The sequence below is a fragment of the Streptomyces sp. JN8 genome, assembly GCF_055808075.1.
The window spans coordinates 4,204,697-4,262,048 of record NZ_CM147852.1 but is presented as its reverse complement, the minus strand read 5'-3'; the positions used below and the strand labels follow the sequence as shown (position 1 = coordinate 4,262,048).

Below are 57,352 nucleotides of genomic sequence, written 5' to 3'. Positions count from 1 at the left end.
CGGCGGCGCGGTCGGCGAGGACGTTCGTCCACCACAGCGAGTAGACGACGAAGAGGCCGAGCACCAGGCCCGCCGTGATGAGGAGTTCGCCGAAGAGGCTGATGAATCCGGCGATCCGATTACGCACGCGTGCCACTAGGTCGTCCCGTCGTCCCGTCCGGAGGTGTGGGGACTCAGCCTACGAGCGCTTTCGGCTTTCCCTGACTGCGCGGGCGTTCTTCGACGAGCTTGCCCCACACGATCATGCGGTAGGTGCTGGTGAACTCGGGGGTGCAGGTGGTGAGGGTGAGATAGCGGCCGGGCTCGGTGAAGCCGGAGCCCTTGGGCACCGGGTCGATGACGGAGACGTTCGAGGGGGCGGTCTGCGGCAGGATGCTCGCCATCTCGTAGGTGTAGTAGGCGTTGCGGGTCTCGACGACGATGGGGTCGCCGGGCTGGAGACGGTTGATGTAGCGGAACGGTTCGCCGTGGGTGTTGCGGTGGCCGGCGACGGCGAAGTTGCCCTGCTTGTCGGAGGGCATGGCCGTCTTGAGCTTGCCCTCGGCGTAGTGGCCGACCATGCCCTTGTCGAGGACCTTCGCCTTGTTGATGCCCTCGGCGACGGGGACGACGACGTCCAGCTTGGGGATGTACATGATGGCGAAGCCCTCGCCCGGCTCGAACACGCCCGGCTTGCTGTCGTCCTTCTCCGCGCCGTCCTTCGCCCAGGTGTCCTCGATCCGCTCCTTGGCCCGGTCCGTCTCCTGACCGGCCAGGACGTTCGTCCACCACAACTGATAGGCGACGAACAGCAGCATGACCACACCGAAGGTGATGAAGAGTTCTCCGACGGCGCGGCTGGCGACGACGCCGACGCTGTCCTTGGCGGCGCGGGCGGCGCGGCGGGCCTCGACGCGGGAGAGCGGGGCGGCCGGGCCGACTCCGGCCGTCGGGGCGGCGGGGGCGGTGGCGGGGCCGCCCCGGCGTCCTTTGCCCCGGGTGCCGCCCTTGGCCGCCCGGCGGCGTTCCGCCCGGCCGGGCCCGGGAAGGGGCTCCACGGCCTCCAGGACGGTCGTGTCGCCCGGGGAGGGGTGCCGAGGGGCTTCGGGGGTCTCCGGGGCCTCGTAGGGGGCCGTGGCGGCGTCTTCGCGGGGAGTCGGGCGGGGTGCCTCGTAGGGGGTCGCGCGGGGGGCCTCGTGGGCGGGCTCCCGGGGCGCCTCGTAGGCGGGCTCCTGAGGAGCCGGGTAGGAGCCGGGCTGGGGCTGCCGGTACGTCTGCGACGCCTCCGGATACGGCTGCGCCTGATCCGCGTAGGGCTGCGGCCGCGTGGTCGACTGCGCCTGGTCCGGATGGGGCTGCGCGGGCTGCCGGTACTGCTGCGGGTGGTCCGGGTAGGCCTGCGGGTCCGGGTAGGCCTGCGGGTCCGGATAGGCCTGCGGGTCCGGATAGGCCTGCGGGGTTTCCCGGTAGGCCGGTTGGGGCTCCTGGTACGCCTGCTCCTGGTACGGGTACGGCGCCGGGGCAGGTTCCTGGTACGGCGAGGGAGCCGCGTACGGGTCCGCGGGTATCGGCTCGGGCTCCGGATCGTTCGACGGCCGGAACCAGGGGGAGCCCGTCGTCACGCGACGGCCTTGCCCACCACCGGCGCGAGGCCCGCCGACCGTCCGACCGCCCCCTTGTCGCCGCACTCCTCAAGCCAGTTGGCGAGCATCAGGTGCCCGTGCTCGGTGAGGACGGACTCGGGGTGGAACTGGACGCCCTCGACCGGCAGTTCGCGGTGGCGCAGGCCCATGATGATGCCGTCCTCGGTCCGCGCGGTGACCTCCAGCTCGGCCGGCAGGGCGGCGGGCTCGGCGGCCAGCGAGTGGTAGCGGGTCGCGGTGAAGGGCGAGGGCAGCCCGGCGAAGACGCCGCGGCCCTCGTGCGTGACGGGGGAGGTCTTGCCGTGCAGCAGCTCGGGCGCGCGGTCGACGACGCCGCCGTACGCCACCGCCATCGACTGCATGCCGAGGCAGACGCCGAAGACGGGCACGCCGGTGGCGGCGCAGTGCCGGACCATGTCGATGCAGACCCCGGCCTGCTCCGGTGCGCCGGGCCCGGGCGAGAGCAGGACCCCGTCGAACCCGTCCTGGGCGTGGCTCAGCTCGACCTCGTCGTTGCGGAGGACTTCGCACTCCGCGCCGAGCTGGTAGAGGTACTGAACGAGGTTGAAGACGAAGCTGTCGTAGTTGTCGACGACGAGAATGCGCGCGCTCACTGGCCGTCCACCGTCACATCGTTGAACGGAAGCAGCGGCTCCGCCCAGGGGAACACGTACTGGAAGAGGACGTAGACGACCGCGAGAACCAGCACGATCGAGAGCAGCGCCCGCACCCACGCGTTGCCCGGCAGATGCCGCCAGATCCAGCCGTACATGACGTCGACCGCCCCTTCTGTTCGTTACGGGGACCAGAGTACGGGGCGAGGGGGCCGTCGGGGGTCAGCTGTCCAAAGCCTGTGGACGACCGTCGGCGACCGGGAGGGTCGCGTCGAGGTGCGCCCAGACGACGAGCCGGTGGCTGCTGCCCCACTCGGGTTCGCAGGTGGTGAGGGTGAGGTAGCGGCCGGGCCCGTCGAATCCCGACTTCGCGGGGACGGGGTCGATGACGCCGACGTCGGTGGGGACGGTCCGGTGGGGGGCGCGGTCGACGCGGTACGTGAACCAGGTCGTCCCGTCGGTGAGGACGATCGCGTCGCCGGCGCGCAGCCGGGGGAAGTCCTTGAAGGGGTCTCCGTAGGTGCGGCGGTGGCCCGCGACGGCGAAGTTGCCGGTGGCGCCGAGGCGGGCGGTGCCGGCGTAGTGGCCGAGGCCCTTCTTCAGGGTGTCGACGCCGGTGCCCTGGAGGACGGGCCACTTCCAGTCCCTGCCGAGCCGGGGCACGTACATGACGGCGATGCCCCTGCCGGGGGCGTAGGGCGCGGCCTCGGGGGTGGGGGCGGCGGCGGTCGGGACGGGGGTGTCGGTCCACGCGCGCTGGAGGGTGTCGATCTGGCCGGCGCTGGCGCTCGCGGCCTGGACCCCGGTCCAGTACAGGACGTACACGACGAAGAGGACGATCAGGGCGCCGACGGTGACGCACAGCTCGCTGAAGGTCCTCACGACGAGACGCAAGCGCCCCTCCCGCAGTCGGCTCCCGGCGGCGGCCGGCCGGCCGCGCGTGGCGTCAGCCCACCGGCTTCGCCTGGTGGAGGTCCACTGTGCCCGAGTACCCGGGAAGAGTCACCGCCCGGTGGTCGTCGACTTTCCAGCCGAGTCCGTACGCCTTCACGTACAGCTGGTAGTTCTGGATCGCCGGGGAGGCCGCGAGGGCCCTGGTCAGCTTTCCGCGGTCGCCCACGGCGGTGATCTTGTAAGGGGGCGAGTAGACGCGGCCCTGGAGGATCAGGGTGTTGCCGACGCAGCGGACGGCGCTGGTGGAGATGAGCCGCTGGTCCATGACCCGGATGCCCTCGGCGCCGCCCTGCCACAGGGCGTTGACGACGGCCTGGAGGTCCTGCTGGTGGATGACCAGGTCGTTCGCCTGCGGCTCGGGGTAGCCGGGGGCGGCATGGGCGTTCGGCGGAGCGTCGTCGAGGGTGACGGTGAGACCGGATCCGGAGATCTCGGTGGTGCCGGCGGCCTTCTCCAGCGCGTGGAGTTTCGCGTCCTCCGCGCGCGTGGAGCCGTCGTCGCGGGCGGCGAGGGAGTCGACCTGGGAGCGCAGCGCCGAGGTCGACTCGTCGAGTCCCTCGTTCTTGTGACTGCGCTCCTCGATCAGGTCGGAGAGCCGCAGGAGCGAGGCGTCGGTGCGGATGTTCGTACCCTTGGCGGTGTTGAAGCTCGTGACGAAGATCAGTCCGGCGAGGGCGAAAACGGCAAGGGTGAGCACCCGGACGGGGCGCCACCTCGCGGTGCGGCCCGGTCCTTCGGGAGTGCCGGCGGAATTGCTCAACGTACCCTGATCCCCTTCGGTGCCGCGGAACCACTACGCTAACGGACGCCTGGGGGACGCAGTCGTCCTCCTTCGTCACATCCCGGCGCCAGCCACAGTTCCCTGCGCGGTCACGCAGCGCATCGACAGGAGAGTCCCTCGTGCCGAAGTCACGGATCCGCAAGAAGGCCGACTTCACGCCCCCGCCCGCGAAGCAGGCCACCTCGATCAAGCTGACCAGCCGCAGCTGGGTGGCGCCTGTGATGCTCGCGCTGTTCGCCATCGGGCTGGTGTGGATCGTGGTCTTCTACGTCACCGACGGTTCGATGCCGATCGAGTCGCTCCGGAACTGGAACATCGTGGTGGGCTTCGGCTTCATCGCGGCCGGCTTCGGCGTCTCCACGCAGTGGAAGTAGCGCCGTAGCCCAGGGCCCCCTTGGCTCCAGCGGCCCCGGACGGCGGCGAACGACGGGGGTACGGCGGCCGTCTAGCGGGCGTACCGGTTGCTAGTCAAGCTCTCCCCTGAACTTATCCACAGCGTTGTGCACAGCACTGGATAACTTACGAAGATCTGTGGATAACTCGCACGCGGTTGACGCCGGTATGACCGGAATCACCCTCGGCCGAGACGGCAAAGCCCCTCGCCTCCCTGGAGAAACACCAGGTCAGAGGCGAGGGGCGCAGTCTTTCCCCACAGAGTGGGGAGAGTCCGCCACGCACTGTGGATAACTCTGGGGAAAGCTCACAGAGAAGCTCGTCCACAGCCCTGCACGCTCAGGTGAGCGCCGCGGAACGGGCCAGCACGATCCCCACGTCGATCAGCAGCACCAGGGCCAGCGCCCCGTACTGCACCAGGTTCCGGCGGGCCCTCGGCGCGTGCACGAGCGCGTACGTGACCACCGCGCCCGCGACCAGACCACCGACGTGGGCCTCCCAGGAGATCCCCGGTCGGGTGAATGTCATCAGCAGGGACAGGGCCACGAAGAGGACCACCGGCCGCATGTCGTGGCGCCGGCGCCGGGCGAGCACCACCCAGGCCCCGATCAGGCCGTAGACGACGCCGGACGCGCCCAGCGAGGGCTGGTTCTGCGCGGCGACCAGATAGGCCAGCACGGAGCCGGAGAGCCCGGAGAGCAGGCACAGGGCCGCGTACCGGATCCGCCCCAGTTCGGGCTCGACGATCCCGCCGATCACCCACAGACCCAGCACGTTGAAGAGGATGTGCCAGATCTCCTGGTGCAGGACGGTCGCCGTGAGCAGCCGGTACCACTCGCCGTCCGCGACCCCGACGAGCTCCCCGAGCGCCGGACTGTAGGCGTAGCCGATGAGCACCAGCTCGTCGACGAGCCGGTCGCCGAACGCCAGTACGGCGAGGTACACCGCGAGGTTGATCCCGATGAGGATCTTCGTGACGAGGCGGTCGTCCGAGGCGACCCGGCCGCCCGCGAGGGTCCGCGGCTGGTTGGCGTCGGCGGCGTGGCCGGTCCCCGAACCGCTGCGCACGCAGTCGGGGCACTGGAAGCCGACGGAGGCGGAGACCATGCACGAGGGGCAGATCGGCTTCTCGCAGCGCGTGCAGCGGATGCCGGTCTCCACCTCGGGGTGGCGGTAGCAGCGCGGCACACCGGTGTGGTCGCGCGCGGAGGGTTTCGGTTCCACGAGAGGTGCCGTCCCTTCCGTCTCAGCGCTTCTCGATCACCACGGAGTCGATGACCACGTCCTGCAGCGGCCGCTCGGTGTGCGGGTCGGTCTCGGTGGCCGCGATCGCGTCCACGACCTTCCTGCTCTCCTTGTCCGCCACCTCGCCGAAGATGGTGTGCTTGCGGTTCAGCCAGGTCGCGGGGGCGACGGTGACGAAGAACTGCGAGCCGTTGGTGCCCGGACCGGCGTTGGCCATGGCCAGCAGGTAGGGGCGGTCGAAGAAGAGCTCCGGGTGGAACTCGTCGGCGAACTCGTAGCCGGGACCGCCCGTGCCGTTCCCCAGCGGGTCGCCGGCCTGGATCATGAACCCCTTGATGACCCGGTGGAAGACCGTGCCGTCGTACAGCGGGTCCGAGGAGACCGTGCCCGTCCCGGGGTGCGTCCACTCGCGCTCACCGCCGGCGAGCTCGACGAAGTTCCGGACGGTCTTCGGGGCGTGGAACGGCATGAGCCGCACCTCGATGTCACCCAGGCTGGTCTTGAGGATCGCGTACAGCTGCTCGGCCACGGTCGCCTTCCGTCCACGTCATGTCACGTCTGTCGCTGCCGTGTCCGATCCTCGCATGCCCCGGATGCCCACCCCACATGCCGGACTTGGCTCCTGGGGGCATGATTCCGAAGAGGATGGAAAGGCGAAAAGCCGACATCGTCGCCACCGAGGAGGAGGAATCCCGTGACCCGCATGGACAGCGTGCGCGCCGCGTCAGATTCGGCGAAGGAGAGCGTCCTGCACGCCGCGGAAGCGGTGGCGCCGTACGCCGGTACGGCCAAGGACCAGGCCGCGCACTACGCCCACGAAGCACGTGTGGTGATCGCGCCGAAGGTCTCCAAGGCCGCTCAGCAGGCTCGGGCGCAGGCTCGGGCGCAGTACGACTCGTACGTCGCACCGCATGTTCCGCCGCGGGTCGACGCGGCCGCACAGCGTGCGGCGGTCAAGACCCGCCGGGCCTGCCGTCAGGCGGCCGACTACACCGTTCCGCGTGTCGAGCACGCGGTCGCCGCGACCGGTCCCGTCCTGGAGGAGGCCGGGTCGCGTTCCACCGCCGCCTGGGCCGCGCTGCGCGGTCAGGTGACGCCGGGGGAGATCGAGAAGATCGTGAGGAAGCACGAGCGCCGGGCTCGGGCCGGACGCCTCGCCAAGGGCCTCCTGGTCCTGGGCGTCGTCGTCGGCGGCGCGTTCGCCGCCTGGAAGTGGTGGGACAAGCAGGCCAATCCCGACTGGCTGGTCGAGCCGCCCGTCGCCACCGAGGTGGAGGAGGGCGCGGTACTGGCTTCCTACGAGGAGGGCGGGGACGTCCTCGACCCCGAGGTGGAGGCCAAGCAGTCCGAGGCGGAGGCCGCTGCGGCGGCCGAGGAGGCCGGCGACCACGACGAGCGCCGCTGACTTACGGGGAGGACGCCGGGCCGTTCCGGCCGACTCCCACCGCATGTGACCAGGGCCCTGTCATCCACTGCCGGGGTCCTGGTTGCTGCCGGGGTGCTGCGGGGTCCTACGGGAATGCCGTGGGGTCCCGCGATGGTGCTGCGGCGTCCTACGGGGAAGCCGCGGGGCCTGCGGGGTCCACGGGGTCCGCGGGGTCCTGCTGACGAACGGGTGGTGCTCGGCGGTACGGAGATCCGGCCGGGAAGGGCCGGAGTGGTGCTCGATCGTCCTGCCATCCGGCCGCGAAGGGGCGGAGTCGTGCCGGGCTCCGTCGAGGTGGTGCCGCCGGGGCCCGCGTCGTACGGGGCGAGGCCGTACGGGGACGTGCGGATACGGGTACGGGTGCGGGGAGTGCGCATCGTCGTCTCCCCGAGCCCTACGCCGACGCGGCGAGCGCCAGCTCCGTCAGCGCGGCCGGCTCGTCGCCCTCGGAGACGGTGGTCACACCGGCCGCGGAGCGGTTCCGGGTGGCGGGAGAGGACCCGTGGGCCTCGGCGGCGATGCGCTGCTTGATCGTGGGCGGCAGGGAGCGGTCCCCGACCAGCGGCAGCCGATGCGCCCGCTGCGCCGGTACGGACGCCAGTGCGGCCCGCTTCTCCGCGGCGGCGGAGGAACCGGCGGCGGCCGGACCGACCGGCTCCTCCGGCTGCTGGACGGCGGGCTGCTGGGCGGCGGCGGCGGTGCTCGCCAGGCCGACGGAGGCGAGCAGGGCGAAGAGGACGGAGATGAAGGCGGTCCAGAACTGCTTGACCTTGGCGGTGGCCATGGCCCCTCGCTTTCGTGATGTTCTCGAATGGTTCATTTCGGTTTGCGCGCTTTACGTACTTTCCTCATGATGTGGATGCGCGCCCGATTTCCACGGAACGTCGCCGCCGTCGCGCAGTTCTTCCGATGAACACCACCCGTCCGGAGCAGTGGCCCGGTCCGGCCCCCGTTCGACGCCCGGAGGGACGGCCGGGGACACACGGCACGGAAGAGGGCGGCACGAGACCCGCCGGGACGGGGCGAGCGAGCCGGCCGAGGCCGCCGCAGCCCCCTCCCCCGCCACCCGCCCCAGACATGCGAAAACCCCCTGTGACCTGCGTTTCCGCAGTTCACAGGGGGTGCTTTCCGTGGAGCCTAGGGGAGTCGAACCCCTGACATCTGCCATGCAAAGACAGCGCTCTACCAACTGAGCTAAGGCCCCGGAACGAGAACAGCGTACCGGGTCACCCCCCATGCCCGGCAAAAGGATTGGGACTCCCGGTCGGCGACCACGCTCCGTAAGATGCTGACCGAGGTTCGCAGTGGCGAACCTAGGGATGGGGAGAAGAAATGGACGCAGCGCAGCAGGAAGCCACGGCGCGAGCCAGAGAGCTTCAGCGCAGTTGGTACGGAGAGCCGCTGGGGGCGCTCTTCCGTCGGCTGATCGACGATCTGGGACTCAACCAGGCCAGGCTCGCGGCGGTGCTGGGGCTCTCCGCGCCCATGCTGTCCCAGCTGATGAGCGGCCAGCGGGCCAAGATCGGCAACCCGGCCGTCGTCCAGCGCGTCCAGGCACTGCAGGAGCTCGCCGTGCAGGTCGCCGACGGCACCGTCAGCGCCGCCGAGGCCACCGACCGCATGGACGAGGTCAAGAAGTCGCAGGGCGGCTCCGTCCTCACCGGCACCGGCCAGCCGGCCACCGGGTCGGGCGCCCCGACCGTTCGCAGGGTGGTCCGCGAGATCCAGTCGCTGCTGCGCTCCGTAGCCGCGGCCGGCGACATCATCGACGCCGCCGACTCCCTCGCCCCGGCCCACCCCGAACTGGCAGAGTTCCTCCGGGTGTACGGCGCGGGACGCACCGCGGACGCGGTCGCGCACTACGAGTCGCACCAGAACTGACGCGGTCGGCAGTCGGCCGGCATCGCCTCGACAGGGACCAACGGGGAGCGGACGCAGCACGATGGGTGAGGTTTTCGCCGGGCGGTACGAGCTGGTCGACCCGATCGGGCGGGGCGGTGCGGGCGCGGTGTGGCGCGCCTGGGACCACCGGCGCCGCCGCTACGTGGCGGCCAAGGTGCTCCTGCAGAGCGACGCGCACACCCTGCTCCGCTTCGTCCGCGAGCAGGCGCTGCGGATCGACCATCCGCACGTCCTCGCCCCGGCCAGCTGGGCCGCCGACGACGACAAGGTCCTGTTCACCATGGACTTGGTCGCCGGCGGCTCCCTGGCCCATGTGATCGGCGACTACGGCCCGCTGCCGCCGCGGTTCGTCTGCGTCCTGCTCGACCAGTTGCTCTCGGGCCTGGCCACGGTGCACGCGGAGGGGGTCGTGCACCGCGACATCAAGCCCGCGAACATCCTCATGGACGTCACCGGGACCGGACGGCCGCACCTGCGGCTGTCCGACTTCGGCATCTCCATGCGCAAGGGCGAACCCCGCCTCACGGAGACCGACTACGTGGTGGGCACGCCCGGCTACTTCGCGCCCGAGCAACTCCTCGGCGCCGAACCCGACTTCACCGCCGACCTGTTCGCCGTCGGCTTGGTCGCCCTCTATCTGCTCCAGGGCCGCAAGCCGGACTCCCGGGCGCTGATCGAGCACTTCGCGGCACACGGCACCCCCGGCGCCCCCGACGGCGTCCCCGAGCCCCTGTGGCAGGTGCTCGCCGGTCTGCTGCAGCCCGACCCGCAGGCCCGCTTCAGGACGGCCACGGGCGCGCGCAAGGCCCTGGCCGCGGCCGTCGAGATGCTGCCCGAGCCGGGCCCCGACGAGGAGCGGGTCGAGATCTTCGACCAACTCGGTCCGCTGCCGCCCGGCTTCGGCCCGCAGGGCCCGACGGGACCCGCCGGCGGCGAGCCGGGAGGCCCCGCGGCGGGCGCCCGGGGCGCGGGCCCGGCCCCCGCGCCCGCTGCGGCGCCCGTCGGCGCACCGACGGCCCCCACCACGCCCGCGGTACCGCCCCGGCAGCCCCCACAGCCCCCGTACGGGCCCCCGCACCCGACCGTCCCCGCCACGGGCCCGCTCGCCGCCCCCGTCACGACGCCCGCGCCGCTGCCCGGGCCGTCCGAGACGGGCAGCTTCCACCTGCCCCCGCCGCTCGGCCGGCCGGCGCCCTCCTTCGACGGGACGCCGACCTCGCCGGCACCGTACGGACAGGCCCCCGCGCATCCGTACGCCGCTCACCCCGTCCAGGCGCCCGGGCCGTACGGCAGCCCCACGCCGCTCCCGGCGGCGCCGCCCGCCCCGGGACGCCGACCGGGACCGCCCCCGAAGGTGGCGATCCCGGTCCTGCTGCTCGCGCTGGTCTGCTTCGCGGTCGGCTTCTGGGCCCTCGCCCAGACCTGACCCGGACCGACACCCGCACGCCCCGCCTACGCCGCCGCGCGCCTCCGCGCCAGCAGCGTCCATCCGCCGAGCCCCAGGAGCAGAACCGTTCCGCTGCCGATCCCGGCGACCGCGACGACCCGCAGGGAGCCGTCCGCCTCCACCGCCTGGGCCCCGGAGACGCCCTGGTCCGCCGCCGCCCGGTCGTCGGCGGTCACGCTGAACCGCCCGGGGTCGGCGTCGTACCCCGGCCCCGGCTTCGCGGCGCCGCGGAGCGACACCCGCAGGGTCAGCGGCACCGTGCGGTCCCCGTACTCCTCGGCCATGGCCGGGTTGAGCGTGGCCGACAGGTAGTACCAGCCGGCGAACCGCATGCCGTTGGTGGCCTCGTCGGAGGAGCTGCGGTTCTCGTGGGCCACCGGCCGCAGCGCGTCGAGCGCGAGCGTCGCCGGCTTCCCGCTGTAGGAGACGGTCCCCTCGTCGACGTGGCCGAGCGCCGGGTTCTCCAGGGAGAGGACCAGGGCGTGGCCGATGTACTCGTCGCCGCTGGCGCTGCTGCCGAGTTCGGCGGTGGTGAAGAGCTGCTGTCCCCAGTCGACCGGCACCCGGTAGAACAGCGTCTGGCCGGGCCGGATGTCGGAGCGCCACTCGCCCTGCGTCAGCGAGATCGCGTCGTGGATCCCGGACCCGCCCTGGCGCTGCCGCGGGTCGCCCGGCGGCGGTCCGGGGGTGCCGGACGCCCAGACCTCGGGCAGTTCGGTCGGCCCGGCCTTCTTCAGGAGGGGCTCGGAGGCGTAGCGGATCTCCAGCTCCCAGTCCTCCGTGCTCGCCTTCGACTCGCGCTCGACGAGCACGTAGTAGGCGCCCGCGCCCTGGCAGGTGGAGCTGTCCGCCTCGATGATGCGGCGGGCGTAGGCGGCGAGCGGCCGGGCGAACTCGCTGGAGGAGAAGTTCGCCTGCTGGTAGCCGCACTCGAAGCCGGAGCCGTCCTGGATGCTGACCTTGAAGCCGTCGCCGTACTCGACCTCGCCGCCGGCCCGGGGCACCGCGACGACGGAGACGTACGCGTTCTGCCGGTCGAGGTCGACCCGGTAGTAGACCTTGCCGTCCTTCTTGAGCGTGTCGCGGTAGGTCTGCCCGGTCCGCAGCTGCACGGCGTCCGAGCTCGACGCGGCGCCCTGGACGCGCTGGGCCGAGCCGTCGAAGGCGTACGGCGGGATCGCACCCCCGGCGGCCGCCGTCCGCCCAGGAAGCGCCGCCGTCCGCCCAGGAAGCGCCGCCGCACGCGCGGGAAGCGCCGCCGTCCCCGTCCGGAGCCCCGCCGCACGCCCGGAGAGGGCCGCCGCGGGCCCCGGATGCCCCGCCTGGCCCGGGGAAGGCACCGACCGGCCCTGAAGGGCCGCTGCCGGCCCGGGGAGGGCCACGACCGCCCCCACCGCAGCGACCGCCGTGATCAGGGCCCCCGCTCTCCGGCCGAGGCCGCCCTGCGTCTTCACGCGCTGCTCCTCTTCACTCAAGCACGTCGGCATTTTGCTCAGGCAAAGCAAAGCCCCGGCCCGCTCTCGCGCGGCCGGGGCTTCACCCACAGAGGGTTCGGGTCTCAGACACCGGAACCTGCGGGCACGGAGTCGGTCGCCTCCGTCCACAGGTCCTGCTCGGCGCGATCCGCCTGGATCTGGCGGTACACGAGGAGCCCGCCGATGGCGGCCAGTGCGACCAGGAGAAGCTTCTTCACCGCGCGACCTCGTCTTTCGTTGACGTAGGAGACTTCTGACGCCCACTCTACACATCGACCGATACCGATCGGTGACCTGTACGAGGTTCAAACCTCTCAGGGCCCCCGGACAACGAAATCGACCCGGACGGAGGAACCGTCCGGGTCGATCTTCACTGTGGGGCTAACAGGATTTGAACCTGTGGCCTCATCCTTATCAGGGATGCGCTCTAACCAACTGAGCTATAGCCCCGCCGCGCTCTGCGGTGTGTGTCCCGCGCGCTGACTCCTGAACATTAGCGCACAGGAGGGCCAGTCCCAAAATCGGTAACCGACCGGCCCCCTCGCAGGTCACTCGCCCGTCACTCGTCCTCGGCGAGCGTGAGCTCCACACCGCCGACGAAGCCGGCCGACAGGTTGTAGATGAACGCGCCCAGCGTCGCCAGCGCGGTCATCAGGACCACGTCGATCACGGCGATCACCGAGGTGAACATCAGCACCCGCGGCAGCGACAGGAACGACTGGAGGTCGAAGCCGTTGGACTCGTTCGAGCCGGTGGCCTCGCTGATCGTGCCGCCGACGGTCGAGAAGACGCCCATGGCGTCCATGACCATCCACAGCACCGCCGCCGCGACGACCGTGCAGATGCCCAGCGCGATGGAGAGCAGGAAGCTCACCTTCATGACCGACCACGGGTCGGCCTTGGCCACCCGCAGTCGCGCCTTGCGCGTACGGGGCGTCGTGCGGGCCCCCGTGCGCGGCCTGCGCACCGCGCCCGTCTGACCGCCCGCCGTGCCGCCCGGCGCCGGAGCGCCGTACGCCTGCGGCGGGTGGTAGGGGCCCGCCGGCTGCTGCGCGCCCGCGCGCTCGCCGGGCAGCGGCCCGTTGTAGGTCTCGTACGAGGGCTGCTGCCCCCGAGTGTCCGTCACCGCAACCCCCTGGGAGTCCGTGGCGGAGCCACGGGCGCCGTTCGCTCCAGCACCAGCAGAAGCTCCGGCGGCCGCCGATCCGGCGCCCGTGGCTCCACTCACGCTCTTACTCCTCGTGCTCCCCGGCCGAGGGCTCCGTGCCCTCGACTGCCTCGGTCTCGACCACGACGGTCCCGACCGCTGCCTCGGCCGCCTCCACGGCGCCCTCGGCGTCGACTGCCTCGTCGATGTCGTCGTCCTCGCTGCCGGCCTCGGCGTTCCGTGCGATGCCGACGACGGCATCCCGCTTGCCCAGGTTGATCAGCTGGACGCCCATGGTGTCACGGCCGGTCTCCCTGACTTCGTTGACTCGCGTACGAATCACACCGCCGGACAGCGTGATGGCGAGGATCTCGTCGGTCTCCTCGACCACCAGCGCGCCCACGAGCGAGCCGCGGTCCTCCACGATCTTGGCGGCCTTGATGCCGAGGCCGCCACGGCCCTGGACGCGGTACTCGTCGACGGGGGTGCGCTTCGCGTACCCGCCGTCGGTCGCGGTGAAGACGAACGTACCGGGCCGGACGACATTCATCGAGAGCAGTTCGTCGTCTGCGCGGAAACTCATCCCCTTGACGCCCGATGTGGCACGTCCCATCGGACGCAGCGCGTCGTCCGTGGCGGTGAAGCGGATCGACTGCGCCTTCTTGCTGATGAGGAGCAGATCGTCCTCGGCGGAGACCAGCTCGGCCCCGATCAGCTCGTCGTCGCGGCCGTCCTCGGTCTCCCTGAGGTTGATCGCGATGACACCGCCGGATCGCGGCGAGTCGTAGTCCTTCAGCGCGGTCTTCTTGACCAGGCCGGCCTTGGTGGCGAGCACCAGGTACGGGGCGGCCTCGTAGTCGCGGATCGCCAGGATCTGGGCGATCTGCTCGTCCGGCTGGAAGGCCAGCAGGTTGGCCACGTGCTGGCCGCGGGCGTCCCGGCCGGCGTCGGGCAGCTCGTAGGCCTTGGCGCGGTAGACCCGGCCCTTGTTCGTGAAGAACAGCAGCCAGTGGTGGGTGGTGGAGACGAAGAAGTGGTCGACGATGTCGTCCTGCTTCAGCTTCGTGCCCCGCACGCCCTTGCCGCCGCGCTTCTGCGAGCGGTAGTCCTCGGTCTTGGTCCGCTTGACGTAGCCACCGCGCGAGATGGTGACGACGATGTCCTCCTCGGCGATCAGGTCCTCGATGGACATGTCACCGTCGAAGGGCACCAGCTTCGACCGGCGGTCGTCGCCGAACTTCTCGACGAGCGCGGCCAGTTCCTCGCTGACGATCGCACGCTGGCGCGCGGGCGAGGCCAGGATAGCGTTGTACTCGTCGATCTTGGCCTGGAGGTCGTCGTGCTCGGCGACGATCTTCTGGCGCTCCAGGGCGGCGAGCCGGCGGAGCTGCATCTCCAGGATCGCGTTGGCCTGGATCTCGTCGATCTCCAGCAGCCCCATCAGGCCCGTGCGGGCCACCTCGACGGTCTCGCTGCGGCGGATGAGCGCGATGACCTCGTCGATGGCGTCCAGGGCCTTGAGGAGGCCGCGCAGGATGTGGGCGCGCTCCTCGGCCTTGCGCAGCCGGAACTTCGTCCGGCGGACGATGACCTCGATCTGGTGCGTCACCCAGTGGCGGATGAACGCGTCCAGCGAGAGGGTGCGCGGCACGCCGTCGACGAGCGCCAGCATGTTCGCGCCGAAGTTCGTCTGCAGGTCGGTGTGCTTGTACAGGTTGTTGAGGACGACCTTGGCGACGGCGTCGCGCTTGAGCACGATGACGAGCCGCTGGCCGGTGCGGGACGAGGTCTCGTCGCGGACGTCGGCGATGCCGCCGATCTTGCCGTCCTTGACCAGGTCGGCGATCTTCTGCGCGAGGTTGTCCGGGTTCACCTGGTACGGGAGCTCCGTGACCACCAGGCACTGGCGGTTGTGGATCTCCTCGACCTCGACGACCGCGCGCATCGTGATGGAGCCGCGACCGGTGCGGTACGCCTCCTCGATGCCCTTGCGGCCGACGACGAGCGCGCCGGTGGGGAAGTCCGGGCCCTTGATCCGCTCGATCAGCGCGTCGAGGAGCTCCTCGTGGCCGGCGTCGGGGTGCTCCAGCGCCCACTGGGCGCCGGCCGCGACCTCGCGGAGGTTGTGCGGCGGGATGTTGGTCGCCATGCCGACCGCGATGCCGGCGCTGCCGTTGATCAGCAGGTTCGGGAAGCGGGACGGCAGGACCGTCGGCTCCTGGTTGCGGCCGTCGTAGTTGTCCTGGAAGTCGACGGTCTCCTCGTCGATGTCCCGGAGCATCTCCATCGACAGCGTCATCAGCTTGCACTCGGTGTACCGCATGGCGGCGGCCGGGTCGTTGCCCGGGGAACCGAAGTTGCCGTTGGAGTCGACGAGCGGCATGCGCATCGACCAGGGCTGGGCGAGGCGGACGAGCGCGTCGTAGATCGAGGAGTCGCCGTGCGGGTGGTAGGTGCCCATGACGTCGCCGACGACGCGGGCGCACTTGTAGAAGCCCTTCTCGGGCCGGTAGCCGCCGTCGTACATCGCGTACAGGACGCGCCGGTGGACGGGCTTGAGGCCGTCCCGTACGTCGGGCAGCGCGCGGGACACGATGACGGACATCGCGTAGTCGAGGTACGAGCGCTGCATCTCGGTCTCGAGCCCGACGGGCTCGATCCGCAGCACGGGCTCTTCTTCGGTGGTCCCGGTCGGGGTGGTTTCGTCGGCCATTGCTGGTCGTCAGTCCTTTCGTACGGTCAGCTGAGACCGACTCAGATGTCGAGGAAGCGAACGTCCTTGGCGTTGCGCTGGATGAACGAGCGGCGTGCCTCGACGTCCTCGCCCATCAGCACCGAGAACAGGTCGTCGGCCTGCGCGGCGTCGTCCAGGGTGACCTGGCCGAGCACGCGGTGCTCGACGTCCATGGTGGTGACGCGCAGCTCCTCGGCGTTCATCTCGCCGAGACCCTTGAAGCGCTGGATCGAGTCCTCCCTGATGCGCTTGCCGCTCTGCTTGCCCAGCTCGACGAGCGCGTCCCGCTCCCGGTCCGAGTAGGCGTACTCGAAGTCGTCCCGGCCCCACTTGATCTTGTAGAGCGGGGGGCGGGAGAGGTAGACGTGGCCCGCCTCGACCAGCGGCCGCATGAAGCGGAAGAGGAAGGTCAGCAGCAGGGTGTTGATGTGCTGGCCGTCGACGTCGGCGTCCGCCATCAGGATGATCTTGTGATAGCGGAGCTTCTCGATGTCGAAGTCCTCGTGCACACCGGTGCCGAAGGCCGAGATGAGCGCCTGGACCTCGGTGTTCTGCAGGATCTTGTCGATCCGGGCCTTCTCGACGTTCAGGATCTTGCCGCGGATCGGCAGGATGGCCTGGTACATCGGGTTGCGGCCGGACTTGGCCGAGCCGCCGGCGGAGTCGCCCTCGACGATGAAGATCTCGCACTTGGCCGGGTCGTTCGACTGGCAGTCGGACAGCTTGCCCGGCAGCGACGCCGACTCCAGGAGGCCCTTGCGGCGGGTCAGGTCGCGCGCCTTGCGCGCGGCCACGCGCGCGGTGGCGGCCTGGATCGACTTGCGGATGATGTCCGCGGCCTCGATCGGGTTGCGGTCGAGCCAGTCGTTGAGGTGCTCGTAGACCGCCCGCTGCACGAAGGTCTTGACCTCGGTGTTGCCCAGCTTGGTCTTGGTCTGGCCCTCGAACTGCGGCTCGCTCAGCTTGACCGAGATGATCGCGGTCAGACCCTCGCGGATGTCGTCGCCCGTGAGGTTGTCGTCCTTCTCGCGGAGCAGCTTCTTGTCGCGCGCGTACTTGTTGATCAGCGAGGTCAGCGCCGCACGGAAGCCCTCCTCGTGCGTGCCGCCCTCGTGGGTGTGGATGATGTTGGCGAAGGAGTACACGCCCTCGCTGTAGCCGCTGTTCCACTGCATCGCGACCTCGAGGGACAGGGACTTCTCCTTGTCCTCCGCCTCCAGGTCGATGACGGTGGGGTGCACCAGCTCGCCCTTGCGCGAGTTGAGGTACTTCACGAAGTCGACGATGCCGCCCTCGTAGTGGTACTTCACGGTGCGCGCGGCCGGCTCGGCGGCCGCCTCGGCGTCGGGGTCGTCGGCGCCGACCGTGGCCTTGGCGGACTCGCGCTCGTCGGTGAGCGTGATCGTCAGGCCCTTGTTGAGGAAGGCCATCTCCTGGAAGCGGCGCGAGAGCGTCTCGAAGGAGTACTCGGTCGTCTCGAAGATGTCCGGGTCGGCCCAGAACGTGACCGAGGTGCCGGTCTCGTCGGTCGCCTCGTGCTGGGCGAGGGGCGCGGTCGGGGCACCCATCTTGTAGTCCTGCGTCCAGCGGTGGCCGTCCGTCCTGATCTCGACGGAGACCTTGGTGGACAGCGCGTTCACGACGGAGACGCCGACGCCGTGCAGACCGCCGGAGACGGCGTAGCCGCCGCCGCCGAACTTGCCGCCCGCGTGGAGCACGGTGAGGACGACCTCGACGGCCGGCTTGCCCTCGGAGGCCACGATGCCGACCGGGATGCCTCGGCCGTTGTCGACGACGCGCACGGCGCCGTCGGCCAGGATCGTCACGTCGATGGTGTCGGCGTGGCCGGCCAGGGCCTCGTCGACCGAGTTGTCGACGACCTCCTGCACCATGTGGTGCAGACCGCGCTCGCCGGTCGAGCCGATGTACATGCCAGGGCGCTTGCGCACCGCATCCAGGCCTTCGAGGACCTGGATGTTGCTGGCGGTGTACTGGTTGTTCTCGTTGGGGTCGCCGGAATCGGCCACGAAGCGCCCTTTCTGGCACAGCACAGGCCGTTCTCCGGGCATACGGGAGCGGCTGCGTCGTTCGACTTGTTCCGCAGGGTGGCGGGATTGTCTCCCAGTCTACCGGTAGCGCCGACAGTCATGGGGGTTTGCCGGTGCCTGAGTCCGCATGTGCCGCCCTGAGCGGGAGCCAAACGACTCCCCATATCCGGACAGGGGCTCCAGAGCCCCCTGACGGCCACCCAGCGCTTCGGACCGATGCCTCGCTGTGGGCGGTCGCCGCTCGGGGTGGAAGAGAGGTGGGCGCGACGCGGCCGCGCGGCGTCCGTGCTCCGGACCCGCGCCGCGGGAACCGCCCGCGGTGACGGCTACCCGTGGGTATCCCCAGGGAGCGGCAAGCGCCCGCGGTGACGGCTACCCGTGGGTATCCCCAGGGAGCGGCAAGCGCCCGCGGTGACGGCTACCCGTAGGTATCCCCGGGGCCCACGGAGCCCGGCGCCCGCAGCGGGCCGTAGCCCCGGCGGGGCCCGCCCGGCCCGAGCACCTTGATCATCCGCACGGTGCCGTGCCCGAGGTCCTCGTTGAGCCGCGCGACCAGCGTCGGCGCCAGCAGCCGGAGCTGGGTGGCCCAGGCCGTGGAGTCGCACTGCACGGTGAGCACGCGGGCGTCCGGCTCGTCGTCGAAGCGGATCGGCACGCAGTGCTTGGCCAGGTCCTCGCCGACGATCTGGGGCCAGCGGCCCATGACCCCGCCGACGGCCGCCGGCGTCTCCCAGCCCCGCTCGGTGATCAGCCGGTTGATCGCGGCGCCGAGCGCCATCGGATCGCGTCCGTCGGCGCGAGCGCCGGAGCGCAGGCCGCCGCCGCGGCGCGCCTGCTTCTTCTGCTGGGCGGCCGCGCCCCTGGCCTTGGCCTGCTCCTTGGCGGCGCGGAGCGCGACCCGGGCGAGATCGACTCCCGAGGACTCGGGGACGGCCGGCGCCGGCGGAGTATCCACAGGCTGGGGAAGCTTTTCCTCGCTCATACGCGCTCCGCCGTCCCTCCGGCCACCCGGTACCGGGTCCCCGCGAGGACTCCGGGCACGTCGTCGTCCACGGCGGCCGTCACCAGGACCTGCTCGCCGCCCGCGACGAGCTCCGCAAGCCGCTCGCGCCGCCGCGCGTCCAGTTCGGCGAAGACGTCGTCGAGGACGAGGACCGGCTCGTTGCCCTCGGACCGCAGCAGGTCGTACGAGGCCAGCCGCAGCGCCAGCGCGTACGACCAGGACTCGCCGTGGCTGGCGTACCCCTTCGCCGGCAGCTCGCCGAGCTTGAGGAGCAGTTCGTCGCGGTGGGGTCCGACGAGGGTGACGCCCCGCTCGATCTCCTGCTTGCGGACCTCGGCCAGCGCGTCGATCAGCTGTCCGTACAGCTCCTCGCGGGTGTGGCCGGTGCCGGGCGCGGAGGGCCGGTACTCCAGCAGGACCGGTCCGCCGCCGGGCGCGAGCTGCTCGTACGCCTTGTCCGCGAGCGGCTGGAGTACGGCGATCAGGTCGAGCCGCTGGGCGAGCAGCTCGGCCCCGGCCCGCGCGAGGTGCTGGTCCCAGACGTCGAGGGTGGACAGGTCCATGCCGCGGCCGCCGTGCCGCCGGGCCATCGCGGCGGACTTCAGGAGCGTGTTGCGCTGCTTGAGGACGCGGTCGTAGTCGGAGCGCACGCCCGCCATGCGCGGCGCGCGCGCCGTGATCAGCTCGTCGAGAAAGCGCCGGCGTTCGCCCGGGTCGCCCTTCACGAGGGCGAGGTCCTCGGGCGCGAACAGCACGGTCCGCACGATGCCCAGCACGTCACGGGGTCTGACCTGCGAGGACCTGTTGATCCTGGCGCGGTTGGCGCGGCCGGGGTTGAGTTCGAGCTCGACCAGCTGGGAGCGCTCGCCCTGGGTGACGGCGGCGCGGATCACCGCGCGCTCCGCGCCCATCCGGACGAGCGGGGCGTCGGAGGCGACGCGGTGGCTGGCGAGGGTCGCGAGGTAGCCGACGGCCTCGACCAGGTTGGTCTTGCCCTGGCCGTTCGCGCCCACGAAAGCGGTGACGCCCGGGTCGAGCGGGACCTCGACCCGGGCGTAGGAGCGGAAGTCGGCCAGCGACAGATGCGTGACGTGCATGGTTGGGCGCCGACCTTCTTCCCCCGGCGGCCGTGCACCGCGGGGTGCACAGCTTGTGGATTACTTCTTCGTCTCGACCGCGTGGCCGCCGAACTGGTTGCGCAGCGCGGCGATCATCTTCATCTGCGGGGAGTCGTCCTGACGGGAGGCGAACCGCGCGAACAGCGAGGCGGTGATCGCCGGCAGCGGGACGGCGTTGTCGATGGCGGCCTCGACCGTCCACCGGCCCTCGCCGGAGTCCGACGCGTAGCCGCGCAGCTTGTCCAGGTGCTCGTCCTCGTCGAGGGCGTTGACCGCGAGGTCCAGCAGCCAGGAACGGATGACCGTGCCCTCCTGCCAGGAGCGGAAGACCTCGCGCACGTCGGTGACGGAGTCGACCTTCTCCAGGAGCTCCCAGCCCTCGGCGTAGGCCTGCATCATCGCGTACTCGATGCCGTTGTGGACCATCTTCGCGAAGTGGCCGGCGCCGACCTTGCCCGCGTGGACCGAGCCGAACTCGCCCTCGGGCTTGAGCGCGTCGAAGATCGGCTGGACCTTGGCGACGTCCTCGGCGGAGCCGCCGTACATCAGCGCGTAGCCGTTCTCCAGGCCCCAGACGCCGCCGGAGACACCGCAGTCGACGAAGCCGATGCCCTTGGCCTTCAGCTCCTCGGCGTGCTTCTCGTCGTCGGTCCAGCGGGAGTTGCCGCCGTCCACGACGATGTCGCCGGGGGAGAGCAGCTCGGCCAGCTCGTCGATGGTGGACTGGGTCGCGGCACCGGCCGGGACCATGACCCACACGACGCGGGGCCCCTTGAGCTTGGTGACAAGCTCTTCGAGGCTCTGGACGTCGGCGAGGTCCGGATTGCGGTCGTATCCGATGACGGTGTGGCCTGCGCGGCGGATGCGCTCGCGCATGTTGCCGCCCATCTTGCCGAGACCGACGAGACCGAGCTCCATCAGAGATTCCTTTAGCGTCGTGTGCGGTGTACCCGGGTCCGAGCCTACGCCCGGACACCGGTGCACACCTGTGGGGTCAGCCGCTCAGGCGATCCCCCGGAAAGCGCGACGCGGACCGGCTCAGCCGCTGAGGCGCACCGGCATGATCAGGTACTTGTAGGCCTCGTCCGCCTCGGCGTCCAGGGCCGGCTTGCCGCTCAGCAGCGCCGGCTTCGTGGAGGTCGTGAAGGAGAGCTGGGCGACCGGGGAGTCGATCGCGCTGAGGCCGTCCAGCAGGAAGGTCGGGTTGAAGGCGATCGAGATGTCGTCGCCCTCCAGCTGCGCGTCGACGCGCTCCACAGCCTGTGCGTCGTCGCTGGAGCCGGCCTCCAGGATCAGCACGCCCTGCTCGAAGCTGAGCCGGACCGGGGTGTTGCGCTCGGCCACCAGGGCCACGCGCTTGACGGCCTCGACGAACGGCGCGGTCTCGATGACGGCGACCGAGTTGAACTCGGTGGGGAAGAGCGTCCGGTACTTCGGCAGGTCGCCCTCGAGGAGGCGGGTGGTGGTGCGGCGGCCCGCGCCCTCGAAGCCGATGAGGCCCTCGCCCTTGCCGGAGCCCGAGAGCGCCAGGGTGACCGTGTCGCCGCTCGTGAGCGCCTTGGCGGTGTCCAGGAGGGTCTTCGCGGGCACCAGGGCGACCGCGGAGGCGTCCGGGGACTCCGGCTTCCACAGGAACTCGCGGACCGCGAAGCGGTAGCGGTCGGTGGAGGCCAGGGTGACGGTGTCGCCCTCGATCTCGATGCGCACGCCGGTGAGCACCGGGAGCGTGTCGTCGCGGCCGGCGGCGATGGCCACCTGGGCGGCGGCGGAGGCGAAGACCTCACCGGGGACGGTGCCGGTCGCGGTGGGCATCTCCGGCAGCGCCGGGTACTCCTCCACGGGAAGGGTGTGGAGGGTGAAGCGGGAGGAGCCGCAGACCACGGTCGCCCGTACACCGTCTGTGGAGATCTCCACCGGTCGGTTGGGGAGGGCGCGGCAGATGTCGGCGAGCAGACGGCCCGAGACCAGGACGGTGCCGTCCTCCTCGACCTCCGCCTCGACGGAGACGCGGGCCGAGACCTCGTAGTCGAAGCTCGAGAAGCTCAGCGCGCCGTCCTCGGCCTTCAGCAGCAGGCCCGCGAGCACGGGAGCCGGCGGACGGGCCGGGAGGCTGCGGGCCACCCAGGCCACCGCCTCGGCAAGTACGTCGCGCTCCACCCGGATCTTCACCGGAACCGCCTCCTGCTTGTTGCTGGCTCTTCGTCGACTGCGGGAACCAGTCTGACGTACGCCGCAGACACTCGGTGCTGCTCGGGGTCAAGTCGCGACAAGAGCGGCTCGACGCTCCGGCGCCGAGTTGTGCACAGGCCCCACTTCGAAGCGGATTCCTAGCTAACTCTGAGTGGGAGTAGTAGTAGGGCCTGTGGAAACGGTGGATAACGTCGTTTTCCCAGGTCAGACCCGATTTTTTGTCCACTGCGCCTGTGGGTGGAACCGGTGGACAACTGGGGGTCTCTGTGGACACCCGAAAGTTCTGCACACCCGATACACAGGCCATGGGGAGTTCTCCCCAGCGCTGTCCCCAGCTTTACCCACGTTCCCCACAGCCCAACCGTCCTCCTTGGTGTGACGGCTTTCACTCGACGCGGTGAGCGGAGGCGATTCGTTGCCGAACAGTGGACAGGGGTGTGGAGAAGCTGTGGGCAACGGACCCTCCCCTGTGGGCGGCCAGTGGACAACTTTCCGGCGCCCCTGTGGACGGATCTTCTGTCCACAGGCTGTGGAGATCTTTTACCAACAATTCCACAAGGGCCTGACCTGGGGTGATGGTCTGTCAACAGCCTGGCCTGTGGACACGATCCGGATAACTCGACAGTCCCCACCCTGTGGACGGGAGATCATCCCGCAATCTGTGGAGAACCCGCCACCGGAACGGAGTAATCGAACAGCCCGTCCCCCGGACGAGGGCCCGGACCGGTCCCAGGCGCGCTCGCGGAGGGCTTCCGACGCCCTCCGCGAGCGCGCCCGGAGGGCCGGGAGGGCGCATCCACGGCTCCCGCCGCCGACCGCAGAACGGCTCCAGGAGAACCGCGGAGGCGCATCGGGAGAACTGTGCGGGGCTCTCGGAGCACTGCCCAGGGGCTCCGGGCGACCCGCGGCGAGGCGCTGGGAGGACCCGACAGGGGCTCTGGACGAACCCGTGCCGGGACGCTGGACGAGCCGCCCAGGCACTCTGGACGAACCCGTGCCGGGGCTCCGGGAACGCCGATGGGCGCCCCGGGAGGTGTCCCGGGGCGCCCATCGCAGGCGGTCTCGGCTGCGATCGAGGCCGAGACGGCGGCCGTGGCGGCCGTGGCGGCGTCAGCCGTTCTTGATGCGGTTCGTGAGCTCGGTGACCTGGTTGTAGATGGAGCGGCGCTCCGCCATCAGCGCGCGGATCTTCCGGTCCGCGTGCATCACCGTCGTGTGGTCGCGGCCGCCGAACTGCGCGCCGATCTTCGGCAGCGACAGATCCGTGAGCTCGCGGCACAGGTACATGGCGATCTGCCGGGCCGTCACCAGGACGCGGCTGCGCGAGGACCCGCAGAGGTCCTCCACCGTCAGCCCGAAGTAGTCGGCGGTCGCCGCCATGATGGCCGGCGCGGTGATCTCCGGCGAGGAGTCCTCGCCGCCCGGGATCAGGTCCTTGAGGACGATCTCGGTGAGCCCCAGGTCCACCGGCTGCCGGTTGAGGCTCGCGAACGCCGTCACCCGGATCAGCGCGCCCTCCAGCTCACGGATGTTCCGCGAGATCCGGGACGCGATGAACTCCAGCACCTCCGGCGGGGCGTTGAGCTGCTCCTGCACCGCCTTCTTGCGGAGGATCGCGATGCGCGTCTCCAGCTCCGGCGGCTGCACGTCCGTGGTCAGGCCCCACTCGAAGCGGTTGCGGAGCCGGTCCTCCAGGGTCACCAGCTGCTTGGGCGGCCGGTCGGAGGAGAGCACGATCTGCTTGTTCGCGTTGTGCAGGGTGTTGAAGGTGTGGAAGAACTCCTCCTGCGTCGACTCCTTGCTCGCGAGGAACTGGATGTCGTCGACGAGCAGGATGTCCACATCTCGGTAGCGCTTGCGGAAGGCGTCGCCCTTGCCGTCGCGGATCGAGTTGATGAACTCGTTCGTGAACTCCTCGGAGCTCACGTACCGCACGCGGGTGCCCGGGTAGAGGCTCCGCGCGTAGTGACCGATCGCGTGCAGCAGGTGCGTCTTGCCGAGCCCGGACTCCCCGTAGATGAAGAGCGGGTTGTACGCCTTCGCCGGCGCCTCGGCCACCGCGACCGCGGCCGCGTGGGCGAAGCGGTTCGAGGAACCGATGACGAAGGTGTCGAAGAGGTACTTGGGGTTCAGGCGCGCGTGCTGCTCACCGGGGGCGCCGGCGCCGCCCTGAGCCGAGGGGGAACCGTGACCGCCGCCGGGCCCCCCGCCCGGAACGCCCGGCCGGGGACCGGGACGGGCGCCGTGGTTCTGCGGGTCCGGCAGCTCGGCCCGCTCCGGACGCGGCTGCTCGTAGCTCCGCGGCGGCTCGTCGTACCGCGGCTGACGGGACTGCTCCGGGGCGCTCGGACCGGTGTACGGGGCCCGCTCCTGGTAGCCGCCCAGCCGGGGCTGCTGCCAGGACAGGTCCTCCTGGGTGCGCGGCCAGGCCCCGGGGTCGGGGCGCTGCTGCGTGTAGTCCGGGTAGGCCGGGCGCGCGGTCGGCAGGCCGTCGTCGGGCATCGGCCGGTGGCCGTAGCCGTCGTACTTCTCGTACGGCTCGGGCTGCTGGCGCTCGTCGTAGCGGGGCTGCTGCGGCTGCTGGAGCGGCGGCGCCGGCGGAGTCGGCTCGCCGACGGAGTCGTCGACGGTGATCGCGATCCGGATCGGGCGGCCGCACTCGCGGCTGAGCGTCTCGCTGATCAGCGGGGCCAGCCGGCCCTCCAGGACGCGCTTGCCCCACTCGTTCGGCACGGCGAGCAGCGCCGTGTCCGCGACGAGGGCGAGGGGCTGGCAGCGCTCGATCCACTGCTTGTCCTTGGGCTCGATTCCCTGCTGGCCTTCGGAGAGGAGATGCTCGAGGACGCGTGGCCACACTGCGGCAAGATCAGCAGGAACGTCAGCCACAGGGCACGCTTTCTCGCAGGTCCCACGATGGTGTGGTTCTCGGGGGACGGTGGGGCGATGTCCGGGAGGACAGATCCGCGGGGAACAGGTAAGGACAGAACGGAAAAGATTGTGGAGACCAACCACGGTAGTCGCGGCGGCTGACGTGGTTCAAGTTGTTGTCCACAGCCTGTGCACAATGGGGGGTGGCGACAGGTCGGTTTGACCGGATGGCGTAGCCGCGCGTACCGTAACCAGGTCGAGTTGTCGATGGCTGCTGCCGCCTGCCTCCGATGGGCAAAGATCACGGTCTGTGATCGTGAAGCGGTGCACTCGGGCGTATTGCGAGCTACTCGTGGGCGCACGGTGACAGCCAGGCGATGTCCCGCCATCTACGAATCATTTCTGGAGCCCCCGAGTGAGCAAGCGCACCTTCCAGCCGAACAACCGTCGTCGCGCCAAGACCCACGGCTTCCGCCTGCGGATGCGTACGCGCGCCGGCCGCGCCATCCTTGCGAACCGCCGTTCCAAGGGTCGCTCGGCGCTGTCCGCCTGATCCGCTTAAACAGGTCATGACGTGCTGCCTACCGAGAATCGGCTGAGGCGGCGCGAGGACTTCGCAACCGCGGTACGCCGAGGTCGCCGGGCCGGTCGCCCGCTCCTCGTCGTCCACCTACGCAGCGGTGCAACGAACCCGCACGCGCCTGGGGAGAGCGCTTCCCCGGCACGTGCGGGTTTCGTCGTGAGCAAGGCCGTGGGCGGGGCTGTCGTACGCAACAAGGTCAAGCGTCGCCTGCGCCACCTCGTCCGCGACCGGCTCACCGAGCTGCCCCCCGGTAGCCTGGTGGTCGTACGGGCGTTGCCCGGAGCCGGCGACGCCGAACACGCACAGCTGTCCCGAGACCTGGACGCCGCTCTTCAGCGGCTGCTGGGAGGGGGCGCGCGATGAAGTACCCGCTGCTGGCTCTCATCAAGCTGTACCAGTGGACGATCAGCCCGCTTCTCGGGCCCGTCTGCCGGTACTACCCGTCGTGTTCCCACTACGGATTCACGGCCATCGACCGGCATGGCGCGATCAAGGGCACGGCCTTGACCGCCTGGCGCATCCTGCGGTGCAACCCGTGGTCGCCCGGCGGTGTGGACCATGTCCCCCCGCGTAAGCGCCCCCGCTGGCACGAAATGCTGAGGAACGCGCTGCGCGGCGACAAGGGCGGGTCCACCGCCGAGACGAGCCCGGCCGCAGAGACCTCGCCCAATGCTCAAGGAGCCTGATTAGTGGACACGATTGCCAGTCTGTTCAGCTTCATCACCACACCTGTCTCATGGGTGATCGTCCAGTTCCACAAGGTGTACGGGGCGATCTTCGGCCCTGACACGGGCTGGGCCTGGGGCCTGTCCATCGTGTCCCTCGTGGTGCTGATCCGTATCTGCCTGATCCCGCTGTTCGTCAAGCAGATCAAGTCGACCCGGAACATGCAGGCGCTCCAGCCGAAGATGAAGGCGATCCAGGAGCGCTACAAGAGCGACAAGCAGCGTCAGTCCGAAGAGATGATGAAGCTGTACAAGGAGACGGGTACCAACCCGCTCTCCTCGTGCCTTCCCATCCTGGCGCAGTCGCCGTTCTTCTTCGCCCTCTACCACGTGCTCTCCAGCATCGCCTCGGGCAAGACCATCGGCGTCATCGACGACCAGCTGCTCGCGAGCGCCCGGCAGGCCCACATCTTCGGTGCCCCGCTGGCGTCGAAGTTCACGGACTCCGCCGCCGAGGTCGCCGCGCTCGACGCCTCGCTGACCTCGGTCCGCATCGTCACCGCCATCATGATCATCCTGATGTCGGCCTCGCAGTTCTTCACCCAGCGCCAGCTGATGATGAAGAACGTCGACCTCTCGGTGAAGACCCCGTACATGCAGCAGCAGAAGATGCTCATGTACATCTTCCCGGTGATCTTCGCCGTCATGGGCATCAACTTCCCCGTCGGTGTCCTCGTCTACTGGCTGACCACCAACGTGTGGACCATGGGCCAGCAGATGTACGTGATCAACCAGAACCCGACCCCGGGCAGCAAGGCGCAGGACTCCTACCTCCAGCGCCTGCTGAAGAGCATCACGCAGCACGGTGAGGTCCGCGGCCGTCGCCGGAAGACGATCGTCAAGGTCATCGTCGCCAAGGGCAGCGACCGCAACGAGAACGAGCGCCGCTTCTTCGCGGGCCTGACCAAGGCCGGCTTCGCCGCCCAGGCCGACGGCACCGTGATCAAGGGCGACATGATCGTCGCCGACGCCGAGGGCGGCGCCGCCGCCAAGCGTCAGCAGCCCAAGCGCCAGACCAAGGCCCAGCGCCAGGCCGCCGCGGCTCAGCACACCACGGCGAAGGACTCCGAGGACGCTTCCGAGTCGGCCGCCGACGAGGCGCCGGTCACCTCGCTCGAGAAGAAGCCCCAGGGTTCGACCAAGGCCGGTGCCAAGGAAGAGCCGAAGGGCGAGGCCCAGGGCGACAAGCCCGCGCGCCCCCGTGCCAACTCCGGAGGGGCCCGCCAGCAGGGCAAGTCCGGTCAGCGCAAGGGCCAGCAGCGGCCCAAGCACCCGTCCTCCAAGAAGTAAGCCTCGCCGAAGCAAGAAGGAGTCCATCCGTGACGGAAGGCACCACCTCCGCCGCCGCCGAGGGTGGCGACACCCTGACCCGCCTGGAGCAGGAGGGTGAGATCGCGGCCGACTACCTCGAAGGCCTGCTCGACATCGCCGATCTCGACGGCGACATCGACATGGACGTCGAGGCGGACCGCGCCGCGGTCTCGATCATCAGCGACTCGGCGCGCGAGCTGCAGAAGCTCGTGGGTCGCGACGGTGAGGTCCTGGAGGCCCTCCAGGAGCTGACCCGGCTGGCCGTGCACCGCGAGACCGGTGACCGCAGCCGTCTGATGCTCGACATCGCGGGGTTCCGCGCCAAGAAGCGCGCCGAGCTCGCCGAGCTGGGCGCCAAGGCCGCGGGCGAGGTGAAGTCCACCGGCCAGCCGGTCAAGCTGGACCCGATGACGCCGTTCGAGCGCAAGGTCGTGCACGACGCGATCGCCGCCGCCGGTCTGCGCAGCGAGTCCGAGGGCGAGGAGCCGCAGCGCTTCGTCGTCGTTCTCCCGGCCTGAACCCTCACGTAGTCTCGGCCCCGTCTGTTCGCAGGCGGGGCCGATCTTTGTCAGCCTGATAGTCAGCCACCACAGCGCGCCCGCAGACGATGCGTGCGGTACGGAAGGACGGTTCCCGTGACGGAGGAAGCGCAGCTCCCCGAGGCTCCGGAGCAGGCGCGGACAGTCTTCGGCGAGTACTTCCCGGAGGCCGTGCGGTATGCGGAGCTCCTCGCGGACGCGGGTGTGAAGCGCGGTCTGATCGGCCCGCGTGAGGTGCCGCGGCTGTGGGAGCGCCACCTGCTGAACTGTGCCGTCCTCTCCGAGGTCGTCCCCGAGGGCGTCACCGTCTGCGACGTGGGCTCCGGCGCCGGCCTTCCCGGCATCCCGTTGGCCCTGGTCCGGCCCGACCTGAAGATCACGCTTCTGGAGCCGCTCCTCCGCCGGACGAACTTCCTCCAGGAGGTCGTCGAGCTGCTCGGCCTCGACCACGTGACCGTGGTCCGCGGGCGCGCGGAGGAGATGCTCGGCAAGATCACTCCGGTGCACGTGGTGACGGCCCGCGCGGTGGCGCCCCTCGACCGGCTGGCCGGCTGGGGCGTCCCCCTGCTGCGTCCGTACGGAGAGATGCTGGCGCTCAAGGGCGACACCGCGGAGGAGGAGATCAACGGCGCACGTGCCGCGCTCTCCCGCCTCGGCGTCGTGGAGACCTCTGTGATGCAGGTGGGCGAGGGGATCGTCGATCCACTGTCCACGGTCGTCCGGGTGGAGGTCGGGGAGAGCCCGGGCGGTGTGCGGTTCGCCGCCAAGCGGGCCAAGGCCGCTAGGACCAGCAAGACCCGCCGACGCCGCTGAGCGTCGCATTCGTACCATTTCGGAGTGTCGAACGGTCCCGGCTCAGGAGCAGGGGCATGGTGTTTCACGTGAAACGTCGCTCACTGCTGCAGGGAATCATCAGCCGCGGTCGCGCGGCTGCCACGCCCCGGGACCGTCGACCTCGCGTGAACCCACCCGCGAGGGTGACAGGGATGTCCACAGAGGTGGATTCACCCACAGAACCACCGGCCTCGCTGGTTCACGACCCCGAAAGCATGGCAGGCTCTCCCCATCGCGAGCCTGAAGCCGAGGAGAGTGAATCCTTGCGGTCCGACGCCAACATCGCGGGACCGATGACCGATCCGGTCCCCGGTCCCCGAACCGAATCGGTGGGGGAGGATGTTTCACGTGAAACACCGCCCCCGATGGACGACACCCCCATTGGTCGTGCTGCCCAGCTGGCAGTAGAGGCCCTGGGTCGTGCCGGTGAGGGACTTCCCCGCCCGGCGCAGACTCGCGTGATGGTGGTCGCCAACCAGAAGGGCGGCGTGGGCAAGACGACCACGACGGTCAACCTTGCCGCGTCCCTCGCCCTTCACGGGGCCCGAGTCCTGGTCATCGACCTCGACCCGCAGGGCAACGCCTCCACGGCGCTCGGCATCGACCACCACGCCGAGGTCCCCTCGATCTACGACGTCCTCGTGGACAGCAGGCCCCTCTCCGAGGTCGTGCAGCCGGTCATGGACGTCGAGGGCCTGTTCTGCGCCCCCGCGACCATCGACCTCGCCGGCGCGGAGATCGAGCTGGTGTCGCTCGTGGCCCGTGAGAGCCGCCTCCAGCGCGCGATCCAGGCCTACGAGCAGCCGCTCGACTACATCCTGATCGACTGCCCGCCCTCGCTCGGTCTCCTCACGGTCAATGCCATGGTGGCCGGAGCCGAGGTGCTGATCCCGATCCAGTGCGAGTACTACGCACTGGAGGGGCTCGGCCAGCTCCTGCGGAACGTAGACCTGGTCCGGGGGCACCTCAACCCGGCACTCCATGTCTCGACGATCCTGCTCACCATGTACGACGGCCGGACGAGGCTCGCCTCGCAGGTCGCCGACGAGGTGCGCACCCACTTCGCCGAGGAGGTGCTGCGGACCAGCATCCCGCGGTCCGTCCGCATCTCGGAGGCGCCGAGCTACGGGCAGACGGTCCTCACCTACGACCCGGGCTCCAGCGGCGCCCTGTCGTATCTCGAAGCGGCCCGAGAGATCGCCCTGCGGGGGGCGGCCGTGCACTACGACCCGCAGCACGCCCATGTCGGGCACCAGAACCACCAGCGCAGCATGTCGGAGGGGATCCAGTGAGTGAGCGACGTAGGGGATTGGGGCGTGGGCTCGGTGCGCTGATCCCCGCTGCTCCCCAGGAACGGCAGTCGCCGTCGAGCGGCGTGGGCGTGGCCTCGCCCGGTTCGGCCGCCGGCATCCCGTCGGATCGAGGGGTGGCGGCTGCGAAGCTGGCATCGCTCCCGCAGAGCACCCCGTCACCGGAGTCGGCGCCCTCATGGAACGCCGCCGAGCCGGTGGTCCGGCCGGAGCCCCCGGCTGGTGCCTACTTCACCGAGCTTCCGCTCGACTCCATCGTTCCCAACCGGCACCAGCCCCGTGAGGTCTTCGACGAGGACGCCCTGGCGGAGCTCGTCGTCTCCATCAAGGAGGTCGGCCTCCTCCAGCCCGTGGTCGTGCGCAAGACCGACGGCGAGGGCTATGAGCTGGTCATGGGCGAGCGGCGTCTCCGGGCGTCCAAGGAAGCGGGCCTGGAGCGGATCCCGGCGATCGTCCGGGACACCGACGACGAGAAGATGCTCCTGGACGCGCTCCTGGAGAACCTCCACCGCGCCCAGCTGAACGCGATCGAAGAGGCCCACGCCTACGAGCAGCTGCTCAAGGACTTCGGCTGCACGCACGATCAGCTCGCGGAGCGGATCGGGCGCTCCCGTCCGCAGATCTCCAACACGCTGCGTCTGCTGCGGCTGTCGCCGCCGGTGCAGCGGCGGGTCGCGGCCGGAGTGCTCTCCGCCGGCCACGCGCGGGCGCTGCTCGGTGTGGACGACCCGGAGGCCCAGGACAAGCTGGCGTACCGGATCGTCTCCGAGGGTCTGTCGGTGCGGACCGTCGAGGAGATGGTCAGCCTCATGGGTTCCGAGGAGCCCGGTGCGGTCAAGCCGACGAAGCCGCGCGCCGGTGGCCGGGTGTCGCCCGCGCTCTCGGATCTCGCCTCGCGTCTTTCGGACCGCTTCGAGACCCGGGTGAAGGTCGACCTCGGTCAGAAGAAGGGCAAGATCGTCGTCGAGTTCGCCTCGGTGGAGGATCTGGACCGCATCCTGGCGACGCTGGCCCCCGGCGAGGGCCGGGTCATGGACCAGCACCACGCCGAGAAGGGGGCGGAGGGCTGAGGCCTTCCGCTGACGCAGGACGCTGAGGGCGGGCCGTGCTCCGGTTTCACCGGAATGCGGTCCGCCCTTTGCCTGTGAGCGGTGTCGTCCGGATCGGCCGATGGATACGATTCCAAGAGGCGTATCCGTGATCGATTCGCGAGGGAAGTGAGGCGCGGCCGTGGGGCGTCGGCTCGTACCGCTCACGCTGGACAACCTTCCGGATCTGCCCACGAGGTGTCGCTCCTGTGTCTTCTGGGAGCTCGATCCCGTCAGCGGGGAAGCCGCGGTGAAAGCGGGTCGGGCGGAGCCGGAGAAGGAGGCCTGGATCTCCGGGGTCCTCCTGGAGTGGGGTTCCTGCGGCAGGGTGGTCTATGTCGACGACGTGCCGGTCGGCTACGTGCTCTACGCTCCCCCGGCCTATGTGCCGCGTTCCACCGCCTTTCCCACGAGCCCGGTCGCGGCCGATGCGGTGCAGCTGATGACGGCCTGGATCATGCCGGGGTACCAGGGTCAGGGGCTCGGGCGGATGGTCGTGCAGACGGTGGCCAAGGATCTGCTGCGGCGGGGCTTCAAGGCCATCGAGGCGTTCGGGGACGCCCGGTGGAAGGAGCCGGCCTGTGTGCTTCCCGCCGAGCATCTGCTGGCGGTGGGCTTCAAGACGGTACGACCCCACCCGGCCTACCCCAGGATGCGACTGGAGCTCAGGACGACGCTCTCCTGGAAGGAGGACGTCGAGATGGCGCTCGACCGGCTTCTCGGCGCGGTCCAGAAGGATCCGGTCCTCCGCCCTCTGTAGCGTCGGTCTCGGAGTGCGGGTCAGGGCCACGCGAACGGCCCGCCCCCTTCCGGGGGCGGGCCGTTCGTTGTTTCACGTGAAACGCTGCTTCGGTTTCACGTGAAACGGAAGCGGGAGCATCAGGCCTTGGTCGGCTCGACGAAGCCCTCGAGGTCACGCAGGATGGCCGCCTTCGGCTTGGCACCGACGATCGTCTTCACGACCTCGCCGCCCTGGTAGACGTTCAGGGTCGGGATGGACATGACGCCGTACTTGGCAGCCGTGGCCGGGTTCTGGTCGATGTTGAGCTTCACGATCTCGATCTCGCCGTGCTCGGCGGCGATGGCCTCGAGCGACGGGGCGATCTGGCGGCACGGGCCGCACCACTCGGCCCAGAAGTCCACCAGGACAGGCTTGTTGCTCTTGAGGACGTCCTCTTCGAAGGAAGCGTCGGTCACAGTCTTCAGGGCCACAGCGGCCTCCTTGATCTCGCGGGGTGTGGGGTGGGGAGAGACGGGGTCAGACCGCGGGGGTCTCGGCCAGCTTCTCGCTGTCGGCGAGGGCGGCCAGGAATCGCTCGGCGTCCAGCGCGGCGGAGCAGCCGGTGCCGGCGGCCGTGATGGCCTGACGGTAGGTGTGGTCGACGACATCGCCGGCGCCGAAGACACCCGTGAGGTTGGTGCGCGTCGACGGGGCGGAGACCTTGAGGTAGCCCTCCTCGTCGAGCTCCAGCTGGCCCTTGAAGAGCTCGGTCCGCGGGTCGTGGCCGACCGCGATGAAGAGGCCGGTGACGGGCAGCTGGCGGGTCTCGCCGGTCTTCGTGTCGCGGAGGGTCACACCGCTGAGCTTCTGCTCGCCGTGGATCTCGGTGACCTCGCTGTCCCAGGCGAAGGAGATCTTCGGGTCGGCGAAGGCACGCTCCTGCATGGCCTTCGAGGCACGCAGGCTGTCCCGGCGGTGGACGATGGTGACCGTCTTGGCGAAGCGCGAGAGGAAGGTCGCCTCCTCGATCGCGGTGTCGCCACCGCCGACGACGGCGATGTCCTGGTCCTTGAAGAAGAACCCGTCGCAGGTGGCGCACCACGAGACACCGCGACCGGAGAGAGTGTCCTCGTTGGGGAGGCCCAGCTTGCGGTGCTGCGAGCCGGTGGTGACGATGACGGCCTTGGCGCGGTGCACGGTGCCGGCGGTGTCGGTGACGGTCTTGATCTCACCCGTGAGGTCCACGGAGATGATGTCGTCGGGGACGAGCTCGGCACCGAAGCGCTCGGCCTGCGCCCGCATGTTGTCCATGAGGTCCGGGCCCATGATGCCGTCGCGGAAGCCCGGGAAGTTCTCGACCTCGGTCGTGTTCATGAGCGCGCCACCGGCGGTGACGGCGCCCTCGAAGACCAGGGGGTTCAGCGACGCTCGGGCGGTGTAGAGCGCAGCGGTGTACCCCGCGGGCCCGGAGCCGATGATGATCACGTTACGGACGTCGCTCACGGGTTTCTTCCTCGTCTCTGCAGACTGCCACTGCCTACGGGGCGGTTGTCTCGGTCACTCTCACCCCACCCAACGGATCCTAAGGGGAGTACATTCCCGAAACCGCCGCGCGGCGCCGCTGCGGGACGGAGAGAGGGGTCAGGAGCGAGGGTACGTCTCGCTGAACAGCAGATCAGCGGCCGGGCTTCCGCTCCCGGTGGTCTGCTTCGCACAGGAGGCATCGAGGACGTAGGCCTGGACCCTCTTGCTGTCCGCGGGGTCGCTGAGGACCAGGAGATAGGCCGGCTTCCCCTGGTACTCGCCCCGCTCGTGCTGCAGCACCGCGTCGGAGCGGCCGGTCCCGGCCACGACGCAGCCGGGGACGGCGCCGTCGCTGTGCCGCTGGGGCGCGGTGCTCCGGCCTTCGGCGGACATCGACTCCGGGGTGATGCCGCGGGGCGTGATGGCGGAGTCGCCCTCGGCCAGGAGAGCGCGGACGCGGTCCTCCACCGGAGATCCGGAGAAGGGGGTCAGTGCCGCGCCGGCGGCGGTGTCGGCCTTCTTGGTGTCGCCCGCCTGGACTCCGGCGGTCACGTCGGCCGACTGGGTGAGATAGAGGCTTGTGCCGAGGACGACGGCTCCGAAGGCGGCGCCGAGCGTCGACAGCAGGGCGATACGGCGACGCCGGGGCTTCCCGGCCCGCCCGGGGCCGGTGGCGGCACCGGAGCGGCCGGCGGGGCGGTCCGCGGCCCGGCCGGAGGAGCGGTCGGGCGGAGAAGAGGCGCCCGAGGACGTCGGCTCGGAGGTGTCGGGCGTCGTTTCACGTGAAACGACGGAGTCGCTCTCCGGCGTGGTGGCGTTGAGGAGGGCCTCGGCGGCGAGGGCGGCATTGATCCGCCCCGCGATCTCCGCGGGCATGCGGGGCGGCCCGGGAAGGGTGCCAAGAAGTCCGCGGATCTCCTCCAGGGAGGTGCGTACATCGGCGCAGAGGGGGCACGCGTCCAGATGCAGGCGGACCGCGGCCGAGCGGGTCGGTGAGAGGAGCCCCTCGGTCAGATCGGAGATCTCCGAGACGTCCGGGTGCTGTGTGGTGTTGGCCTTGTCGGCCGTGGAAGTCACGTGCGCCCACCTCCGCCCTTCACAGCAGCTGGATCAGTCGTTCCGGTGTCCGTCGGCCCCGGCACCGGTGGGACGGATGTCCCCGGCGTCCGGTTCCTTCCCCCGCCGGGGGCTTCGGTACCCACGGATTCGCCGCGCAGATGAGTGACCATCGGAAGCAGTCGTGCCCGCCCGCGGGCGCAGCGGCTCTTCACGGTGCCGGTGGGAACGCCGAGGATACGGGCCGCCTCCGCGACGGGGTATCCCTGCATGTCGACCAGGACGAGGGCGGCGCGCTGATCGGCGGGGATCGACGCGAGCGCGGCGAGGACCTCACGGTGGACGTCCCCCCGCTCCACGGGCGCCTCCGCTGATTCGTGGGGCTCCAGGAGCTGCTCGAAGCGGTCGTTGTCGTCGACGGGCGAGGTCTTGCGCGACGCCGCCTTGCGGAGGCGGTCGAGGCAGGCGTTCACCGTGATGCGGTGGAGCCATGTCGTGACGGCCGACTGACCGCGGAAGGTATGGGCGGCCCGGAAGGCCGACAGCAGGGCGTCCTGGACGGCGTCAGCGGCCTCCTCGCGGTCCCCCAGGGTGCGCAGGGCCACCGCCCAGAGCCGGTCGCGGTGACGCCGCACGAGCTCACCGAAGGCGTCTGGATCGCCGGCCACATGGCGAGCCAGGAGTTCCTGGTCGTCCGTGGCGTCGTCTATCGGTTGGTCCAACGGTGAGCCCCCTCCCCTGCGGTCGTCAGCCCATGATCTTGATTTCGCTCAGCTTGCCCCGGTAGCCCCCGTCGTTGGAAGGGAGCTTCGTCAGCCACACGAGAACGTAGCGGGTGGTGACGGGCTTGGAGAGCTTGAGGGGAACCTGGCTGCCCGTGCCGGACACCTGCGTCGTGTAGCCGTCGGGGCTGCCCGGCTCCGATGTCGCGTCGGCGGGCGCCGTGCGCAGTTCCACCGCGGTGTCGCCCACGAAGGAGAGGTCGACCGTGCTGATCTTCTGTGCCTTGCCCAGGTCGAGCACGAGGCCCACGCCGGACTTCAGATTGGCGAAGTCGGCGCCGAAGTAGTTCTCGGTGTACCAGTACGTGCTGGGGTCGCCGTCGAAGGCCAGGTCTATGGCCTGGGGCTTCTCGGAGCCGTTCCCCAGCGGGTCGAAGTCGTGGGCCGACGCGATGGCGACCGGCTTGAGGGGCGCCGGCTTCTCGTCGGTCGTCGTCTGCGGGACCGGGGTTTCCTTCCGCGGGGAGTCCGGTGCGAGGAGCCGGTCCGCGATCTGCCAGCTGCCGAGGCCCAGGGCGGCGATCAGCAGGGCCGAGACGGCCCACTTCAGCGCCTTGCCGGTACGGCTCTGCAGCGGGGGCGGCGGGACGATCAGCGGCTGGGTGGCCGCGGGGTGCGCCGGGGGACGCCCGTAGGTGCCCTGCTGGTACGTCGTGCGCTGGTACTCGGGCGGGGCGGTGAACTCGGGCTCCGGGGGCTTCACGCGGGGCATGGCGGCCACCGCCTTGGCCAGCTCGTCCGGAGTGGTGCAGGGCGGCTCCTGTCGGGACGCGGTGGCCCCGTCGTTCGCGAGGGCGCGCATGGCGATCTCGGACAGGCCCCGGTGCACACCGGCGCGGACCTGGTCGGGCGGGAGCAGGCCGACGCCCTTGGGCAGGCCGGAGAGGCCGTAGGCGTCGCTGTCGTATGGCCAGCGCTGGGTGAGAGCGGCGTACAGGAGCGCGCCGATGGCCTCGGTGTCGTTGCGCTGCGGACGATCGGCGGTGATGCCGCGCAGGGCGGCGTTCACGGCGAGACCGCGGATCCGGTACTGGCCGGTGGAGCTGCGCAGGACGGCGCTCGGCGTGAGCCGGAGGTGGGCGAGGCCTTCGCGGTGGGCGGCGGCCATGGCCTGGGAGACCTGGCTGACGAGCTGGTAGGCGTCGTGCGGCTCCAGCGGGCCGGCCGCGAGCAGCGCGGTCAGCTCGGTGGAGTCGGGCAGCCACTCGTGCACGACGTACACGAGGTCGTTCTCCTCGACGGCGTCGAGGACCTGCACGAAGCGGGGGTCGCCGAGGAGCGCCGAGGCCCGGGCCGAGGCCAGGACCGAGCGGGCCCTGGGGTGGTCCGCGGGCAGCAGGTGGACCCCCACGGCACGCCGCAGTTTCTCGTCGACGGCTCGCCAGCTGCTGAATCCGTCCAGACGGGTGACGCACTCCTCCAGCCGGTAGCGCCTGGCCAGCTTGTGGCCGCTGTGCAGCTCCGGAGCCGTGAGGGAGGCCTGCTCGCCGTTCTGTCGTTCGACCGCCTTCTTCTCCGTGGCCTCGGCGGGCTGTTCCGCCGTCTTCTGCTTGTCCGCCACCCCGTCGGTCGCGGCCGTGTCCGCCTTGGCGGTCAGCGGGTCGTCACCGCTGTTGTCGGCCACGTCGACGGCAGCCGTGCTACGTTCCGCCACCGTCGTTCCTGCCTCCCCATCCATTGCGCCACATCCAACAGCCAAGCCAATTGTGCCCACAGTCGGACGCTATGCACGACACGCGGTTCCCCCCGATGGTTGTGCCGGCCCGACGGGTTCAGCGTCCCAGGCGTCCGCGGACCATGCCGACCAGGGTGTTCAGTTCGGCGATCCGCATCCGCTTGGCCGCGACGAAGAAGACTCCGAGGAGTACCGCACCGCCGACGATCAGGGCGACGAGCGAGCCCAACGCGCCTTCGCCGAGCAGCTTCAGCAGGCCGAATCCGACGGCGCCGGCGACGATCGCGGCGGGTACGGAGGCCATGCAGAGGCGGGCGTAGGTCCGCATCACGTGGGTGCCGTCCAGATCGCCCCCCAGCCGCTTGCGGAGGCGGCGCCAGGCGATGCCGACGCCGACGGCGTAGGCCAGGCCGTAGGAGGCGGCCATGCCGACGACGGCCCACTGGGCGGGCAGGACGACGTAACAGATCGCGGAGGCGGCCGCGTTGACGGCGGCGACGATGACCGTGTTGTAGAAGGGCGTCCGGGTGTCCTCGTAGGCGTAGAAGCCGCGGAGCACGACGTACTGGACGGAGTAGGGGATCAGGCCGAGGCCGAAGGCCATCAGGATGAAGCCCATGCCCTGGGCGGCCTCGACGCCGCTGGAGGCGTAGAGCAGGGTGCACATCGGGACGCCGAGCGCCAGGAAGGCGAAGGAGACCGGAACGATCGCGACCGCCGAGTTGCGCAGCCCCTGCGAGATGTCGTCCCGGACGGCGCCGGGGTCGTCGTCGTGGGCGGCACGGGAGATCCGCGGCAGCAGCGCGGCCATGACGGAGACCGTGATGATGGCCTGCGGCATGCCCCAGATCAGCTGGGCGTTGGAGTAGGCGAGGAAGCCGGCGCCGTTCTTGCCCGACTCCTCACCGGCCGCGGTCGCGAGCTGGGTGACGACCAGGACGCCCGCCTGGTTGGCGAGGACGAAGAGGACGGTCCACTTGGCGAGCTTGACCGTCTTGCCGAGCCCGTGGCCCTTCCAGTCGAAGCGGGGCCGGAAGCGGAAGCCGGTCTCCCGGAGGTACGGGATCATCGCCAGGGCCTGGACGACCAGGCCGAGCAGGGTGCCGATGCCGAGCAGGCGGATGCCCTCGTCGGGAATGGTCTGGACGCCCATGTGGGACTCGGCGGAGGTGCCGTAGACCCAGATGAACAGACCGAAGGTGACGATCATGACGATGTTGTTGAGGACCGGGGTCCACATCATCGCGCCGAACTTGCCGCGGGCGTTCAGGATCTGACCCATCACCACGTGCACGCCCATGAAGAAGATCGTGGGCAGGCAGTAGCGGGCGAACGTCACGGCCACGCTGTTGGCCGCGGCGTCGTCGGCGATGGTGTTCGACATCAGCCGGATGAGCAGGGGGGCCGCGAAGACGGCCAGGACCACGATCGCGCCGAGCGCCACCATCACCAGGGTGAGCAGGCGGTTGGCGTAGGCCTCGCCGCCGTCCTCGTCGTTCTTCATCGAGCGGACGAGCTGCGGGACGAAGACCGAGTTGAGGCCGCCGCCGACGGTGAGGATGTAGATCATCGTCGGCAGGGTGTAGGCGATGGTGAAGGTGTCGCCGAGCAGGGCGGCACCCAGCGCGCCGGTGATCACCAGGCTGCGGACGAAGCCGGTGAGCCGGGAGACCAGGGTGCCGGCGGCCATCACCGCGCTCGACTTCAGCAGCCCCGAGGCGCGGCCGGACTTCTTGGGGGCGGGCGCGGGCATGGGATCCGGCTCCGGGGCGGGCGGGGGCACCTGGCCGGGGGCCTGCTGGTCCCGGTAGAGGTGCGCGAAGGCGTCCGGCTCGGGCTCCTCCTCGCCGGCCCGGGTCACCAGGTCGTCGACGCCGGTGAACTGGACGGTGCGCGCGTCGTCGCCGTACGGCAGGTGCCGGGAGGGGCCCTCGGGCTCCGGGGCGGGGGTCTGCGCCCACACCCGGGGGTCGGGGGCGTGGTGGGGAGCGGCCGGCTGCTGGTAGAGCGGCTGCGGCTCGGGGTACGTGCCGGGCGGGGGCGGCGGGTGCGCGGCGCGGTCGTAGAGCGCCTCGGTCACCGGGTCCTGCGCGGACAGGTCCTGGGCCCGGTACGGGTCATGGGTGAAGGCGTCCTGGACGTAGGGGTCCTGGGCGTAGGGGTTCTGCTGGTAACCGTCCTGGGCGTAGCCGCCCTGCGGGTGCGGGGCGTATCCCTGCGGGCCGGCATCACCGGGCGGCGGGGGCGGCACCGGCGGGTGGCCGGAGCCGGGGGACGCCGCGGGCGTCCCACCGGACGGCGGGGTGCCGCCCGCACCCTGCCCGCGGTCACCGTCGTACGGCGCGTTCATGGTTACCCCACCTCATCGTCCCCGGCCGACCGGCCACGACATCGCTCAACGGTCCACCTTCTCACCCGGGCCCGACGGGTCGCCGCTTTCGGACCCGGTGTCCGCTGTCGGGTCACTCGGCTGCTCGGGTTCGTCCGCGGCGGACTCCGCCGCGGACGCTCCGGGCTCCTGCGGCGTGTCCGCCCCGGATTCCGGCCGCGGTCCCGGCTCCAACGGCTCGGTGCCCGCCTCCGCCGCCAGGGCCTCGGCCTCGGCGTTCCGCGCGGCGACCCGCTTGCGCTGGCTGTACATCCGCACGCCGGCCAGGACGAGGAGGAGGACGCCTCCGGCGATCACGAGCATCACCGTGGCGGTGATCTCGGAGACCTTCACGGTGAAGGTCATCGGCTGGCCGTAGGGGGTGCCGTCCTCGGTGTAGAGCTGGGCCGTCATCGGCACCTGGCCGTTGACGTTGGCCGAGGCCGAGAACTTCACCGACTGGCTGTGGCCGCCGCTGATCTTCACGGGCAGCTCTTTGTACGGCTCGCCGTTCAGGTTGAGACGGTTCTTGTTGCCGGAGGTGAGCCGCAGCACCAGGTGCACGTCCTGCAGCAGCTTGTTCTGGACGGTCACGGGGATCGTCGCGCTGCGGCCGGAGAGGGTGAGGTCGGACTTGTCGACCAGCTGAACGCCCTCGGTGAGCGTCTGCAGGTACTCCAGCACGTTGATCCGGTACAGCGCGGCGGCCCGGGCCTGGCCCCGCCACGAGGTCGACATCTCGCGGTTGATCGCGTTGGTGAAGGGCGGCACCACCCGGTACTGGGCGGTGAGGATGACCTTGAAGTCGTCCATCTCGTCGCGGGTGGTCTTCATGTCGCGGAAGGCCTGGACCGGCAGCTCGCTGTCGCGGAGCTTCTTCGGGTACCGGGAGCCGGCGGGCACCGCGGTGGAGGCGTCGGGGTCCGGCTTGGCCGCGGCGGCCGCCAGGAGGTCGCTCGGCTGGCTCCAGCGCTTGGCGGCGAGCCCCCGCAGGGCGGTGGCCATGGTCTGCGCCTGCGCGACGGTCGGCACCCGCTGCGGGGCGACCACGATGCTGCGCTGGTCCTCCGGCTGCTCCAGGGTGACCGCGAGGGACTGGGCGAGGAACTTCTGGACCGCGCGGGTCGAGTTCTCCGACCGGACCATGTCCCCCTCGAAGGCCGTGGACAGGAGCGCGTCGCTCACCACGGCGGTGGTGCCGTTGCTGAAGGGGCGGGCCGCGGTCGGCGTGTAGGCGAGGTCGTCGCGGACGCTGTCGCTGCGGGCGATCACCTTGTCGGCGCCGGCCGAGGTCGCGACCGCCAGGATGGAGGGGTCGACGGCCCCGTCGACGGGCCACGCGAAGTCGGTCGCGGGCTGCACGTGGAGGATGGTCTCGACCGTCGTCCCCGCGAGCGCCGTCGCCGACTGGAGGTGCCCCAGGGAGCCGGGGACGTCCTTGCCGCGGTGGGCGAGGGACGCGAGATCGGGGTCGGCGAAGGGCAGGGCGACGACCTTGTGGCCCTGGACGGCCTTCTCCAGCGCGTCCAGCCAGCGCTCGGCGATCTCCTGGTTCGTGCCGGGGACGTGCAGGGTGCCGTCCTTGACCCGGTAGCCGTTCGCCATGGCGTCCACGGAGGCCAGCAGGTCCGGGTCGACCACCCAGGTCACAGGGAGGTCCTTGCCCAGCGAGACGAGCTCGTCGAGGCGCCCGCCGGGCTTGAGCTCGGCGGCGAGGGCGTCGTCCTCGAAGACCGGCGTCTGCTGGTCGTCGTTCGCCGTCTCGGCCGACACGTGGGCCGAGGAGATCAGCGGCCAGAGATAGGTGAGCTGGGTCCGCTTCTCGGTCGCCTCCGGCTGGTACGGGAGGAAGGTGCGCTCGATCCCGAGGACCCGGTCGTAGCGGCGGTCCGAGGTCTGCCCGGTGAGCGAGACCCCCAGCTGGTACACGCCGGCCTCGTCGAGCCCGAGGTCGGACACCGGCACCGAGAGGGAGAAGTCCGCCGTGAGTCCGGGACCCAGCCGCGGGATCTTGACGGTGGGAGCGTCGTCGAGGGGGGCGGGGTCGCTGTAGCTCCGGTAGCCCGTCCGCTCCGAGACCTGCTCGATCTCGCTGCGGCTGGTCATCTGCGGTCCGACCCGCAGATCCACTTCCGCGTCGGTCACCGTCTTCTTGCTCCGGTTCGTCACCGAGCCGGAGATCGTGACGGTGTCTCCCTCGACGGGAGCGCTCGGCGTCAGCGTGTCGAGCGACACATCGACCGTCTTCGAGCCGCCGGTGTCGTCGGCGGCGAAGGCCGGGGAGTCCGTGGCCGGTGCCTGGAGGAGACCGGCGAGGAGCGGCGCCCCGAAGGCGACGACGATCGTGCGCCGCAGCCACCGGCGGGCAGGTGAGGGACCGGTCCCCTGGATGTCTGCCGCCTCGGCCACGCGTTCGCCCGTCCTCGTCGTTGTCTCTGGTGTCAGTGGGGTGGGTGGTTCCCGGTTGCTGTGTCCAGGCATGGTAACGAGGCACGCTGGGAGCAAGTGCCGGGGACTGCTCCAGGCGATCTTCGACGGTGTCCGCCCGATGCCCTCGGGTGCCCCTTGCGCGGGAAAACGAGGACGTCGGCGCGGGCCGGGGCACGTACCCTTTTCTGTTGTGCCGAACGCCAACGAAGACACCCCGACTGCACTGAGCCAGGTGCAACGCCGCGCGGTCAGTGAACTGCTGCGCGTGTCCCCCGTCGCCGACGACCTCGCCCGCCGTTTCCAGGATGCCGGGTTCAGCCTCGCGCTGGTCGGTGGCTCGGTACGGGACGCCCTGCTCGGCCGGCTCGGCAACGACCTGGACTTCACCACCGACGCCCGCCCCGAGGACGTGCTGAAGATCGTCCGCCCGTGGGCCGACGCGGTGTGGGAGGTCGGCATCGCCTTCGGGACCGTCGGCTGCCAGAAGGAGGCCCGCGTCGGGGACGTCGATCAGAGCTACCAGATCGAGGTCACCACGTACCGCTCCGAGGCGTACGACCGGACCTCCCGCAAGCCCGAGGTCTCCTACGGCGACTCCATCGACGAGGACCTCGTCCGGCGTGACTTCACCGTCAACGCCATGGCCGTGGCCCTCCCGCAGAAGGAGTTCATCGACCCGTACGGCGGTCTCGAGGACCTCGCCGCTCGGGTGCTGCGTACGCCCGGCACGCCCGAGGCGTCCTTCTCCGACGACCCGCTGCGCATGATGCGGGCCGCGCGCTTCGCCGCTCAGCTGGACTTCGAGGTGGCTCCCGAGGTCGTCACGGCGATGAAGGAGATGTCCGGCCGAATCGAGATCGTCTCCGCCGAGCGGATCCGTGAGGAGCTCAACAAACTGCTGCTCTCCTCGCACCCCAGGAAGGGCCTCGGTCTCCTGGTGGACACCGGGCTCGCCGACCACGTGCTCCCCGAGCTGCCGGAGCTGCGGCTGGAGAGTGACGAGCACCACCGCCACAAGGACGTCTACGAGCACTCCCTGACCGTGCTCGACCAGGCCATCGACCTGGAGGAGGACGGCCCCGACCTGGTGCTGCGCCTCGCGGCGCTGCTCCACGACATCGGCAAGCCGCGCACCCGCCGCTTCGAGAAGGACGGTCGCGTCTCCTTCCACCACCACGAGGTGGTGGGGGCGAAGATGACCAAGAAGCGCATGACCGCGCTCAAGTACTCCAACGAGATGATCAAGGACGTCTCCCGGCTCGTGGAGCTGCACCTCCGCTTCCACGGCTACGGCACCGGCGAGTGGACCGACTCGGCCGTGCGCCGCTACGTCCGGGACGCCGGGCCGATGCTCTCGCGTCTGCACAAGCTGACCCGCTCGGACTGCACCACGCGGAACAAGCGCAAGGCGAGCGCGCTCTCCCGTGCCTATGACGGGCTGGAGGACCGCATCGCCCAGCTCCAGGAGCAGGAGGAGCTCGACGCGATCCGTCCCGACCTCGACGGCAACCAGATCCAGGAGATCCTGGGCATCGGCCCCGGTCCCGCCATCGGCCAGGCGTACAAGTTCCTGCTGGAGCTCCGGCTGGAGAACGGGCCGATGGAGCACGACCAGGCCGTCACCGCACTCAAGGAGTGGTGGGCCGAGCAGGGCTGAGCCTTGTCCGTGGGCGTCGGTGTTTCACGTGAAACACCGACGCCCACGACGTCGTGAGGGGTGGTGTTTCACGTGAAACATCACCCCTCACGACGTTCTCCCCGCAGGGCCAGGGCGATGCCCGCGTAGAGCACGGCCACCAGCACGATCACCAGGGCGGAGCGTCCGTCGGGCGGGAGCATCAGCGCCGCGACGCCGGCCGACGCCACGAAGGCCACGTTGAACAGCACGTCGTACAGGGCGAAGACCCGGCCCCGGTAGGCGTCGTCCACGGAGGTCTGCACGACCGTGTCCGTCGCGATCTTGGCTCCCTGGGTGGTGAGCCCGAGGACGAAGGCGGCGGCGAAGAAGGGCACGGGGGCGAAGGTCAGACCGAGCAGCGGTTCGAGCACCGCGGCCGTGGCCGCGCAGACGGTCATCCAGCCGAAGGGGCCGAACCGACCCACGGCCCACGGGGACAGCACGGCGGCCGCGAAGAATCCCGCGCCCGAGGTGGCGACGGCGATCCCGAGGAGCCCGAGGCCCTCGGACTCGGTGGAGCCCCATGTGTAGCGGCAGAGCATGAGCACGGTGACGAGCAGCGCGCCGTAGCAGAAGCGCATGACCCCCACCGCGGCGAGAGCGCGGGCGGCGGGCCGCCGCTCCGCGAGGTGGCGCAGTCCTTCGACCAGTCCCCGGGCCGTCGAGCCCAGGGCGGAGGAGAGTCGCTCGGGCACGAGGGCCGGGTCGGGACCGAGGAGCTCCCGTGACATCCGGAGGGAGGCGAGGGCGGCGCAGAGGTAGAGGACGGCGCCGAAGGCCACCACGGCGGCGTCGGACCGGTCGGCGATGAGCTGGATGCCGAACGCGATACCGCCGCCCGCGGTGGCCGCGAGCGTGCCCGCGGTGGGGGAGAGCGAGTTCGCCATGACCAGTCGCTCGGCGTCGACGACCCGCGGGAGCGAGGCGGACAGTCCCGCGAGAACGAAGCGGTTGACGGCCGTGACGGAGAGCGCGGAGGCGTAGAACAGCCACTCCGGGACCGAGACGAGGACCAGGACGGCGGTCCCGCCCGCGAGGAGGGCGCGCAGGAGGTTGCCGTACAGGAAGACCTGGCGGCGCTGCCAGCGGTCCAGCAGCACGCCGGCGAAGGGGCCGACGAGCGAGTACGGCAGCAGGAGGACCGCCATGGCGGAGGCGATCGCGGCCGGGGAGGTCTGCTTCTCGGGAGAGAACACGACGTACGTGGCCAGGGCCACCTGGTAGACGCCGTCGGCGCACTGGGAGAGCAGCCGGACGGCGAGGAGGCGGCGGAAGTTCGTCAGGCGCAGGAGTACGCGCAGATCACGTACGACGGACATGGCAGCAAGACTCACATACGAAGAGGGCCCCCGGGCAGTGCCGCGGGGACCCTCGATCGACAAGCGTGGGGCGCCTTAGCGCTCGACCTCACCCTTGATGAACTTCTCGACGTTGGCCAGGGCCTCGTCGTCGAAGTACTGGACCGGCGGGCTCTTCATGAAGTAGCTCGACGCGGAAAGGATGGGGCCGCCGATGCCGCGGTCCTTGGCGATCTTCGCGGCGCGCAGGGCGTCGATGATGACACCCGCGGAGTTCGGGGAGTCCCACACCTCGAGCTTGTACTCCAGGTTCAGCGGAACGTCGCCGAAGGCACGGCCCTCGAGGCGCACGTACGCCCACTTGCGGTCGTCCAGCCAGGCCACGTAGTCCGAGGGACCGATGTGGACGTTCTTCTCGCCCAGCTCGCGGTCGGGGATCTGCGAGGTGACGGCCTGCGTCTTGGAGATCTTCTTCGACTCGAGGCGGTCGCGCTCGAGCATGTTCTTGAAGTCCATGTTGCCACCGACGTTGAGCTGCATGGTGCGCTCAAGACGGACACCGCGGTCCTCGAACAGCTTCGCCATCACGCGGTGCGTGATGGTCGCGCCGACCTGCGACTTGATGTCGTCGCCGACGATCGGGACGCCCGCCTCGGTGAACTTGTCGGCCCATTCCTTGGTGCCGGCGATGAAGACCGGGAGGGCGTTGACGAAGGCGACCTTGGCGTCGATGGCGCACTGCGCGTAGAACTTCGCGGCGTCCTCGGAACCCACCGGCAGGTAGCAGATGAGAACGTCGACCTCGCGGTCCTTGAGGATCTGGACGACGTCCACCGGCTCCTCGGCGGACTCCTCGATGGTCTGGCGGTAGTACTTGCCGAGACCGTCGAGCGTGTGACCGCGCTGGACCGTGACGCCCTTGTTCGGGACGTCGCAGATCTTGATGGTGTTGTTCTCGCTGGCGCCGATGGCGTCCGAGAGGTCGAGGCCGACCTTCTTCGCGTCGACGTCGAAGGCCGCGACGAAGTCGATGTCACGGACGTGGTAGTCGCCGAACTGAACGTGCATCAGGCCGGGGACCTTGGTCGCCGGGTCGGCGTCCTTGTAGTACTCGACGCCCTGAACCAGCGAGGCGGCGCAGTTGCCCACGCCGACGATGGCTACGCGAACCGAACCCATTCCGGTTGCTCCCTGTGTGATCGTGGAAGCCCTGCTGTGCGCAGGGTTTCACTTGGCGGTGTCGTCGGACGGATCCGGCCGGGTACTGCCCCCGTGCCGGGGCAGGCCGCCCGTTTCTCCAGAATCGTTGTCGTGCAGAGCGGGGGCGTCGGTGCCGGATCGCTGATCCCGCCCTGCCCGCTCGCTCTCGATGAGCTCGTTCAGCCAGCGCACTTCGCGCTCCACGGACTCCATACCGTGGCGCTGCAGCTCAAGCGTGTAGTCGTCGAGGCGCTCGCGGGTCCGGGCCAGGGAGGCGCGCATCTTCTCCAGACGCTCCTCCAGCCGGCTGCGACGGCCTTCGAGGACCCGCATCCGCACCTCGCGCTCGGTCTGCCCGAAGAAGGCGAAGCGGGCGGCGAAGTGCTCGTCCTCCCAGGCGTCGGGGCCGGTGTGGGACAGGAGCTCCTCGAAGTGCTCCTTCCCCGCGGCCGTCAACCGGTAGACGATCTTGGCTCGGCGTCCTGCGAGTGAAGCGGCGAGCGCCTCCTCGGGAGCACTGCCCGGTTCCTCGATCAACCAGCCGTTGGCGACCAGCGTCTTGAGGCAGGGATACAGCGTTCCGTAGCTGAAAGCCCGGAAGACGCCCAGCGAGGTGTTGAGGCGCTTGCGCAGCTCGTACCCGTGCATCGGAGCCTCGCGCAGCAGGCCGAGGACGGCGAACTCGAGAATGCCGGAGCGTCTGCTCATCCGTCGCCTCCTCCTCCGCTCACAGGTCCTTATGCCGTGCTGATGTATCGACTCGATACATCAGCACGATAGAACGGCCCCAAGGTCCCGACAAGTGGGACCGCCGTGACCGGCGTCACATCGTCAATTCACAGCGTGCGACTTGCCTGATTTGGGGTGAACTCCGGCCCTAGGCGGGTTTTGGCCGTGCGTAGGCTGTGCCGCATGCAGAACACCGGGAACCGAGCGCTGCCGCGGGGCGTCAGTGCTCCGGGTGACCGGCTGCGATACGGAGGGGCCTCCGATGGGGTTCCGGCCGTGCGCATTTCGGGGGGACCGGAACTCAACTGCCGCTTCCAGGCGTTCACGCCTGCCCGAGGAGTAGTCGTTCGATGAGCGAGCATCGTCGCAAAATGCCGCCGCAGCAGCCGCCGACGGGCGGTCGCGCGGCGGCACGGCGCGCTGCCCAGCAGCCGGTGGGCCGCAGGTCGGCCCCGGCCCAGGACTTCGGTACGGGGGCCCCTTCGGCCTCGTACGGGCCCACCTCCTCCCCCGGGGAGGAGCAGCGGCCGTACGGCGGTCGCGCCGAGGCCCGCAGGGCCGCCCAGCGCGGCAGCCGCCGCAGGGGGGCCGACAACGGCCCCGGTGGGCCCGGCGGCGGACGGCGCGGCGGTGGTGGCGGCGGCCGCGGCGGCGGTGCCGGCCGCGGTCCCGGCGGCGGCTCGCCGGGCAAGAAGCGGGTGATCGACTACCCGCGCTACGGAAAGTACGGCTGGCGTCGCTGGATGCCGTCGTGGAAGCTCGTCACGGGCACCTTCCTGTTCTTCGCCGCCAGCCTGATGGGCGCGGCCGCGATCGCGTACTCGCAGGTGGACATCCCCAACGAGGCGCTGACCGCGAAGTCGCAGAACAACATCTACTACTGGTCGGACAAGACCCGGATGGTCGCGACGGGCAGCGGCACCAACCGCCAGATCGTCCCGTTCGACAAGATCCCGAAGTCCATGCAGAACGCCGTGATCTCCGCGGAGAACAAGACCTTCTGGACGGACTCCGGCATCGACCCCATGGGCATCGGCCGCGCCGTGTGGAACATGGCCAAGGGCGGCGAGACCCAGGGTGGTTCGACGATCACCCAGCAGTACGTGAAGAACAACCGCCTCGACGACCAGTCGCAGACCCTCAGCCGGAAGGTGAAGGAACTCTTCATCTCCATGAAGGTCGGCAGCCAGGTCGAGAAGGACGAGATCATGGCCGGCTACCTGAACACCGCGTACTACGGCCGCGGTGCCTACGGTGTCCAGGCGGCGGCCCGCGCGTACTTCAACGTCGACGCCGAGAAGCTCAACCCCAGCCAGTCGGCGCTGCTCGCCGCGGTGCTCAAGGGCGCGACCTACTACGACCCGGCCGGCTACCCCGAGATCGACTCCGAGGCCACGCCCGAGAAGAACACCGAGCGGGCGACGCTCCGGTGGGGGTGGATCCTCGACGAGATGCAGAAGGACGGGCACCTCCCGGCCGCGGAGCGCGCGAAGTACACGACGTTCCCCAAGGTCGAGAAGCCGAAGAAGAGCGCCAACCTCAGCGGGCAGATCGGCTACCTGGTCACCACCGCGAAGGCCAACATCAAGGCCCAGTTCGGGATCACCGAACAGGATCTGGAGCGCGGCGGCTACGAGATCTACACCACCTTCGACAAGAAGAAGGTGGACGCCATGGAGGACTCGGTCACGAAGATCCTCAAGGAGTACATCGACCCGAAGAAGCGACCCAAGACGGACACCAACGTCCAGTTCGGCGGCGCGTCCGTCGACACGGCGACCGGCAAGATCGTCGCGCTCTACGGCGGTGTCGACGCGACCAAGCACTTCCGGAGCAACGCCGACAACACGGGTGCGCAGGTCGGATCGACGTTCAAGCCGTTCGTGCTCGCCGCCGCGATGCGGGACGGCGTCAGGGACAAGTCCCTGCCGGCGGAGCAGGACGCCTCCACCCGCACGATCGTGGACCCCGACAAGAGCCGCTACTCCGGCCAGAACAAGCTGAAGATCCGCAAGTACAACGGCGAGATCTGGCACAACGAGCAGGGCAAGGAGTGGCTCCAGACCAACGACGACGACGCGAGCTACAAGGACATGACGCTGCGTCGCGCCATGATCAAGTCGGCGAACTCGCCGTACGTGCAGCTCGGCATGGACGTCGGCATCGACCGGGTCCGCAAGGCGGCCGTCGACGCGGGTCTGCGCCCCGACTCGCTCGTCGGGGGCGAGGTGCCGTCCTTCTCCCTCGGCATCTCCAGCCCGAGTGCCATCCGCATGGCCGGCGCCTACGCGACCTTCGCCAACGAGGGCAAGCAGAACGACCCCTACTCGGTCGAGTCCGTGAAGAAGGAGGGCGTCGTCATCCACGAGCACAAGACGGAGACGAAGAGCCCCTTCAGCCCGGCCGTCGCCAACAACGTCACCGACGTCCTCCGCTCCGTCGTGGACGACGACGAGGGCACCGGCAAGAAGGCCCGGATCCCGGGCCGCGAGGTCGCCGGCAAGACCGGCACCACCGACGGCAACAAGTCGGCCTGGTTCGTGGGGTACACCCCGCAGCTGTCGACCGCGATCGACATGTACCGCTTCGACGACGACGAGACGAAGAAGAACCGCGAGTTCCAGGAGATGTTCGGCACGGGTGACCAGCCGAAGATCCACGGTTCCTCGTTCCCGTCGCGGATCTGGCAGGACTACATGACCGAGGCCGTGGAGGGCTACCCGGTCAAGAGCTTCCCGGAGGCGGAGAAGCTGGAGGGCGCCGAGGCGGTCTTCGGCGGTGGCGCCTCCAGCCCGACCCCGACCCCGACGGCCACGCCGACGCCGACCGAGACGACGGCCACGCCGACGACGTCCGCGCCGACCACCACGCCGCCGCCGACGACGACTCCCCCGACCACGACGCGGACGCCCAAGCCGGACAAGACGACCTGCGGCGTCTGGGGCTGGGGCTGCACCGACGAACCGGGCGATCCCGGCGGCAACACCGGGGAGCCCACCACGGAGCCGCCGACCGACACACCGACGGGGACCGGCACGCCGACGGACGACGGCAGCGGTCCCGGCGGAGGGAACGGCAGGCCCGGCGGCCTGTCCCCCTGATCCGCCGGAACACCCGACGGTCCCGCGCCGCCGCGTGGGACGAGGGCCGTCGCGGCCGACCCGTACCTTCCCGTACGGGCCGGCCGCGGCGGCCCTCGCGGTTTTCCCGGAGTCGTACGGCAGGATGTCCCCCATGCCGAGCCTCCAGAAGACGAGCGCGCCGCAGGACCGGCCCGAGCGCCGCCCGCAGACGGTCATCCCCACCCACCGGGACAAGGTGGCCGCCGCGGGCAGCGAACTGATCGGCGGCCCCTACGGCCGGCGGGCGAGGACCGGTACCGGGCAGCTGACGCCGGTGCGGGTGATCGCCCTGGTGGCCATCGGCATGTTCGCCCTCGGCATGGTGCAGAAGCTGCCCTGCTACAACTGGGCCTGGTTCCGCGGCACGACCTCGCAGTACACCCACGCCTGCTACTCGGACATCCCGCACCTCTTCACCGGGCGCGGCTTCGCCGAGGGCCTGGTGCCCTACTTCGACCGGCTGAACGGCGACATACCGTTCCTCGAGTACCCGGTCCTGACCGGGCTCTTCATGGAGGTCGCGGCCTGGCTGACGCCGGGCGGCGGCGACACGATGCAGCGCGAGCAGGCGTACTGGCTGGCGAACGCGGGGCTGCTGATGGTCTGCGCGGCCGTTCTCGCGGTCTGCGTGGCCCGCACGCACCGGCTGCGCCCCTGGGACGGTCTGCTCGTCGCTCTGGCGCCCTCGGTCGCCCTGACCGCGACGATCAACTGGGACATACTGGCCGTCGCGCTGACGGCCGCCGCCGTGCTGATGTGGTCACGGGGACGCCCGCTGGCCTTCGGGATCCTGCTCGGCCTCGCCACTGCCGCCAAGTTCTACCCGATACTGCTCCTCTGCCCGCTGCTGCTGCTCTGCTGGCGGGCCGGGAAGTGGCGGGTGTACGGCACCGCGGTGCTGGCCGCGGCCGGCGCGTGGCTGGTCGTGAACCTGCCCGTGATGCTGCTCGCCCCCGAGGGCTGGAAGCAGTTCTACCTCTTCAGCCGCGACCGGAACGTCGACTTCGGATCGATCTGGCTGCTGATCAGCCAGCGGACGGGCGAGGCGATCACCCCGGGCCAGGCGAACCTGTACGCGCTGCTGCTCATGCTCGCGGCGGTCGGCGGACTCGCCTACCTGGCGTTCACGGCCCCGCGCCGGCCCCGCTTCGTCCAGCTGGCGTTCCTGATCGTCGCCGCGTTCGTCCTCACCAACAAGGTCTACTCGCCGCAGTACGTGCTGTGGCTGGTGCCGCTGGCGGCGCTCGCCCGGCCGCGCTGGCGCGACTTCCTGATCTGGCAGGCCTGCGAGGTCATGTACTTCGTGGGCGTGTGGATGTACCTGGCGTTCACCACCAGCGGCAACAAGCAGGGCCTGCCGGTGGACGGCTACCAGTTCGTGATCGTGCTGCACCTGCTGGGCACGCTGTACCTGTGCGTGATGGTCGTACGCGACATCCTCACGCCCGAGAAGGACCCGGTCCGGCAGGACGGCGCGGACGACCCCTCCGGGGGCGTCCTGGACGGCGCCGAGGACGTCTTCGTCGCGGGCCGCGCCGCGCGTCCCGCCCGGCACGCCGCCCCCGCGGCCGAGGACGGGCGGCTGCTGGTGGAGTGGGGAACCCCCGGAAGCTGATCTCCACGAAGAACCCCCGGAAGCCGAGCTCCCGGGGGTTCAGGGGGTGTCGACCGGCTCAGCGCTCGACGAGCCGGTCGAACTGCGTCGTGGTGTGGCGCAGGTGCGCCACGAGCTCGTCGCCGACCCGGGGCTCCTGGGCGTCGGCCGGCACGAACAGGATCGACACCTGCATGTGCGGCGGCTCGGCGAACCAGCGCTGCTTCCCGGCCCAGACGAAGGGCGACAGGTTCCGGTTGACGGTGGCCAGACCGGCACGGGCGACGCCCTTGGCGCGCGGCATGACGCCGTGCATGGCCTTGGGGGCCTCCAGGCCCACACCGTGCGAGGTGCCGCCGGCGACGACGACCAGCCAGCCGTCCGACGCGGCCTTCTGCTGGCGGTAGCCGAACCGGTCCCCCTTGGCGACCCGGGTCACGTCCAGGACCGCCCCGCGGTACTCGGTGGCCTCGTGGTCGCCCAGCCAGAGCCGGGTGCCGATGCGGGCGCGGAAGCGGGTCTGCGGGAACTGCTGCTGGAGCCTCGCCTGCTCCTCGGCCCGCAGGTGGCTGACGAACATGGTGTGGAGCGGCAGCCGCGCGGCCCGCAGCCGGTCCATCCAGCCGATGACCTCCTCGACGGCGTCGGTGCCGTCCGGGCGGTCCAGCGGCAGGTGGAGGGCGAAGCCCTCCAGGCGCACGTCCTCGATGGCGGAGTGGAGCTGCTGGAGCTCCTCCTCGCGGACCCCGTGCCGCTTCATCGAGCTCATGCACTCGATGACGACACGGGCTCCCACGAGGGCGTGGACGCCGTCCACGGACGACACGGAGCGGATGACCCGGTCGGGCAGCGGAACCGGTTCCTCACCCCGGCGGAAGGGGGTGAGGACCAGCAGGTCGCCGCTGAACCAGTCCTTGATCCGCGCGGCCTCGTACGTGGTGCCCACGGCGAGCATGTCGGCGCCGAACCGGGCCGCCTCGTCCGCGAGGCGCTCGTGGCCGAAGCCGTAGCCGTTGCCCTTGCAGACCGGGATGACACCGGGGAACTGGTCGATGACGTTCTTCTGGTGCGCCCGCCAGCGAGCGGTGTCGACGTAGAGGGAGAGCGCCATGGCCGGCCCGGAACCTTTCTGATGGCAGCGGTGAGTCAGCGGTGAGTCAAAGGTATGTACGAGACTACGGAAACGTCAGCGACACGGCACGGGTCAGCGACGGGACATGTAGATGTCGAGCGCCTTGTGCAGCAGCTTGTTCAGCGGGAAGTCCCACTCGCCGACGTACTCGACGGCCTCGCCGCCGGTGCCCACCTTGAACTGGATGAGTCCGAAGAGGTGGTCGGTCTCGTCGAGCGAGTCGGAGATGCCCCGCAGGTCGTAGACGGTCGCGCCCATCGCGTAGGCGTCGCGCAGCATGCGCCACTGCATCGCGTTCGAGGGGCGGACCTCACGGCCGATGTTGTCGGAGGCGCCGTAGGAGTACCAGACGTGGCCGCCGACGACGAGCATCGTCGCCGCGGAGAGGTTCACGCCGTTGTGGCGGGCGAAGTAGAGCCGCATGCGGTTGGGGTCCTCGCTGTTGAGGACGGTCCACATGCGCTGGAAGTACGAGAGCGGGCGCGGCCGGAAGTGGTCGCGGACGGCCGTGATCTCGTACAACCGCTGCCACTCGGCCAGGTCCTCGTAGCCGCCCTGGACGACCTCGACGCCGGCCTTCTCGGCCTTCTTGATGTTGCGGCGCCACAGCTGGTTGAAGCCCTTGAGGACATCGTCCAACGAGCGGTTCGCGAGCGGGACCTGGAAGACGTAGCGGGGCTGCACGTCGCCGAAGCCGGCCCCGCCGTCCTCGGCCTGCTGCCAGCCCATCTTCCGCAGCCGGTCCGCGACCTCGAAGGCGCGCGGCTCGATGTGGGTGGCCTCGACGTCCTTGAGGCGCTTCACGTCCGGGTCCTGGATGCCGGACTTGATCGCGGCCGAGTCCCAGCGGCGGATGACGACGGGCGGGCCCATCTTCACCGAGAAGGCGCCCTGCTGCTTGAGGTGCGCCAGCATCGGGTTCAGCCAGTCGTCGAGGTTCGGCGCGTGCCAGTTGATGACCGGACCCTCGGGCAGGTAGGCCAGGTAGCGCTTGATCTTCGGGAGCTGGCGGTAGAGGACGAGGCCGACGCCGACCAGCTCGCCGCTCTTGTCGAACCAGCCGAGGTTCTCCGAGCGCCACTCCGTCTTCACATCAGCCCATGCCGGGACCTGGCAGTGGCTCGCCGCGGGCTGGCTCTGGATGTACGCCAGATGCTGCTCACGGCTGATGGTCCTCAGGGTCAGGCTCATGCGGGGCGCTCCTCGGCAGGTGTGTCCCCATCGGTCAGGGGCTCCGGCTCTCGCGCCGAAGCCTACTGTGACCGGGGAGCGCCCCGGATGGGCGTGTACGCCCTGACGTGCCGCTGGGCTCAGCTGATGACACCGCCGAAGAGCCCGCCGTGCGCCATGCCGAGGTAGAAGCCGAACGCCGAGGCGCCGAGTCCGAGGACCAGCAGGAAGCGCTCGCGGGTGGTCACGGAGATGAACTGCCCGTAGGCGCCGGTCAGGATGCCGATGAGCCCGGTCCAGGAACTCAGCAGGTGCAGGCTGTGGAACTGGGCTGTGACGAAGGCGATGACACCCAGGATCAGGGTCACGCCCACCAGGGCGTCCTGGAGCGGATGCGGTTTGCCGTCGGTGGCGAAGAGGGAGTGGCCGGGGTCGGGTCGCATTGCCTGTGCCATGGGGCACCTCCTGGCGTAGCTGCCGGAAGGCGGCGCATCGTAGCGCCGCCGACATCCGTTGTGTACAGATTGCGTCCCCTCACCAGTGAATTTCAACCGGAGGGCGGTGAGCGGGTACTCTGTACGGTCTGCACCGGTGTCTGCCCTGGTCCGTCCTGGATCCCGGCGGTGCCCCTCGTTCGCCGAGGGGGACTGTCAGTGGTGGCCGATACCGTTGCGTACGCATCACGACCCTCCTGCCACGGAACGACCGTGGCCGCTGAGTCCAAAGGAGGTGGGTTCCACATGCGTCACTACGAAGTGATGGTCATCCTCGACCCCGATCTCGAGGAGCGCGCTGTCTCCCCACTGATCGAGAACTTCCTTTCCGTCGTCCGTGAGGGCAACGGAAAGGTCGAGAAGGTCGACACCTGGGGCCGTCGTCGTCTCGCCTACGAGATCAAGAAGAAGCCCGAGGGCATCTACTCGGTCATCGACCTGCAGGCCGAGCCTGCGGTCGTCAAGGAGCTCGACCGACAGCTCAACCTGAACGAGTCGGTCCTCCGGACCAAGGTCCTCCGCCCCGAGACCCACTGAGCTTCTAGCTCAGTGGTCATCGGATCCGAGTAGCAACACAGCAGCCAGAAGCAATCCCGCCGAGAGGTTCCCCCATGGCAGGCGAGACCGTCATCACGGTCGTCGGCAATCTTGTCGACGACCCCGAGCTGCGCTTCACCCCGTCCGGTGCGGCGGTCGCGAAGTTCCGTATCGCGTCCACCCCCCGCACCTTCGACCGTCAGACCAACGAGTGGAAGGACGGCGAGAGCCTCTTCCTCACCTGCTCGGTCTGGCGTCAGGCGGCGGAGAACGTCGCCGAGTCGCTCCAGCGAGGCATGCGCGTCGTCGTGCAGGGCCGGCTGAAGCAGCGGTCCTATGAGGACCGTGAGGGCGTCAAGCGCACGGTCTACGAGCTGGATGTCGAGGAAGTCGGCCCCAGCCTCAAGAACGCCACGGCCAAGGTCACCAAGACCACCGGTCGAGGCGGCCAGGGTGGTTACGGCGGCGGCGGTCAGCAGTCCGGCGGCGGCGGTGGCAGCTGGGGTGGGAACTCCGGCGGTGGCCAGCAGGGTGGTGGCGGTGCTTCCGCCGACGACCCGTGGGCGACCGGCGGTCCCTCCTCCGGCGGCGGCGGCCAGCAGCAGGGCGGCGGCGGTGGCGGCTGGGGTGGAAACTCCGGCGGCGGCTACTCGGACGAGCCCCCCTTCTAGGGCACGCCCTGGAAGCAGCTCGTACCCCCATTCTTGATCACACAGGAGAAACACCATGGCGAAGCCGCCTGTGCGCAAGCCTAAGAAGAAGGTCTGCGCGTTCTGCAAGGACAAGACCCAGTACGTGGACTACAAGGACACGAACATGCTGCGGAAGTTCATTTCCGACCGTGGCAAGATCCGTGCCCGCCGCGTGACCGGCAACTGCACGCAGCACCAGCGTGACGTCGCCACGGCCGTCAAGAACAGCCGTGAGATGGCGCTGCTGCCCTACACGTCCACCGCGCGATAAGGAAAGGGTGACCGAATAATGAAGATCATCCTGACCCACGAGGTCTCCGGCCTCGGCACCGCCGGCGACGTCGTCGACGTCAAGGACGGCTACGCCCGCAACTACCTGGTCCCGCGTGGTTTCGCGATCCGCTGGACCAAGGGTGGCGAGCAGGACGTGGCGCAGATCCGCCGCGCCCGCAAGATCCACGAGATCGCGACCATCGAGCAGGCCAACGAGATCAAGGCCAAGCTCGAGGGCACGAAGGTGCGCCTGGCCGTTCGCTCCGGCGACGCCGGCCGTCTCTTCGGCTCCGTGACCCCGGCCGACATCGCCTCGGCGATCAAGGCTGCGGGTGGCCCCGACGTCGACAAGCGTCGCGTCGAGCTCGGCTCGCCGATCAAGACCCTGGGCTCGCACCAGGTGTCCGTGCGTCTGCACGCCGAGGTTGCCGCGAAGCTCGGCGTCGAGATCGTCGCCGCGTAACGCTGTCGCCGGCGCTCTGCGCTGAGCAGTGAGAAAGGGCCGCACCCCTCGGGGTGCGGCCCTTTCGCCGTTGTACGGGACGGGTGGCGGACGCCGTCCGCTGCGGCGGAGCCTCTGGAGGCCTTGCCCCTGTTTCACGTGAAACAGGGTGTTTCACGTGAAACCGTCAGCGTGTGGCGCCGGTGACGATCCAGCGGCCCGAGCGGGAGCGGAACCAGAGTGTGGCCATCCGGACGGACATCATCAGCGTCATCGCCCACCAGAGCGCGGTCAGACCGCCGCCCAGGGCGGGGACCAGCAGGGCCACCGGGGCGAAGACGGCGAGCGTCAGAAGCATCGCCCAGGCCAGATACGGGCCGTCTCCCGCGCCCATGAGGACCCCGTCGAGGACGAAGACGACCCCGGAGATCGGCTGGGAGAGGGCGACCACGAGCAGGGCCGGCAGCAGGGTGTCCTGGACGGCGGTGTCGCCGGTGAAGAGCGGGATGAACAGGGGGCGGGCGACGATGAGCAGCGCGCCGAGCACGACACCGGAGACCACGCCCCACTGGACCATGCGACGGCAGACCTGACGGGCGCCCTCGGCGTCGTTCGCGCCGAGATAGCGGCCGATGATGGCCTGGCCCGCGATCGCGATCGCGTCGAGGGCGAAGGCCATGAGAGACCACAGGGACAGGATGATCTGGTGAGCGGCCACCTCGGCGTCTCCCATGCGGGCCGCGACGGCCGTGGCGATCATCAGGACCGCGCGGAGCGAGAGCGTACGGACGAGGAGCGGCACGCCGGCCTGGGCGGAGGCGCGTATGCCGGCCGCGTCGGGGCGGAGGGAGGCTCCATGGCGCCGGGCGCCCCGTACGACCACGACGAGGTAGGCGACGGCCATGCCGCACTGGGCGATCACGGTGCCCCACGCGGATCCGGCGATGCCGAGACCGGCTCCGTAGACGAGGCCCACGTTGAGGGCGCCGTTGGCTGCGAAGCCGCCGATGGCCACGTAGAGCGGCGTACGGGTGTCCTGGAGGCCGCGGAGGACGCCGGTGGCGGCCAGCACCACCAG

The 57,352-nt window shown here is 70.2% G+C and carries 53 protein-coding genes and 2 tRNA genes (2 of these 55 cut by a window edge); 20 read left to right on the top strand and 35 right to left on the bottom strand.

From position 1 onward, the window contains the following. The 6 genes from ACY0MR_RS18740 to ACY0MR_RS18715 all read right to left on the bottom strand — a co-directional run. Positions 1-136, bottom strand: the start of a protein-coding gene (locus tag ACY0MR_RS18740; protein WP_473554205.1) for a class E sortase. 539 nt of this gene lie to the left of the window's left edge; the window shows 136 of its 675 coding nt (coding positions 1-136); it begins with the start codon at positions 134-136; its stop codon lies beyond the left edge, outside the window. Between the two features lie 37 nt (positions 137-173). Further along, positions 174-1,601, bottom strand: coding sequence for a class E sortase (locus tag ACY0MR_RS18735; RefSeq protein WP_473554202.1), 1,428 nt, complete (start codon positions 1,599-1,601; stop codon positions 174-176). Beyond that, positions 1,598-2,236 carry an aminodeoxychorismate/anthranilate synthase component II gene (locus ACY0MR_RS18730; RefSeq protein WP_388807186.1) on the bottom strand — a complete coding sequence of 213 codons (639 nt, stop codon included), beginning with the start codon at positions 2,234-2,236 and terminating at the stop codon, positions 1,598-1,600. Before ACY0MR_RS18730 ends, ACY0MR_RS18735 begins: the two co-directional genes overlap by 4 nt. Then, on the bottom strand, positions 2,233-2,394 hold the full coding sequence (locus ACY0MR_RS18725; protein ID WP_017240377.1) for a hypothetical protein: 162 nt from the start codon (positions 2,392-2,394) through the stop codon (positions 2,233-2,235). The genes ACY0MR_RS18730 and ACY0MR_RS18725 overlap by 4 nt, the downstream gene beginning before the upstream one ends. 64 nt (positions 2,395-2,458) lie before the next feature. Next, positions 2,459-3,130 (bottom strand): class E sortase, encoded by a 672-nt coding sequence (locus ACY0MR_RS18720; protein ID WP_388807183.1) that lies wholly within the window; start codon positions 3,128-3,130, stop codon positions 2,459-2,461. A 52-nt stretch (positions 3,131-3,182) separates the two neighbouring features. Next, positions 3,183-3,950 (bottom strand): DUF881 domain-containing protein, encoded by a 768-nt coding sequence (locus ACY0MR_RS18715; protein ID WP_388807181.1) that lies wholly within the window; start codon positions 3,948-3,950, stop codon positions 3,183-3,185. Positions 3,951-4,090: 140 nt separating this feature from the next. On the opposite strand from ACY0MR_RS18715, the gene crgA reads away from it, so the two are divergent. Then, positions 4,091-4,345 carry a cell division protein CrgA gene (crgA, locus tag ACY0MR_RS18710; protein ID WP_148003368.1) on the top strand — a complete coding sequence of 85 codons (255 nt, stop codon included), beginning with the start codon at positions 4,091-4,093 and terminating at the stop codon, positions 4,343-4,345. Positions 4,346-4,703: 358 nt separating this feature from the next. Here crgA and ACY0MR_RS18705 read toward each other — a convergent pair whose 3' ends face one another. Further along, positions 4,704-5,588: a rhomboid family intramembrane serine protease gene (locus ACY0MR_RS18705; RefSeq protein WP_361847453.1), complete on the bottom strand. Its 885-nt coding sequence runs from the start codon at positions 5,586-5,588 to the stop codon at positions 4,704-4,706. A gap of 22 nt (positions 5,589-5,610) precedes the next feature. Beyond that, complete coding sequence (locus tag ACY0MR_RS18700; RefSeq protein WP_473554197.1) at positions 5,611-6,138, bottom strand: peptidylprolyl isomerase; 528 nt, start codon at positions 6,136-6,138, stop codon at positions 5,611-5,613. 165 nt (positions 6,139-6,303) lie between these two features. Between ACY0MR_RS18700 and ACY0MR_RS18695 the strand changes: the two genes are divergently transcribed. Continuing rightward, positions 6,304-7,014, top strand: a complete 711-nt coding sequence (locus tag ACY0MR_RS18695; protein ID WP_361847459.1) for a DUF5324 family protein — start codon at positions 6,304-6,306, stop codon at positions 7,012-7,014. Positions 7,015-7,429: 415 nt separating this feature from the next. Here the strand turns inward: ACY0MR_RS18695 and ACY0MR_RS18690 are convergent, their stop codons facing one another. Both ACY0MR_RS18690 and ACY0MR_RS18685 read right to left on the bottom strand, forming a co-directional pair. Continuing rightward, positions 7,430-7,819, bottom strand: a complete 390-nt coding sequence (locus ACY0MR_RS18690; RefSeq protein WP_473554194.1) for a DUF6344 domain-containing protein — start codon at positions 7,817-7,819, stop codon at positions 7,430-7,432. 347 nt (positions 7,820-8,166) lie between these two features. Continuing rightward, positions 8,167-8,239 (bottom strand) — tRNA-Ala (locus tag ACY0MR_RS18685). Between the two features lie 128 nt (positions 8,240-8,367). On the opposite strand from ACY0MR_RS18685, the gene ACY0MR_RS18680 reads away from it, so the two are divergent. Both ACY0MR_RS18680 and ACY0MR_RS18675 read left to right on the top strand, forming a co-directional pair. Further along, on the top strand, positions 8,368-8,916 hold the full coding sequence (locus ACY0MR_RS18680) for a helix-turn-helix domain-containing protein (protein ID WP_375888259.1): 549 nt from the start codon (positions 8,368-8,370) through the stop codon (positions 8,914-8,916). Positions 8,917-8,977: 61 nt separating this feature from the next. Then, positions 8,978-10,363, top strand: a complete 1,386-nt coding sequence (locus ACY0MR_RS18675; RefSeq protein ID WP_473554192.1) for a serine/threonine-protein kinase — start codon at positions 8,978-8,980, stop codon at positions 10,361-10,363. Positions 10,364-10,389: 26 nt separating this feature from the next. Here the strand turns inward: ACY0MR_RS18675 and ACY0MR_RS18670 are convergent, their stop codons facing one another. The 11 genes from ACY0MR_RS18670 to dnaA all read right to left on the bottom strand — a co-directional run bounded on the left by ACY0MR_RS18670 (position 10,390) and on the right by dnaA (position 24,985). Continuing rightward, positions 10,390-11,838, bottom strand: a complete 1,449-nt coding sequence (locus ACY0MR_RS18670; RefSeq protein WP_473554190.1) for a hypothetical protein — start codon at positions 11,836-11,838, stop codon at positions 10,390-10,392. A 104-nt stretch (positions 11,839-11,942) separates the two neighbouring features. Continuing rightward, positions 11,943-12,077 carry a DLW-39 family protein gene (locus ACY0MR_RS18665; RefSeq protein ID WP_003958712.1) on the bottom strand — a complete coding sequence of 45 codons (135 nt, stop codon included), beginning with the start codon at positions 12,075-12,077 and terminating at the stop codon, positions 11,943-11,945. 158 nt (positions 12,078-12,235) lie between these two features. Next, positions 12,236-12,309: transfer RNA gene (locus tag ACY0MR_RS18660), tRNA-Ile, on the bottom strand. 109 nt (positions 12,310-12,418) lie between these two features. Then, a complete protein-coding gene (locus ACY0MR_RS18655) occupies positions 12,419-12,985 on the bottom strand; it encodes a DUF3566 domain-containing protein (RefSeq protein ID WP_361847472.1) in 567 nt (188 codons plus the stop codon). Positions 12,986-13,091: 106 nt separating this feature from the next. After that, positions 13,092-15,719 (bottom strand): DNA gyrase subunit A, encoded by a 2,628-nt coding sequence (gene gyrA, locus ACY0MR_RS18650; RefSeq protein ID WP_388807170.1) that lies wholly within the window; start codon positions 15,717-15,719, stop codon positions 13,092-13,094. Between the two features lie 41 nt (positions 15,720-15,760). Then, positions 15,761-17,791, bottom strand: a complete 2,031-nt coding sequence (gene gyrB, locus ACY0MR_RS18645; protein ID WP_361847478.1) for a DNA topoisomerase (ATP-hydrolyzing) subunit B — start codon at positions 17,789-17,791, stop codon at positions 15,761-15,763. 415 nt (positions 17,792-18,206) lie between these two features. Next, entirely contained in the window at positions 18,207-18,770 is a 564-nt protein-coding gene (locus tag ACY0MR_RS18640; RefSeq protein WP_361847481.1) for a DciA family protein, read from the bottom strand. Beyond that, positions 18,767-19,888 carry a DNA replication/repair protein RecF gene (recF, locus tag ACY0MR_RS18635; protein ID WP_361847483.1) on the bottom strand — a complete coding sequence of 374 codons (1,122 nt, stop codon included), beginning with the start codon at positions 19,886-19,888 and terminating at the stop codon, positions 18,767-18,769. Before recF ends, ACY0MR_RS18640 begins: the two co-directional genes overlap by 4 nt. 60 nt (positions 19,889-19,948) lie before the next feature. Continuing rightward, positions 19,949-20,827 carry a phosphogluconate dehydrogenase (NAD(+)-dependent, decarboxylating) gene (gnd, locus tag ACY0MR_RS18630; RefSeq protein WP_361847486.1) on the bottom strand — a complete coding sequence of 293 codons (879 nt, stop codon included), beginning with the start codon at positions 20,825-20,827 and terminating at the stop codon, positions 19,949-19,951. Between the two features lie 120 nt (positions 20,828-20,947). Then, positions 20,948-22,078, bottom strand: a complete 1,131-nt coding sequence (gene dnaN / locus ACY0MR_RS18625; RefSeq protein ID WP_015034855.1) for a DNA polymerase III subunit beta — start codon at positions 22,076-22,078, stop codon at positions 20,948-20,950. 1,131 nt (positions 22,079-23,209) lie between these two features. After that, positions 23,210-24,985 (bottom strand): chromosomal replication initiator protein DnaA, encoded by a 1,776-nt coding sequence (gene dnaA / locus ACY0MR_RS18620; RefSeq protein ID WP_388807167.1) that lies wholly within the window; start codon positions 24,983-24,985, stop codon positions 23,210-23,212. Between the two features lie 397 nt (positions 24,986-25,382). On the opposite strand from dnaA, the gene rpmH reads away from it, so the two are divergent. The 9 genes from rpmH (at position 25,383) to ACY0MR_RS18575 (ending at position 32,117) form a co-directional block, all read left to right on the top strand. Then, the gene (gene rpmH, locus ACY0MR_RS18615; RefSeq protein WP_007265229.1) at positions 25,383-25,520 is read left to right on the top strand and encodes a 50S ribosomal protein L34; all 138 of its coding nucleotides are present in this window, start codon (positions 25,383-25,385) and stop codon (positions 25,518-25,520) included. Between the two features lie 21 nt (positions 25,521-25,541). Further along, on the top strand, positions 25,542-25,913 hold the full coding sequence (rnpA, locus tag ACY0MR_RS18610; protein ID WP_361847492.1) for a ribonuclease P protein component: 372 nt from the start codon (positions 25,542-25,544) through the stop codon (positions 25,911-25,913). Next, positions 25,910-26,236, top strand: coding sequence for a membrane protein insertion efficiency factor YidD (gene yidD, locus ACY0MR_RS18605; protein WP_015034858.1), 327 nt, complete (start codon positions 25,910-25,912; stop codon positions 26,234-26,236). Before rnpA ends, yidD begins: the two co-directional genes overlap by 4 nt. A 3-nt stretch (positions 26,237-26,239) precedes the next feature. Then, on the top strand, positions 26,240-27,565 hold the full coding sequence (gene yidC, locus ACY0MR_RS18600; RefSeq protein ID WP_473554178.1) for a membrane protein insertase YidC: 1,326 nt from the start codon (positions 26,240-26,242) through the stop codon (positions 27,563-27,565). A 29-nt stretch (positions 27,566-27,594) separates the two neighbouring features. After that, positions 27,595-28,104, top strand: a complete 510-nt coding sequence (locus ACY0MR_RS18595) for a Jag family protein (RefSeq protein ID WP_030321234.1) — start codon at positions 27,595-27,597, stop codon at positions 28,102-28,104. 117 nt (positions 28,105-28,221) lie between these two features. Then, positions 28,222-28,938: a 16S rRNA (guanine(527)-N(7))-methyltransferase RsmG gene (gene rsmG, locus ACY0MR_RS18590; protein ID WP_361847499.1), complete on the top strand. Its 717-nt coding sequence runs from the start codon at positions 28,222-28,224 to the stop codon at positions 28,936-28,938. A gap of 236 nt (positions 28,939-29,174) precedes the next feature. After that, the gene (locus ACY0MR_RS18585) at positions 29,175-30,251 is read left to right on the top strand and encodes a ParA family protein (protein ID WP_078944828.1); all 1,077 of its coding nucleotides are present in this window, start codon (positions 29,175-29,177) and stop codon (positions 30,249-30,251) included. Beyond that, the gene (locus ACY0MR_RS18580) at positions 30,248-31,339 is read left to right on the top strand and encodes a ParB/RepB/Spo0J family partition protein (RefSeq protein ID WP_392866896.1); all 1,092 of its coding nucleotides are present in this window, start codon (positions 30,248-30,250) and stop codon (positions 31,337-31,339) included. Before ACY0MR_RS18585 ends, ACY0MR_RS18580 begins: the two co-directional genes overlap by 4 nt. 160 nt (positions 31,340-31,499) lie before the next feature. Beyond that, positions 31,500-32,117: a GNAT family N-acetyltransferase gene (locus tag ACY0MR_RS18575; protein WP_361847506.1), complete on the top strand. Its 618-nt coding sequence runs from the start codon at positions 31,500-31,502 to the stop codon at positions 32,115-32,117. A 119-nt stretch (positions 32,118-32,236) separates the two neighbouring features. Here ACY0MR_RS18575 and trxA read toward each other — a convergent pair whose 3' ends face one another. From trxA to ACY0MR_RS18540, 7 genes are all read right to left on the bottom strand, one after another. Next, positions 32,237-32,569 (bottom strand): thioredoxin, encoded by a 333-nt coding sequence (trxA, locus tag ACY0MR_RS18570; protein WP_148003348.1) that lies wholly within the window; start codon positions 32,567-32,569, stop codon positions 32,237-32,239. 46 nt (positions 32,570-32,615) lie between these two features. Further along, on the bottom strand, positions 32,616-33,581 hold the full coding sequence (trxB, locus tag ACY0MR_RS18565; protein ID WP_388807161.1) for a thioredoxin-disulfide reductase: 966 nt from the start codon (positions 33,579-33,581) through the stop codon (positions 32,616-32,618). Between the two features lie 138 nt (positions 33,582-33,719). After that, positions 33,720-34,679 (bottom strand): anti-sigma factor, encoded by a 960-nt coding sequence (locus ACY0MR_RS18560; RefSeq protein ID WP_473554173.1) that lies wholly within the window; start codon positions 34,677-34,679, stop codon positions 33,720-33,722. Next, positions 34,676-35,380 (bottom strand): RNA polymerase sigma factor SigM, encoded by a 705-nt coding sequence (gene sigM / locus ACY0MR_RS18555; RefSeq protein WP_473554170.1) that lies wholly within the window; start codon positions 35,378-35,380, stop codon positions 34,676-34,678. Before sigM ends, ACY0MR_RS18560 begins: the two co-directional genes overlap by 4 nt. Positions 35,381-35,405: 25 nt before the next feature. After that, positions 35,406-37,094: a protein kinase family protein gene (locus ACY0MR_RS18550; protein WP_451059254.1), complete on the bottom strand. Its 1,689-nt coding sequence runs from the start codon at positions 37,092-37,094 to the stop codon at positions 35,406-35,408. A 118-nt stretch (positions 37,095-37,212) separates the two neighbouring features. After that, positions 37,213-39,465, bottom strand: coding sequence for a murein biosynthesis integral membrane protein MurJ (murJ, locus tag ACY0MR_RS18545; RefSeq protein WP_388807153.1), 2,253 nt, complete (start codon positions 39,463-39,465; stop codon positions 37,213-37,215). 45 nt (positions 39,466-39,510) lie between these two features. Then, entirely contained in the window at positions 39,511-41,892 is a 2,382-nt protein-coding gene (locus tag ACY0MR_RS18540) for a DUF6049 family protein (protein ID WP_473554166.1), read from the bottom strand. A gap of 211 nt (positions 41,893-42,103) precedes the next feature. On the opposite strand from ACY0MR_RS18540, the gene ACY0MR_RS18535 reads away from it, so the two are divergent. Next, positions 42,104-43,570: a CCA tRNA nucleotidyltransferase gene (locus tag ACY0MR_RS18535; protein WP_392866884.1), complete on the top strand. Its 1,467-nt coding sequence runs from the start codon at positions 42,104-42,106 to the stop codon at positions 43,568-43,570. 80 nt (positions 43,571-43,650) lie between these two features. Here ACY0MR_RS18535 and ACY0MR_RS18530 read toward each other — a convergent pair whose 3' ends face one another. The 3 genes from ACY0MR_RS18530 to ACY0MR_RS18520 form a co-directional block, all read right to left on the bottom strand. Next, the gene (locus ACY0MR_RS18530) at positions 43,651-44,910 is read right to left on the bottom strand and encodes an MFS transporter (RefSeq protein WP_473554163.1); all 1,260 of its coding nucleotides are present in this window, start codon (positions 44,908-44,910) and stop codon (positions 43,651-43,653) included. Positions 44,911-44,985: 75 nt separating this feature from the next. After that, a complete protein-coding gene (locus ACY0MR_RS18525; protein WP_361847531.1) occupies positions 44,986-46,068 on the bottom strand; it encodes an inositol-3-phosphate synthase in 1,083 nt (360 codons plus the stop codon). Positions 46,069-46,116: 48 nt separating this feature from the next. After that, positions 46,117-46,797, bottom strand: coding sequence for a PadR family transcriptional regulator (locus ACY0MR_RS18520; RefSeq protein ID WP_361847534.1), 681 nt, complete (start codon positions 46,795-46,797; stop codon positions 46,117-46,119). Between the two features lie 371 nt (positions 46,798-47,168). Here ACY0MR_RS18520 and ACY0MR_RS18515 point away from each other — a divergent pair, with 371 nt between their 5' ends. Then, a complete protein-coding gene (locus tag ACY0MR_RS18515; RefSeq protein WP_473554160.1) occupies positions 47,169-49,919 on the top strand; it encodes a transglycosylase domain-containing protein in 2,751 nt (916 codons plus the stop codon). A gap of 133 nt (positions 49,920-50,052) precedes the next feature. Then, on the top strand, positions 50,053-51,555 hold the full coding sequence (locus ACY0MR_RS18510) for a glycosyltransferase family 87 protein (RefSeq protein ID WP_473554157.1): 1,503 nt from the start codon (positions 50,053-50,055) through the stop codon (positions 51,553-51,555). A 58-nt stretch (positions 51,556-51,613) separates the two neighbouring features. Here the strand turns inward: ACY0MR_RS18510 and ACY0MR_RS18505 are convergent, their stop codons facing one another. From ACY0MR_RS18505 to ACY0MR_RS18495, 3 genes are all read right to left on the bottom strand, one after another. Further along, positions 51,614-52,645 (bottom strand): alanine racemase, encoded by a 1,032-nt coding sequence (locus ACY0MR_RS18505; protein ID WP_361855309.1) that lies wholly within the window; start codon positions 52,643-52,645, stop codon positions 51,614-51,616. A gap of 93 nt (positions 52,646-52,738) precedes the next feature. Beyond that, positions 52,739-53,857, bottom strand: a complete 1,119-nt coding sequence (locus tag ACY0MR_RS18500) for a lipid II:glycine glycyltransferase FemX (protein WP_231073246.1) — start codon at positions 53,855-53,857, stop codon at positions 52,739-52,741. A 119-nt stretch (positions 53,858-53,976) separates the two neighbouring features. After that, positions 53,977-54,291, bottom strand: a complete 315-nt coding sequence (locus tag ACY0MR_RS18495; protein WP_361855312.1) for a hypothetical protein — start codon at positions 54,289-54,291, stop codon at positions 53,977-53,979. Positions 54,292-54,576: 285 nt separating this feature from the next. Between ACY0MR_RS18495 and rpsF the strand changes: the two genes are divergently transcribed. The 4 genes from rpsF to rplI all read left to right on the top strand — a co-directional run bounded on the left by rpsF (position 54,577) and on the right by rplI (position 56,295). Next, complete coding sequence (rpsF, locus tag ACY0MR_RS18490; protein WP_015034882.1) at positions 54,577-54,867, top strand: 30S ribosomal protein S6; 291 nt, start codon at positions 54,577-54,579, stop codon at positions 54,865-54,867. A 74-nt stretch (positions 54,868-54,941) separates the two neighbouring features. Beyond that, on the top strand, positions 54,942-55,538 hold the full coding sequence (locus tag ACY0MR_RS18485; RefSeq protein ID WP_473554153.1) for a single-stranded DNA-binding protein: 597 nt from the start codon (positions 54,942-54,944) through the stop codon (positions 55,536-55,538). A gap of 55 nt (positions 55,539-55,593) precedes the next feature. After that, the gene (gene rpsR, locus ACY0MR_RS18480) at positions 55,594-55,830 is read left to right on the top strand and encodes a 30S ribosomal protein S18 (protein WP_003967857.1); all 237 of its coding nucleotides are present in this window, start codon (positions 55,594-55,596) and stop codon (positions 55,828-55,830) included. A gap of 18 nt (positions 55,831-55,848) precedes the next feature. Beyond that, positions 55,849-56,295 carry a 50S ribosomal protein L9 gene (gene rplI, locus ACY0MR_RS18475; RefSeq protein WP_361855318.1) on the top strand — a complete coding sequence of 149 codons (447 nt, stop codon included), beginning with the start codon at positions 55,849-55,851 and terminating at the stop codon, positions 56,293-56,295. A gap of 166 nt (positions 56,296-56,461) precedes the next feature. Here rplI and ACY0MR_RS18470 read toward each other — a convergent pair whose 3' ends face one another. Next, on the bottom strand, positions 56,462-57,352 hold the 3' portion of the coding sequence (locus ACY0MR_RS18470) for an MATE family efflux transporter (RefSeq protein WP_388800774.1). The gene runs 447 nt beyond the window's last position; 891 of the gene's 1,338 nt are visible here — the last part of the coding sequence; its start codon lies off the right edge, out of view — the gene reads right to left on this strand; it ends in the stop codon at positions 56,462-56,464.

Coding starts and splice junctions, on each gene's coding strand:
- ACY0MR_RS18515 (WP_473554160.1), top strand. CDS start 47,169: ATGAGCGAGCATCGTCGCAAAATGCCGCCGCAGCAGCCGCCGACGGGC.
- ACY0MR_RS18520 (WP_361847534.1), bottom strand. CDS start 46,797: ATGAGCAGACGCTCCGGCATTCTCGAGTTCGCCGTCCTCGGCCTGCTG.
- recF (WP_361847483.1), bottom strand. CDS start 19,888: ATGCACGTCACGCATCTGTCGCTGGCCGACTTCCGCTCCTACGCCCGG.
- gnd (WP_361847486.1), bottom strand. CDS start 20,827: ATGGAGCTCGGTCTCGTCGGTCTCGGCAAGATGGGCGGCAACATGCGC.
- ACY0MR_RS18530 (WP_473554163.1), bottom strand. CDS start 44,910: ATGTCCGTCGTACGTGATCTGCGCGTACTCCTGCGCCTGACGAACTTC.
- ACY0MR_RS18725 (WP_017240377.1), bottom strand. CDS start 2,394: ATGTACGGCTGGATCTGGCGGCATCTGCCGGGCAACGCGTGGGTGCGG.
- ACY0MR_RS18585 (WP_078944828.1), top strand. CDS start 29,175: ATGGCAGGCTCTCCCCATCGCGAGCCTGAAGCCGAGGAGAGTGAATCC.
- ACY0MR_RS18680 (WP_375888259.1), top strand. CDS start 8,368: ATGGACGCAGCGCAGCAGGAAGCCACGGCGCGAGCCAGAGAGCTTCAG.
- ACY0MR_RS18500 (WP_231073246.1), bottom strand. CDS start 53,857: ATGAGCCTGACCCTGAGGACCATCAGCCGTGAGCAGCATCTGGCGTAC.
- rplI (WP_361855318.1), top strand. CDS start 55,849: ATGAAGATCATCCTGACCCACGAGGTCTCCGGCCTCGGCACCGCCGGC.
- ACY0MR_RS18505 (WP_361855309.1), bottom strand. CDS start 52,645: ATGGCGCTCTCCCTCTACGTCGACACCGCTCGCTGGCGGGCGCACCAG.
- rpsF (WP_015034882.1), top strand. CDS start 54,577: ATGCGTCACTACGAAGTGATGGTCATCCTCGACCCCGATCTCGAGGAG.
- ACY0MR_RS18495 (WP_361855312.1), bottom strand. CDS start 54,291: ATGGCACAGGCAATGCGACCCGACCCCGGCCACTCCCTCTTCGCCACC.
- yidD (WP_015034858.1), top strand. CDS start 25,910: ATGAAGTACCCGCTGCTGGCTCTCATCAAGCTGTACCAGTGGACGATC.
- ACY0MR_RS18485 (WP_473554153.1), top strand. CDS start 54,942: ATGGCAGGCGAGACCGTCATCACGGTCGTCGGCAATCTTGTCGACGAC.
- ACY0MR_RS18510 (WP_473554157.1), top strand. CDS start 50,053: ATGCCGAGCCTCCAGAAGACGAGCGCGCCGCAGGACCGGCCCGAGCGC.
- ACY0MR_RS18525 (WP_361847531.1), bottom strand. CDS start 46,068: ATGGGTTCGGTTCGCGTAGCCATCGTCGGCGTGGGCAACTGCGCCGCC.
- ACY0MR_RS18640 (WP_361847481.1), bottom strand. CDS start 18,770: ATGAGCGAGGAAAAGCTTCCCCAGCCTGTGGATACTCCGCCGGCGCCG.
- gyrA (WP_388807170.1), bottom strand. CDS start 15,719: ATGGCCGACGAAACCACCCCGACCGGGACCACCGAAGAAGAGCCCGTG.
- ACY0MR_RS18675 (WP_473554192.1), top strand. CDS start 8,978: ATGGGTGAGGTTTTCGCCGGGCGGTACGAGCTGGTCGACCCGATCGGG.
- murJ (WP_388807153.1), bottom strand. CDS start 39,465: ATGAACGCGCCGTACGACGGTGACCGCGGGCAGGGTGCGGGCGGCACC.
- rpsR (WP_003967857.1), top strand. CDS start 55,594: ATGGCGAAGCCGCCTGTGCGCAAGCCTAAGAAGAAGGTCTGCGCGTTC.
- ACY0MR_RS18690 (WP_473554194.1), bottom strand. CDS start 7,819: ATGGCCACCGCCAAGGTCAAGCAGTTCTGGACCGCCTTCATCTCCGTC.